Raw genomic sequence first — 57,232 nt, 5'->3', positions numbered from 1 at the left:
AACAGGATCTGGCGCACGCGTTTGGCGTCGCCGCGGAACGTTCCCACATCGTCCATGGCGACGATCTGCACGTCGATCGAATTTTCGGCCAGCCGATCCTGCACGCCTTCGATCGCCGCGCGCATCGTCGCCTCGACGTCGACCTCGGAAATTTCAAGCTCCAGCGCGTCTTCGTCGATGGTCGCCAGATCGAGAATATCGTCGACGATGGCGAGCAGCGCCGCGGAGGATTTATTGACATAGCCAAGATATTCGCGCTGGCGCGGATTGAGCGGGCCGGTCGAGTCCTCTCCGAGGAGATGCACGAAGCCGTTGATGTTGTTGAGCGGCGAGCGCAGCTCATAACTGACGTGATGGATGAAGTCATTGCGCAGCTTTTCGGCGGCGAGCAGCGCCTTGTTGCGGTCCGTCAGCGCGCGCTCGACATTCACGTCGGCGGAAACGTCGACGAAGGTGAGGAGCGCCGCGCCGTCGAGCAATGATTGCGCCGTACAGTCCAAGACGACGCCGTCGCTGCGCTCGATGCGCCGGGTGAACCCTTCGCGCATTTCATTGAGGCCGGTGACGAAGCCCTGCAACGCCGCCCATGTCTCCTCTGTGGCATGCAGCGCGCGACATCTCGCGGCGAGCGCGTCGAAGCGCGGCCGATTCGTGAGCTGCTCGGGATCGAGCCGCCACAGATGAGCGAAGGCGGGATTGCTGAACTTCAAACGCCCGTCGGAACCGAAAACCGCCACGCCCTCGTGCAGCGTCTCGAGCGTTTCGCTCTGCATGCGGGCGAGCGCGTTGAAGCGCGTCTGGAGATCGTAAGCCTTGGTGGCGTCGTCATAAAGATAGGTGACGCCGCCTTTGGGATTGGGATGCGCGACGACGTCGATGATGCGGCCATCCGGCAAATGCCACGTGTGACGTATGGGCTCCGGCGAGCGATAGGCTTCGAACAGCCGCTCCTTCCACGCCCTGTAATCCGATTCGACGGGCACGCGCTGCTCGGCGCGCAGACGGTCGAGAATCTGTCCGTCGGTCGGCCGTTGTTCGAGGAACCTCGGGTCGAGCTGCCACAGCTTGGCGTAAGCGTCGTTGCTGTAAATCAGGCGCCGCGCGCGATCGAAGCTCGCGACCGCCGTCGGCAGCTGATCGAGCGTGCGCACATGCGATTGCATCTGCTGTTCAAGATCGGCGCGCACCATCTCGACCTCATGACGATCGATCGCGATGGCGGCGGCGGCGCCTGCGGCGGAGGCCTGTGTGACGTCGAGCCGATGGCGCGCGCCCGCGACGACGGCGTTGACGCGCTCGCGCCAGACGCTGTTTTTGGCGCGCGCTTCCTCGGCGGCGCTACGCGCCGACTGGTCGAGCAACTCCAGTTTGCGGGCGAGGGCGTCCTCGGGGTTCTTCGCTTCGACCGCCTGCGCATAAGCGTCGTTGACGAAGACGAGTTCGCCTGCGTCGTCGCGTATCCAAAATGGCGCAGGCAGCGCCTGGAGCATCGCGCGCAGACCGGAGAGCTCGGATTGCGCCGCCGCGTAGCGCTCGCGAAGGCCGATGAGCTCCAACCGGTCGCCGGAGACTTCGCGGATTCGCAACACCACGCTGCCGCCAACCGCTCGGCCGTCGGCGTCAAAATGCCGACCGGCGACGCCGGCAAGCGCCAAGCGGAAGCTTTCGCCGCTCTTGCGCAGACGATCGACGGCGCTTTCGAGCGCCTGAGCGTCCTTGGGCGCAAGCCAGGCGCCAAAGCTCAATATGCGGCGCGGCGCGGCGACAGCCCCGGTCATGATCAAAGACGAAGAATGGATATCGGGCTCGGCGTCGGGCGCCGTCCAGGCGACGAAGATCTGCGGCTCGGATGCGAGGAAGGTTTTCGCCCGCCCCAGTTGGGCGCGAGCGTCGTCGAATTCGAGTCTCAAGGCGGCTTCGCGGCGACGCCAGGCGGCGCGTTCGCGCACATGCGTCGTGACGATGGCCGCGGCGAAAATCGCCAGTCCGCCGCTAAAGGCGAAGCTGACGATCTGCGGATCGATCGCCAGATCCTCGAGGAAACCAGCCGCGCGCGCCGGCGTCGCCTCGAGCCATAGAAGCAAAGACCCGAGGGAAGCGCCGGCAAAGGGAGGAGCGCCAGAATGGTTGATCGCGCGCCGCCGTCCCGTCATTGCGAGGACGACTCCGCTTGCAAGCGATCGAATTGGCGCGTCATGAAAGCCGGTCTCCACGGTCAATTGCGGGTGCTCATCACAACAACGCCGTAAACGGTTCTTGCAGAACGCGGACGCAGCCTGCCGAGCGCAGGACGCGGATGGGCTCCAACCACAGGAAGACGGAGGGCTCCGTCCGTCGCCTGTCGCGCCGCACACGAATCAACCCCAATCTAAAGCGCTAAGGCCCAAAACGGAATCCTTTGTGGCGCGAAAAGGGGTCTCAAAAGAACGGCCTCGCTCCAGGCGGGGAAGGGCGGCGGATACGCGCATTTTGCTATCGTATCTGCTTGGAGGAACCGACGGCGGGTGAAGATGACCAAGACTGCGACTAAATCGACCGCGACCCTCCTGGCTCGCGGGTTCCATAATCTTTCGATGCTGCGCGCCTGGAGGCGCGCGGTCCAGGGATAAGTCGATGACCTCCAGGCCGCATAAGGGTGGCATAGTCGCGGCTATCTCCCTCATTACGATACGCCCGACAAGCCGTAGCATGTCGTTTTTCGTGTTGCGGGCCCTCTGCCAAAAGCCGTCGCCACTTGCGTGGATAAGCAGGAGCGCATCCGAATTTTGGAGAACTGGCTCGATAGCGGCGAGGGCGATTCGCCTCTCGCCCAGCCGGACCACGCGAATATGGTGGCTGACTCGCTGCGCGCCTTCGCCGGCCAGCGCTACGACCTTCATGGCTGGTGCGTCATGCCCAATCACGTTCATGTGCTGATGACGCTTCGCGAAGGCTATCGTCTCGGCGACGTGGTCAAGAGCTGGAAGACGTTCACCGCTCGTAGAATCAATCATGCGCGTGGCGGTGTCGGTTCGCTTTGGGCGCCCGATTATTTCGACCGCTATATGCGCGACGAGGACGACGTAGGAAACACGGTCGCCTAGATCGAAAACAATCCCGTCGTCGCTGGACTCGCCTCGCGCCCTGAGGGAGTGGCCCTGGTCCTCCGCGGCGAAGACGTGACAAAGTCCCTTCGACCGCTCAGATCGGACCGCGAGCCTCCAGGCTCGCATTTCCACAACGTCTCGGTTTTCGTGCGCCTGGAGGTCCGTGGGATCCAGTGGCGCGCGCCGACGGTCTCGCTCCCCATAGGGGAGCGAGACTCCTTCATCCCATCAGTAGCGGTAATGGTCCGGCTTGAACGGGCCGTTCTTCGGCAGGTTCAGATATTTGGCCTGCTCATCGGTCATCTGCGTCAGCTTCACGCCGATCTTGTCGAGATGCAGCGAGGCGACCTTCTCGTCGAGGTGCTTGGGCAGCGTGTAGACGCCGACCGGATACTGGCCCTGCTTGGTCCACAATTCGATCTGCGCCAGCGTCTGGTTGGTGAAGGACGCCGACATCACGAAGGAGGGATGACCCGTCGCGCAGCCGAGATTCACCAGGCGCCCTTCCGCGAGCAGCAGGATGCGCTTGCCGTCCGCGAACTCGATCTCATCGACCTGCGGCTTCACATTGTGCCACTTCAGGTTCTTCAGGCCGGCGACCTGAATCTCCGAGTCGAAATGGCCGATGTTGCAGACGATGGCGCGGTCCTTCATGGCGCGCATATGGTCGACGGTGATGACGTCGACATTGCCGGTCGCCGTGCAGAAGATGTCGCCGCGCGGCGCGGCGTCTTCCATCGTCGTGACTTCATAGCCTTCCATCGCCGCCTGCAGCGCGCAGATCGGGTCGATTTCGGTGACGAGCACGCGGCAACCGGCGTTGCGCAGCGACGCCGCCGAGCCCTTGCCCACGTCGCCATAGCCGGCGATGACGGCGACCTTGCCGGCCATCATCACGTCGGTGGCGCGGCGCACGCCATCGACAAGCGACTCGCGGCAGCCATAGAGATTGTCGAATTTCGACTTCGTCACCGAGTCGTTGACGTTGATCGCCGGCCAGAGCAGCTTGCCCTCCTTGTGCATGACGTAGAGGCGATGCACGCCGGTGGTCGTCTCTTCGGTGACGCCTTTGATCGCCTCGGCGTTGCGCTTGTAGAAGCCCGGATTGGCTTTCAGGCGCTTCTTGATCGAGGCGTAGAGAACTTCTTCTTCTTCATTGGAGGCGGTTTCGAGGAAGGCGACGTCGCCCTGCTCGGCGCGCAGGCCAAGGTGGATGAGCAGCGTCGCGTCGCCGCCGTCGTCGAGAATCATGTTCGGGCAGCCGCCGTCGCCCCATTCGAAGATCTTGTGGGTGTAATCCCAGTAGTCCTCAAGACTCTCGCCCTTTTTGGCGAAGACCGGGGTGCCGGTCGCGGCGATGGCGGCGGCGGCGTGGTCCTGCGTCGAATAGATGTTGCAGGAGGCCCAGCGTACGTCGGCGCCGAGCGCCTTCAAGGTTTCGATCAGCACCGCCGTCTGGATGGTCATATGCAGCGAGCCGGCGACGCGCGCGCCCTTGAGCGGCTGCGACGGGCCATATTCGGCGCGGGTCGCCATCAGGCCCGGCATTTCCGTCTCGGCGATGGCGATTTCCTTGCGGCCCCATTCGGCCAGCGAAAGGTCGGTGACGGCGAAATCGTTAAAGTGATGTGCGGTCATGCGAAATCCTTCTGTTTCTCGTGCGCGCTCGGTCGCGGCGGTCATTCCCGACGCTTCGCCTGGGCGAAGCGATGGCGAATCCGAGCAAAGCCTTCCTTCGGCGACCCCTCGGCGAGCGAAGCGGTCGGCAATCCACAGCAACGCCAGCATTTCTACGTCGGCGCTGGATTCCCGGACAGGCCTGCGGCCTGCATGGAATGACACGCCAATGGAACGAAACGCGAAGCGAACGGCTCAACCGAATTCCCGCCGCTGGTCCAGCCCAGCGGCTCGGAGCCAGCCTATAGCAGGGGCGTCCGAGAAAGGCAATAAAGATATAAAGATTTCTTTATGTGCTTACGTACAAGACTCTGCAGGTAAATGGCTTCACAAGCGCCATCCGCGAGACTGCAGCCGGCCGGCGGGCGGCGGGCGAACTCCATCTCGGCAAGTCAGGGCCCAAATTAAACCCGTGATTTATCTTACGAAATACAGATACGCCCGGCTGTCAGAAACAAAATGAAACTGGCGAGCCGGAATCTCGACACTCCTGTGCGGAACATTCGGGCGTCCACCTGCCCGGCCAAGCCGTGAGCAATAAGCTATTCTGCTAGGCATCAGAGACTAAAGTGATAAACGCTGTTCATATCGCCAATCGCATTCGATATTTGCTAAATAAGCGTAAAAAACTTGCATTATTTACGCACCACAAGTGCGCATCGATCTGGCTAACATCGATAGTTATGGATATTTGCCGCGAGAATAATTTTAAATACATCGCGATCCCGTGGGGACGTCAATGCCCAGAGTCAGGATATACCATGGAAATGGCGCTCAACTCCGGCAATGACGTCATTGTCGCGCTGAATGCTGACTATTCTGACATAAACAACCATATATCTGCGAACATGCAATGCATGCATGTGATAAGAAATCCCCTGAGTGTAGTCGTCTCCGCCTACTATTCCCACCTCCGAACACATCCGATTGATGGATGGGACTTCCTGGCTCGTCAGAGGACTGTTTTAAGTGAAGTCGACAAAGACGTCGGCATGGCCTTGACCTTGTCATTTCTGGAATCGAGTCACTTTCAGCCGGAGACGAACGGTCCTTTGTACGACATGATCTCGTGGAATTACGACGACTCACGAATCGTTACGTTACGCATGGAGGACATAACCGCAAACGCAGCAAACTTCTTTCGCGAAATGTCACGAACGGAGGTCTTAAGAAATGCATCAATGCCTGATCCTGATAGGTTTTCGTTTGCTGCGATGACCGGCCGGCAACAGGGCGTGATAGATCTCTCGTCGCACTATCGCTGTGGAAGCAGCACGGAATGGCGAGATGCTTTGCCGAGAGGCGTTATCTTATATGTACTTCATCATTACCGAGATTTTTTGCTACGGTTCTATCCTGAAGTTATTTTTGAAGCCGGCTCCTTGAGCGACGCCAGCGTTCGTTCGAATTCAGACTGCCTCCGGGCGTGAGGTGGCGGAATGGCGTTCCATAGGAGGCTGCAATGGGCTGCCTTGCACGCGACAAAATGAAACAAACGCGCCAGAATCTCGACACAGCCGTGCGAAACTATAGGTTTGGAACTCGCCGCTGGCTCGGAGCCGCGAGGAAATGAACTCTCCGACCTTGAACGAACCCGCGTCAAGCGCGGCCGATAGGCGGCGGATCCTCGTCGTAGAGGACGACGAGGATATTCGATCGCTCTTATCGAAATATCTCAGCGACAACGGGTTTGAGGTGATGCTTGCCCGTGACGGCAGACAGATGGACGAGGTTCTCGCGAGCGCGCAGGTCGATCTCATCGTGCTCGACATCAACCTTCCCGATGAGGATGGATTTTCCATCTGCATGCGCTTGCGGAACTCTGGAAGCCCCCCATTGATCATGCTGACCGCGCGCGGCGAAGACACTGACCGGATACTTGGAATCGAACTCGGGGCCGACGATTACCTGGTCAAACCCTTCGTTCCGCGTGAACTGCTCGCGCGCATCGGGGCCGTCCTGCGGCGGACCGCCCCGGATCTTGAGTCGTCCCAGAAAATTAGCGCCTATAGGTTTTCTGGATTCCTCCTGGACTCTTCCACGCGGCGCCTGTTGGGCCCGACCGGCGTACGGGTGATTCTGACCAGCGCGGAATTCGACCTGTTGCTGACGCTCTGCCGTAATCCTGGAAAAATATTCTCGCGCGACGAGCTGAAGGCGTCGTCCACGACCGAGCGGAGCGTCGACATCCTGATCAGCCGGCTTCGTCAAAAGATCGAGAATGACCCGCGAGACCCGACGCTCATTCAGACGATCCGCTCGATGGGCTACACGTTCACGGCGAAAGTCAGCGTTCATTGAAAACGTCTGCGCTCCGAAACATCAATGTGCAGCTGGGACTTCTCCTTCTCCTATGCGTCGGGCTGTTCCACGCTGCGGTGACCGCAATCTTTTTCCTATCCGAACCCGCTCGCGACCGCCCTCGCGACCTGAGCGCCTCCATCGTCGTGGCGGCCCTGACGGCGTTGGACGCCGCCTCCGCGGCGGAAAGGCCAACCATCGCCGCAGCCTTTAATGCAAACCTTCCAGGCTTTCACGTCGCGCTCTCAGGGCCAGGAGTCGCCGCGCGCAACGGGGGCCCGCCAGTTTATTTCCAAGATCGCCTTCCCACCGGAGTCGAGATCGTAGCCCACGACGGCGACAAACTATTTAGCGGGTCGTTGCACGACGGGCAGAAATTCCTGCTCGACGCTCCCGCCCGGCCTCCCGGATTTCCTCGGCTCGCGATAGTCACCGTCGGCTTCGTCGCGATCAGTCTGTTCGTCTTCTCCTTATGGGCCGCTCTGTCGCTCACGCGTCCGCTCACCAACTTCGCCAAGGCTGTGGAGTCCTTCGGCCTCGACAGCGTCCCGGCGCAGCTACCTGAGACCGGTCCCCAAGAAGTCCGCAAGGCGACGCGGGCCTTCAATCGCATGCAGCGTCGTATCGCCGAGATGGCCTCTCAGCGAACGCGGATGTTGACGTCCGTTAGCCACGACCTTCGAACTCCGATTACGCGAATGCGTCTGCGCGCCGAATACATCGAAAGCAGCGACACGAAAGTGAAACTGCTGCGTGACCTCGACCAGATGGAAGCGATGGTCCGCGGCTGCCTGGACTACTTGCGCGGCGGTTTCCAGCAGGACGTCGTGGCGCTGGATCTGGCGAGCCTGCTGCAGGCGGTTGTCGATCAGTTCGTCGATGTGGGGGCCAATGCGCGCTACGACGGAATCGATCATTTAAACGTTCTGGGCAGTCCAGACGATTTGGAACGCGCGTTCTCTAACCTCTTAGACAATGCGGTAAAATACGGGGAAAGCCCCGAGGTCCGGCTGTTGGAAAACGATGAAGCAGCGGTTGTCGAGGTCGTCGACAGGGGTCCGGGCATCCCCCAGGAACAGAGGGAATCGATGCTGGAGCCTTTCGAGCGAGGCGACGTCGGCGCGTCCTCGAACGCAAACGAGGGATTCGGGCTGGGCTTGGCGATCGCGCGCGCGATCGTGGAAGCTCACGGCGGACGCCTCACATTGGATGAGCGGACCGGCGGCGGCCTGATCGCAAGGGTGTCGCTGGCCAAAGCTGAACTCGAAACAAAACGAAACAAACTGAGCAAATAAATGTCTCCAGGCAATCCGACCTTGAGGACCCAAAGGGGGTCATCGGGATGTCGATACACCAATCAGCTCCGGGCCGCGCCGCGCTATCGGGAAAAACCATCGCAGTCGTGCATCCTGCATGGCATTCCTGCGGAACGCATCAGGTCATCGCTAGTCAAATAAAGGCCTATAAGAAACTTGGAGCGCGCGTGCTCTCCGTTGCGCTTATGGACGATGTCACACCCTCGATCGGCCACGGCGAGCGCTGGAAGAACTACAGGTTGCATAGTCAGGACCTCGCCGCCGACGAGAGATATGAATCATCCGCCACGATCGCGGACCTCTTCAGGACAGCGCTCCTAAAGGACGGTTGGTTGCCCTTGATCCATGGCGACCACGCAACCTGGCTCGTCGAGCTCGTGAAGCGCGCGCCTCTGCCCGAAGCGCTCGATACGGGCGCCATTGACCTGATCCACGCCAACCATTTCTTCGTGATGCCGTTCGTCGAAAGAATGCGCGAAAGGCGCCGCATTCCCGTCGTGCTAGACACTCACGACATTCAGGCGCGGCAGTACGAGCTACGCAATCGCGCTGGGTTTAGCATTCCGCCGCATGTTCGCTACAACAGCATGCTCGCGATCGAACTCGAATGGATCGAGCGCGCCGACCTGTGCATTCACTTGAATTCGGAAGAGTATGCGACGTTCGGCCAGCTGCTGCCTCAGTCTCGTCACGAACTGATCTATCCGTCGATAGCCCCCGTGGCTCCCCGCCCCAATGGCGATCGGGCTATTTTTATCGCTGGCGACAACGCCGCCAACTACATCAGCGTCCGATGGTTTTTAAAATATATTGTGCCGCATGTTCCTGAAATGTCGATTTCGATTTTTGGCGACATCGCCGATGGCGTGAAAAGGCGTGACAGGCCGTTGTATGAAAAACATCACAATCTTTTCCGCGGCAGGATCGCCGATATAGACGCCGCCTACGCCGACGCAGCTATCATTCTCCTCCCAACAAGAGAAGGCCACGGCCTTTCAATCAAGACCGTGGAAGCTCTGTCCAGCGGACTGCCGGTCATCGCGACGTCGAAGGCGTTCAGGGGCATGGAGATCGATCCGTCACAGCTTCGCAACGTCTATATTGCGAATGACGCCAGCGAATTCGCCGCCGCCATGGTCAAGTGTCGCGCCATGAGCGAACGAAGCGATCCGGTGGCGAGCGATACGCGCGCGCTATACGAAGAGAGATACTCATTGGAAGGCTTTGCGCGTCGGCTCGGGGACGTCGCATGCAGGTTGATGGTGAACCATCCCCGTACGCCGTTGGATGCTGGATACAGAAAACCAGCGACCGGCGCCCCGACTGGTCCCGCTCGGCGCCATTCGCCGGCTGATTGATCAAGCCGCGCGACTTGCGGCGAAACGCCGATCCACCGCCTCGACTGGCATTGAGAACCGCTCGGTTCGATTTCTTCCCTCACAATGACTTATCCGGCGCTCTGCGAGCCAGTGCGCGAGTTCGCGCGAGCGCGTATCTATCGTCGCCGCGTCGAGCTGAACGACGAACAATGCCGAGACGGGTTATAAGCAGCAGATTGGCCGAATCGGCTACCCTCCCCGCCGCTACCCTTCCCCCGTCCCATGATCTATACAGATTTGCAACGCAGCTCCCGCCCCGTTAGCTTCGCCGCCCATGTTCTCAGCTCTCAAAAACTTCATCAACGACCTCACCGGCGAGGCCGAGCGGCCAAAGGCCTTTGAGGCCGCCGACTATCAGCTCGCCGCCGCCGCGCTTCTCGTCCATATCGCCTCGGTCGACGGCGAATTCGACGACAAGGAGAGGGCGCGCATTCATCAGCTCGTTGAGGCGCGCTTCGGCCTTCAAGGCGACGCGGCGACCGAACTGATCGACTCCGCGGAGGAGAGCGAGCGCGACGCCGTCGACCTCTATCGCTTTACGAGCGTGCTGAAGCGCCGGCTCGATGAGGACGGGCGCCGGCAGATCGTCGGCATGCTCTGGGACATGGCGCATGCCGACGGCGCCGTTCACGAGTTCGAGGAGAATGTGGTCTGGCGCGTCGCCGAATTGCTCGGCGTTTCAACGCGCGAGCGCGTCGAGCTGCGCCGCGAGTTCCGCGACGCCGCCGCGCCGGCCCCAACCGGCCCCTGGTCGCGCGGCAAGGACGAACAGTGACGCGCCCCGTCGCGGTCATCACCGGCGCGTCCGACGGCATCGGCGCGGCGCTTGCCCGCGTCTTCGCCGCCAACGGCCACGAGCTCGCGCTCATCGCCCGTCGCGGCGAGCGGCTGGAGGCGCTGGCCGACGAAATCGCCGCCAATGGCGCCGTCCGCCCGCTCCCCATCGAACTCGATGTCACAACCGAGGGCGCCGCAGACGCTCTGTCAGCACGCCTGGCGGAGGCCGGCGCCGCCCCGCAATTCCTGGTGAACAACGCGGGATTTGGCCTCATGGGGCGCGCCATCGACCTCGACGCCGCCGAGCAGCTCGCGATGGTCGATCTCAATACGCGCGCGGTCACCGCGCTGACCTTGCGCTTTCTGCCGTCAATCGTCGCGGCGAAAGGCGGCGTGCTCAACGTCGCCTCGGTCGCGGCCTTCATGCCGGGGCCGGGCTTCGCCGTCTATTACGCCACCAAGGCCTATGTGCGCTCGCTCAGCGAAGCGCTGTCGCAGGAATTAAAGCCGCTGGGGGTGAAGGTCGCGTGCCTGTGTCCCGGTCCGGTGCAGACCGGCTTCCAGGCGCGGGCCGGCTTCGATTTCTCGGGCGTGATGGGCGCGATGAAGCCGGCGATGCTGCCGGCGGCGGAAGTGGCCCGCCAGGGCTATGAGGGCCTCATGGCCGGCAAGCGCGTCATTGTGCCGGGCCTCGTCAACCGCATGTTCGTCTGGGGCTCGGCGGCGGCGCCGCGCGCGCTGCTGCTGCCGCTGCTCGCGACAGCCCAGAAGCGGCGCTGATGAACGCTGGCGAGATCTGTCCGCCCGAAAGCAAAGGCGCGGCTCTGGCGGCCGCCTCTGTTTGAGAAAGACAAAATAAACCTATCGCGCCGAAGAAATACACAAGTATATCTAGCCGGTTTTAATAATATCGACTGCAGATTTCAGAGGGTCGGTTGGAACAGTGAAAAATCCCTGGAATGGCCGATCGAGCTCCACCAGCAGAAAGATCGCCCCGGAGACGCATATGGACGCCGTGATAAGCCCAAGCGCCGCTGTCCAATGATGGTGCGAGATGACGCCGAAATTAAAGAAAACCGTCACGAGCAGAGCGATCAGGAATATGACCACCTGCAGCGGTATATTGGCGTTCAAATCGCTATATATTTTCCATCTTATGCCGGTAATTTCTTGCGTTAAACTGAGAGCGGTCGTCTTCGCCCATGATTTTTTCTGATCTTCGTCTTCTAAAGAGAGCACCGCTTCGCGAAATGAATCGATCTTGGCTTTTTTAAAAGCCTCTTTTTGATCGATGTAATTTCCGCTCGCGACCTGCAATAGATTGATCTGACCCTGCAAAGCGTTTATTATTTTTGTTCTCGCTTCGTTGGCTTCATCGCCATACAAATCCAACACGCGATGCAATAAAATAACCTTGGACGCCTGCATTCTGACCTCGTCAACTTTCTTATCAAAATTGTTTTTTGCCGTTACCAATAAAAATCCGAGACATACTGCAAGCAATGAAGCAATCATGTTTCTCACGGCTTTGAATTGATCCCTAGATATTCCGTCAAGCCAGCTCTCTTTCAGATGTAGAGTAATAGAAAATCCAAATATACCTGCAAGCAATGTTGCAAAAAAAGTTACTATAGCTATATCAACGCTATTCACGCGTATTCCCTCCGCAGGATACTACCCGGCAAGGACGCCTTTTGCAGAAGACGCCCAGACCTTCGCTTGGCCGGAGCGATCCCCGACCGCCGGGAAATGATAAAATCCTACCCCATATGACTGTTCGAAAACAAAAAAGCGAGCCTCGCGGCCCGCTTTCATTTCCTCACACGTCGGAGCGGTTATTCCTCGACGGATTTCGGCTTCAGCACCTGACGGCCGCGATACATGCCGGATTTGAGGTCGACGTGATGCGGCCGGCGGAGTTCGCCGGAATCCTTGTCCTCGATATAGGTCGGCGCCTTGAGGGCGTCGGCGGAGCGACGGAATCCCCGCTTCATCGGCGAGGTTTTTCTCTTCGGAACGGCCATTTATTCTCTCTCTAAACGAAGGCCGCGGGCGGGAGCGCCACGCGGCGGAAACTGGCGTTGCGCCTATACGCGAAATCTCGCCCCATGGCTACCCCGGCGATCGGCTTTTAGCAGGGCCGATCGGCTTTCCGCCCTATTGGATGGCGGCCGGCGGGACGGGAGCGCTCGCCGCCTTGTCATAGGCGTTTCTTTCGCCGCCCGACAGCATCGCCGGATCTTCCTCGATGAGCTGCTTTCCGCCGCGATCGTCGGCCGGCCGCGCGGCGACCGGCGGCGCCGCCAGGCCGGTCTGATACGCGAGCCAGCTTCGCCAGTGATCGGCTGAGCCGTTGAACGTATTCTGGTCCACCGCGCCGGTGATGCCCGGCACGCGCCCGTCCGAGCGATACTGCCAAAAGGTCCATTTGCGGTCGCCGTAACGGACCTTCGGATGATATTTCGTCGAGCGGACCCAGATCGGATATTCGGACAGCGCGTCGGAGTGCAGGATCGCCTGATAGAAGTCGACTGAGGAATAGATGATCGGCTTCTTGCCGTAATGGCGCTCCATCTGCGTGAGCATGTCCTTCATGTCGCGCAGCACTTCCTCACGATAGAGCGTGCGTTTGCAGGTTCCCGACGTCGGCGTCGCCTCGACGTCGAGCACCGGCGGCAGCGCGTCGGGCTCATTCGGCACGACGCTGGCGAAATTGCCAATCTCTTCATGCGGCCGGCGGCACCAGTAAACGAAGTGATAGGCGCCGCGCGGCACGCCGGCGGCCTTCGCCGCCGCCCAATTGTAGGCGAATTTCGAGTCGACCCGGTCGCCGCCTTCCGTGGCCTTGATGAAGGCGAAAGAGACGCCCGCGTCTTTGACCTGCTCCCAGTCGATGTTGCCCTGATATTTCGAGACGTCGATGCCGTGGACGGCGAATTCGGCGCTGCGCGTCGCCGGGAATTTATGCAGATCGGTCTCCGGCACGGCGTAGGCGAGAAAGCTCGGGTCGCGCTTGGGATTGATCAGCGGCGCGCTGGTCTGGAACCGCGGCCGGCGCGAGAAGCTCGGATCATAGGAGCTGCCGCAGCCGGCGAGCGTCGCCGCCAATGCGGCGCACACGAGGGCGGAGGAAAGCAGGGAAAAACATTTCAACGAGCGCATTTCTCCAAATTATCCCCGCAGGCGGTAACGGAGCGTAAACGCGCCGACGCGCCTCAGCCCAAATGGAACCACAAACTGGCGATTGTAAGGAAGGAGCTGTAGCCGACCACGTCGGTGATCGTGGTCACAAAGGGCCCCGAGGAGACCGCGGGGTCGAATTTCAGCCGGTCGAAAACGAGCGGCACCACAACGCCGCCGAGCGCGCCGGCGACCAGATTCGTGAACATCGCCAAGGCGATGACTGGCCCAAGCCCAACATTATGGAACCAATTTGCGGCGACGACGCCGGTCACCAGACCAAAGGCCGCGCCATTGACCGCGCCGATGGCCAGCTCCCTGAGAATAATCCGCATAGCGTTGGCGCGGGTCAGCTCGCGGGTGGCGAGCGCCCGCACCGCGACCGTCATGGTCTGGGTCGCGGAATTGCCGCCCTGCCCCGCGACAATCGGTCCGAGCACCGCCAGCGCCACCATTTGTTCTAGCTGCAACTGAAAGTGCTTAAGCACGCTGGAGGTGATGAAGGCGGTCAGCATATTGACCGAGAGCCAGGTGAAGCGGCTCCGCGCGATCCACCAGAAATTGTCGGTCAGCTCTTCCTCGGGGTTCACGCCGCCGAGCGCCAGTATCTCGTCCGAGGCCTGCTCCTGGATGACGTCGACGATGTCGTCGATGGTCAACACGCCGACGAGCCGTTCGGATTCATCGACGACCGGCACGGAAACGAGATTGTAGCGCTCGAAGAGCCGCGCCGCCTCGGCGCCGTCCTCGGTCGCCTTCACCCGCCGCCGATCCTCCTGCATGATTTCATCGAGCCGCACGCTTGGCTTGGCCCGCACCAGAGCGTCGAGGAAAACGGTGCCGAGCAGCCGGTAGCCAGGATCGACGACGAAAACTTCGAAGAAGTTCTCGGGCAGATTCTCTTCGCCGCATTCTCGAAAAAAATCGAGCACGCGCCCCGCCGTCCAGAAGGGAGGCGCGGCGACAAAAGTCGTCTGCATCAGGCGCCCGGCGGAATCCTCGGGATAGTCCAGCGAGCGGCGCAGAACGATCCGCTCTTGCGCTGGGAGCGCATCGAGGACCTCCGCCTGCTCTTTCGGCTCGAGCGCTTCGAGAATGGCGACGGCGTCATCGCTTTCGAGGTCGCGCACGCCTTCAACGAGGGTCTCGACCGGGAGTTCGTCGAGGATTTCCTCGCGGGTCGCCTCGCCGACCTCCATCAGGGCCGTAAAGTCAAAGTCCGCGCCCATCAGCTCGACAAGACGGGGGCGCGCTTCGTGGCTCAGCAGCTCCAGCAGAGCGCCAAGGTCCGCCTCATGGAGGTCGCCGACGAGTTCGTGAATCCGCTCCGCGTCGCCCAGCGCAACCGCGCCTTCGACGTCCAGAACGAATTCCCGGCTGAGAGACGCCTCTCCGCCGTCGCGGAAGTCCTCGGCGGGGGTCGCCGTATCTTCATGATCGAGCGGCATAGGCGGTCCCGCGCTATATTATGGTCGCGCTCTTAACCCGGGGGCGCGAGAAATCAAACCGGCAAGCCGTCATGACCGCCATTTTTCTACTGCTGAAAAGAACTGAAGCGCCCGTCGCCGCTCCCCTCCTGCGGTTCGCGCTCATGCTGCTGGCGGCTTTATCGGCCGCCGGCGTACTTAACATGCCGCCCGCCGCCGCCGCCGCGGAACGGACCTGCGGACCCGACGCGCTTGGCGTGTCGCGCGTCATCGAAATCGACCGCGCCAAGGGAACGGCGGTCGGCCTGCAAAGCTATCCGCGCACGCTCGATCTGCGCGATCATGAGGTGGTGCTGACGTTCGACGACGGACCGGCGTCTCCCACGCCGCAAGTGCTTGACGCGCTCGCCAAGGAATGCGCGCGCGTGACCTTCTTTCTGATCGGCCGGAATGCGGAAAGCCTGCCCGCTCTGGTGAAGCGCGCCGCCGCGGAGGGCCACACCATCGCCCACCATTCCTACAGCCATCCGGACAAGACCCTGAGGCTGATGAGCGAGGACGCCGCCAAGGCCGACATCGACAAAGGGATCGCCGCCGTGAACAAGGCGCTCGGCGCAACGGCCGCGCCCTTCTTCCGCTTTCCCGGCTTCGCCGATACGCCCGCGCTCGTCGCCGACCTCACGTCGCGCGGCTACACTATCTTCGGCTCGGATTTGTGGGCCTCGGACTGGTCGCATATGACGCCCAAGGCCGAACTCGACCTCGTGCTGTCGCGGCTTGAAAAGAACCGCAAGGGAATCGTGCTCTTCCATGATTCGCAGGCGATCACCGCGCAGATGCTGCCCGAATTCCTGCGCGAACTGAAAAAGCGCGGCTATTCGCTCGTCCACATGGTTCCGGGCGACGCGCCGACCCCGATCGTCGCCGCCGGTCCGGATTGGACCTCGACGACAGAGCCGATCATCGCCAAGACGCTTGGACCAAAGGCGAAGCAGGCGCCGCAGGCGCAGGACCATGAGCATGACCATGGCGCGCAAGAGGCGCCGAAATCCGGCGCGCCTTAGCGCAATGTGATCGGGATGCGCGCTTTAAGGCTGCGCGAGGCGCCGCCTAGATCACGCTGCTTTTGGGCGGAATCGTCCCAAAGTTTAGAGCGCGTTCTACGCGAAAAACCGGTTCCCACTTTTTCGCGAGCCGCGCTCTACCCGCCGCGATCGCAGATATACGTGCTCTTCGAACCCCAGCAGGACCCGCTCTTGTAAACGTTTCCGAGAGTCTTGCCGCCGAGCGCCGCAGACCAGGTTTTGCCCCTGGCCGGAGAAAGCGTCAGCGTCTGACCGGAATATTGGAAGACCACCGCGCCGCCTTTTCGCGAGATCTGACAGACGCCGCTATTGAGCACGCGTCCCGCAATCCTGACGTAGCATTTGCCGGTTCGCGCCTCGGACACGGCCGGCTCCTGGTCAGCCGCGACGTTCGCCGTCGCCGCCGATTCATCTTGCCCCCCGCGGCGCGCCGCTCTGCGCTTTCCTGCGATGCCGTCGCTGAGAAATTCCGGCTCGAGTTCGAGGTTCGCGAGGGATGACGCGAGAGGGTTCGACGCTTGAGCGCCCGGCGCCGATTCCGCGCCGTCCTGCGCCGATGCGGCGCGTTCTGGCGCCGCTGTCGGCGCCACCGGTCCGGCGATGATCGAAGGCGGCTGTTCCTGCAATCCCAAATTGGCGGCCGGCGCCCCCGAACCCGCTTGGCTCGGCGCCCCGCGCGGCGCGGGAGGCGCTATTTTTTGAGGCGTCATCGAATCTGCGGGATCGCCATTTTGGGGAAGCTCTCCCCAGAACGCGGAGCCGACGACGATCGCGGTGCCGACGACGACAAGCGCCACGGCGCCAATGTAGAAGAACCGCTCGACCCTTTCGAAGTTGCGATCGGACGCCGTTGCGTAGGACGGGCGGCGCGAACCCGCCGGCGGCGGCGACGCCGCGCGCCAGTCGCCTTCGATATCATGCCAGGCATAGCGGGCGCGCGTCTCGATAGTATCGGCCTTTGGCGGCGGCCTGCGGTCTCTTAACGACACAGCCATGCTTCCCTCTCCGGGCGCCGTCGAACCAAAAGAGCGGCGTCGAACGCCTCGCGTCTGCGCACAAGGCGCGCGGCGCGCTCATTTGCGAAGATCGAGCAGGCGGCTTGCACTGACCAAGCGCCAGCGCAACCATATTACCTTGGGGAATGTGGCTGATGTTTGCCCGCTGCGGCGCCGTAATCCGGCCGGACGAACTCGGGGCGCTTTTATGGCGCTAACCTTGGTGCGGCCGAGAGGACTCGAACCTCCACTGGTTGCCCAACTAGCACCTCAAGCTAGCGCGTCTACCAATTCCGCCACGGCCGCAAGGACGCTCCGCTTAACGCGAAGCGCCGGCGCGCTGCGTCTAACAAATCGGCTCCCAGATGACAAGCGGGCCGACGCTTAGGACCTCGGTTTGGTGTAAAGTGACGCGATGAGCCAAGCCGCCTGCCCTCCTGCGCCCGCCGCTGATACGGCGATGCGCGCGCCCGTAGCTGCGCCGCCGGTCGAATGGCGCGTCAGCGACGATCTCGTCCCCTATGAGGCGGCGGTGGCCTTCATGGAGGCGCGCGCCGCGGCGATCGCCGCGGGCGAGGCGCGTGAATGCGTCTGGCTGCTCGAACATCCGCCGATCTATACCGGCGGCTCCTCGGCGAAAGAGCAGGATCTGCTCGAGGCGCGCTTCCCCGTCTATCGCACCGGACGCGGCGGGCAATTCACCTATCACGGACCCAAGCAGCGCGTCGCCTATGTGATGCTCGATCTGACCCGCCGCCGGCGAGACGTGCGCGCCTTCGTCTGCGCGCTTGAATCATGGATCATCGCGACGCTGGCCGATTTCGGCGTCACGGGCGAGCGGCGCGCCGCCCGCGTCGGCGTCTGGGTCGAGCGGCCGGAGAAGGCCAAGGGACCAGGCGGCGAAAGGGCGGAAGACAAGATCGCCGCCATCGGCGTGCGGCTGCGGCAATGGGTGAGCTTCCACGGCGTCGCGCTCAATGTCGCTCCGGATCTGACGCATTTTTCCGGCATCGCGCCGTGCGGCGTGCGCGACGCGCATCTTGGCGTCACCAGCCTTGCGGACCTCGGCGTCGCGGCGGAATTGCGTTCCGTCGACGCCGCGCTGCGCAGGAATTTCGAGGCGATCTTCGGCCCGGCCGAGGACTCTTAGGACGCGGCGGGGGCGCACGCCTCACGCGCCGCAAGCGCGGCGAAGAGCGCATCGTCTTCATTGACGCCGGCGTTGCCCGTCGTCAGCAGCTTCTCGCCGCAGAAGATCGAATTGGCGCCGGCGACGAGGCAGAGAATTTGCGCTTCGCGCGACAGTAAAGAGCGGCCGGCGGAGAGCCGCACCCGCGCCTTCGGCATCACGATGCGCGTCGTCGCGATCATGCGCACGAGATCGAGCGGGTCGATCTGCGCGCGCCCGGCGAGCGGCGTGCCCTCGACGGCGACCAGCGCGTTGATCGGCACGCTTTCCGGATGCGGATCGAACGACGCCAGCGTCTGCAGCATGCCGGCGCGATCTTTCACGCTTTCGCCCATGCCGATAATGCCGCCGCAGCACATCTCCAGCCCCGCGCCGCGCACCGCCTTGAGCGTGTCGAGACGGTCCTGATAGGTGCGGGTGGTGATGATCTCGTTGTAGAATTCCGGGCCGGTGTCGAGATTGTGATTATAGGCGGTGAGCCCCGCGTCGACGAGGCGCCGCGCTTGCGACTCGTTGATCATGCCGAGCGTGACGCAGGCCTCCATGCCGAGCCCGCGCACGCCGCGCACCATGTCGAGCACGGCGTCAAAGCGCTTGCCCTCGGGCGCGGAGCGCCAGGCGGCGCCCATGCAGAAGCGATCGGCGCCGGCTTCTCTGGCGGTTCTCGCGGCGGCGAGCACCTCCGCCGTCTCCAGGAGATCGACGCGGTCGAGCTTCACTTCGCGGTGATGCGCCGATTGCGGGCAATAGGAGCAGTCTTCCGGACAGCCGCCGGTCTTGATCGACAGCAGCGCCGCCTTCTGCACGTCATTGACGTCGTGAAAGCGGCGATGAACGGCGTTCGCCTGCGCGACGAGATCGAGCAGCGGCTGATCATGGATGGCGATGATCTCTTCGACGCGCCAATCGGAGCGTAAGGAGAAGTCCGCGGGCGCGTTCACGCCGGACCTCCGGCGTCGCGGCTCTGCGAGCGATGCTGGGACCGCGCGGCGAGTTTGCGCTGCGGCGCCTCAGACGTCTCCTCGGCGCGCGTTGCGCTCTTGCGCCCGCCGCGCAGAGCGGCATAAGCAACGAAAAGCGCCATCGCGACGTCGAACGCCGCATTGGCGATCACGAAGGGCGCGGGGGCGAATTGCGAGGCGGCGCCGATATAGTGAAAGTAAATCGCATAGAGCGGATGCAGCGCGAAGCCCGCGACGACCCACCACGGCGAGCCGATAATCGACATGCCGGCGAGCGTGCCGAAGACGGCGACGCCGGTCATTTCGACGCCGACCCAGGGGCCGGGCTCCTCAGCGCGAAAGGCGAAGCCGACGTAGAGGAAGCACAGCGCAATCAGCGCATAGGCGGCGATCCGCTGGACGGCCGCGCCCGACCATTTGCAGAATGCAAGCAGGCCCAAGGCAAAGACCAGGCCGACCCCGGCGAAGATAAGAATTTCGGTTGTGTCGAGCATGGCTTTGACCATTAGCGCCGCGAAGTGCGGAGATTAGGCGGAACGCATCGTCGCCGACGTCTATAAGGGGCGACGTCGCCTCGAACAAGTGCCGCGTCGAAAAGGCGCCCGAAGCCTGCTATAGCTGCCCTGGAGGCGCCTTGAGGCGCGAAATGTTTAAAGGTCGCGATAGTATGCAGCTCGAGACGCAGGCGCAGGAAAATCTCGTTACGACCGCTCCGGCGGCGGGCGCCGACCCTGAAGCCTTGAAGGGCGACGAATCGCTCATCGAGGACATTCGCCTTCTGGGGCGCCTGCTGGGCGACGCGGTTCGTGAACATGAAGGAACCGCGGCCTTCGAACGCATCGAGACGATCCGGCGGCTCTCCGTCGCCGCAAGCCGCAACCAGGACGCCGAAGCTGACAGGAATCTCGACGCGCTGCTGCGCGCGCTGACGGCGGAAGAGGCGCGCACCGTTATTCGCGCCTTCAGCTATTTCTCGCATCTTGCGAACATCGCCGAAGACCTGCATCCGCTGCAGCAGCGCGCCCGCGCCCAGGCGAGCGGCGCCTTCACCGGCGCGCCGAGCCTCGCCACCACCTTCGCGCGCCTGCGCAAGGCCGCCGTCGGCGCCGGCAAGATCGCCCAGGCGCTGGCGCGCGGCTGGATTTCGCCGGTGCTGACCGCGCATCCGACGGAAGTGCGCCGCAAGAGCCTGCTCGACGCCGAACACGCGATCTTCAAACTGCTCGCCGCGCGCGAGCATATGCGCGGCAAGGCCGAGCGCGCGCAAAACGAGATGCAGCTTCGCGCCCGCGTCTCGCAGCTCTGGCAGACCGAGCTGTTGCGTCATTCGCGCTTGACCGTGCGCGACGAAATCGAGAACACGCTGAGCTATTATCGCAGCACCTTCCTGCGCGAGATCCCGCGCCTTTACGCGGACATCGAACAGCGTCTCGACGGACTGCGCGTGCCGCCATTCCTGCGCATGGGCGCCTGGGTCGGCGGCGACCGCGACGGCAATCCGAACGTGACGGCGGAGTCGCTTTCGACCGCCCTGCGCATGCAGTGCGAAACCGTGCTGCGCTTTTATCTCATCGAAGTGCATGAGCTCGGCGCAGAACTTTCGATTTCGCGGCGTTACGCCGGCTGCACCAAGGCGCTCGAAGCGCTAGCCGCCCGCTCGGGCGACGACAATCCGCATCGGGACGACGAGCCTTATCGCCGCGCGCTCATCGGCGTCTATTCGCGCCTCGCCGGCACGCTGGAGAAGCTGACCGGCGGCCAGGCGGCGCGCCACGCCGTGGCGCCGGGCGAGCCCTACGCCAATTCCTGGGCGCTGCTCGCCGACCTCGTCACCATCGATGAGTCGCTGCGGGTGCATCACAGCGAAGTCATCGCCACGCAGCGGCTCGAGCCGCTGATCCGCGCCGTCGAAGTCTTCGGCTTTCACCTTGCGACGCTCGATTTGCGGCAGAGCTCCGACCGCCACGAAGAAACTATCGTCGAGCTTCTCGGCGCCGCCCGCGTCGTCGATGATTACGCCGCGCTCCCGGAAGCCGAGAAGCAGCAGTTGCTGCTGAGGCTGCTCGGCGATCCGCGGCCGGTGCGCCTGCCCGGCGCGACATACAGCGACCGCGCCACGAGCGAATTGACGATCATGGAACGCGCGCTCGAGATGCGACGGCTCTATGGCGATGAAGCGATACGCCATTACATCATCAGCCACACTGAAACGGTCAGCGACCTTCTCGAAGTGCTGCTGCTGCAGAAGGAATGCGGCTTGATGCGCGGCACGCTCGATCCGCGCGACGCTCAGCGCGTCATCGCCGATCTGATCATCGTGCCGCTTTTTGAGACGATCGAGGATTTGCGCAACGCCGCGCCGATCATGCAGGAATTTTATGCGCTCCCTGGCATCCTCAAGCTCGTCGTCAATTCCGGCGGGCAGCAGGACGTCATGCTCGGCTATTCCGACTCCAACAAGGACGGCGGGATCTTGACGAGCATCTGGGAGCTGTACCGCGCCTCGACGGCGCTCGCGGAGTTTTTCGCCTCGGCGTCGAACGTCACGCTGCGGCTTTTCCATGGGCGCGGCGGAACCGTCGGACGCGGCGGCGGACCGAGCTACGACGCCATTCTGGCGCAGCCGCCGGGCACGGTGAACGGGCAGATCCGCCTGACCGAGCAGGGCGAAGTCATCGCGGCGAAATACGCCAATCCGCAGATCGGCCATGTCAATCTCGAACTGCTCGTCGCGGCGACGCTGGAAGCGACGCTGCTCTCCGCGCACAAGACTCCGCCGCCGGAGTTCTTGGAAGCTGCTGAAGAATTATCGCAGGCCGGCATGGCCGCCTATCGCGGCCTTGTCTATGGGACCGAGGGCTTCGTCGATTTCTTCTTTTCGTCGACGCCGATCTCGGAAATCGCCTCGCTCAACATCGGCTCGCGTCCCGCCTCGCGCAAACCATCGCGCCGCATCGAGGATCTGCGCGCGATCCCGTGGAGCTTTTCCTGGGCGCAGGCGCGCGTCGCGCTGCCGGGCTGGTACGGCTTTGGTTCGGCGATCGCGCATTTCATCGAAGAGGACGAGAAGGCGCGGCTCGCGCTCTTGCGCCGGATGAGCGAAGAATGGCCGTTCTTTCGCGCGCTGCTCTCGAACATCGACATGATCCTCTCCAAGACCGACATGTCGATCGCGCATCATTACGCCGGACTCGTCGAGGACAAGGCGCTTGCCGCGCGCATTTTCGGCATGATCGAGGCGGAGCATGCGCGCGCGAATGACGCGCTTGAAAAAATTCTCGGCTCCAAGGAGCGGCTCGCCGACAATCCGACGCTCGCGCGATCGCTCCGGCACCGCTTCCCCTATATCGCGCCGCTCAACTATCTGCAGGTCGAATTGATCCGCCGCCATCGCGCGGGAGAGCGCGGCGAAGACATTCGCGAAGGCATCCTGATGTCGATCAACGGCATTGCGGCGGGCTTGCGCAATACGGGATAGGCGACGCCTTGACAGCGAAGACATCATGCGAAGGATCGATCGGAGGAATAAACGTCATGAGCGCAGGCAGTCAGTTCAACGACATCAGTCTGGAGGAGTTGAAGTCGGGACTTGCAACAGGGCGGGTCTTGCTTGTCGACGTGCGAGAGGCTGACGAATATGCTGCGGGCCACATCGCCGGCGCGATCTTCAATCCGCTGTCGAAATTCGATCCGAGCCAACTGCCGGTCGCCGGCGAGGGCCAGCAAGTGATCATCTATTGCCGCTCCGGCAAGCGCTCGGTGTCGGCGATGGAGCAGGCGCGGCTCCTGGGACGGCGCGACGCCGACACACATTTTGGCGGCGGCATCCTCGCCTGGCTCAACGCCGGCGAACCCGTCGTCCAGGGCATGTAAAAGACGCGCCCAGACGGCGGCGCGGCTTCAACGCAGGCTCGCGAGATAGCGCGACAGGGCGAGCAGTTCGCTTTCGCTGAAGATGTCAAAGGCCGGCATTAGATTGCCGGGCTTGATGTCTTGATTGTGCGTGATCCATCGCGCGATGGAGGCTTCGTCCGCCGCGAGGATCGCGGCGCCAATCGAGATTCTGCCGCCGACATGCGTAAGATCGGGTCCGAGCCGGCCGGCCGCAGGCGTCCCGCGGATTGCGTGGCACGCGCCGCAGCCGTGCGAAAGAAACAGCGCCTTGCCCTCTCGCGTCTCCTGCGTTGTGGGCTCCTGCGCAGGCTGAAACTCCCGTAATCGCCATTCGTCATATTCATTCTGCGGCATCGCCACGACGTTGAACGCCATCAGCGCATGCACCCCGCCGCAATATTCCGCGCATTGGCCTCTGCTCACGCCAGCTGTCTCGGCGCTCAGCGTCAGCGCGGTCTTGCGGCCGGGAATCATATCGAGCTTGCCGGCCAATCTCGGCGCCCAGAAACTATGGATGACGTTGTCGCTGGAGAGTTCGATCTCGACCGCGCGGCCGAGCGGAATGCGCAGCTCATTGGCGCTCTCGACCGCAGAGCCGGCGTCGTCGCGATAGACGACGCGCCACCACCAGCGCTCGCCCGCCACCTCTATTCGATCCGGACTCGCCGCCATCTTTCCCGGCCCCGCGCCGAGCATAACCAGTCCGTAGATGAGGAGCGCGGAGAGCGTGACGACGGGGAAGATCAGCCCGCCGGCAAGCACGACAGTGTCGCCGGCCAGGAACGCCCGGCGGCGCGCCGACGCAAAGAGCGCGATCGCCGTCAGGAGAATGACGGCGAACAGGATCGCGCCGCTTCCCGCGACCATGACCCAGAAGAGCTGCGCAATATGTTGCGCCTCTGGTCCGGTCGGCGCGAGCGTCGATTGAACGCCCTCGCATCCCACAAGCAGTAGGCAAGCAACCGGCGCGGCGCGGGCGATGCGCAAGGATCGCTGTCTATCGCGCACGGGGGCCTCCACGACGCGGCGGCGGGGTCCGTTGTGACTTCTCCGGCGTTGTCCCCGCGACGCTGGCGAAATAGGCGGCGACGTCTCGCGCCTGCGCGTCGGTCAGACGCGAAGCGATCGTCCCCATGATCGCTCCATATCCCGACTTTTTGCGCAGCCCGCGTTTCCACAGGTCAATCTGGCCGAGGATATAGGGCGCGTATTGGCCGTCGAGCTTTGGAAAGGACGGCGCCCTGTTGTCGCCATGGCAAACCAGACAAGGCGGAACGCCCGACTCCGCGACGCCCTTTGTCGCGATTTCTTTTCCGCGCGCAATCTGATCGGCGTTCGACTCTATCGGCGGCGCGCTTGGAGCGAGGTTCGGCGCGCGAGCGTAATATGCGCTCAGCGCCGTGATCGCGGCGGCGTCCAGCGCCACGGCGATCGGCTCCATGATTCCACTCGGCCTCGAACCGCTGGCGAAATCGCGTAGCGCGCGTTCAACATAGGCCTGTGACTGTCCGGCGAGGCGGGGCACGAGCGCGCTTCTGGGACGCGCATCGCCGCGATGGCAGCGCACACATCGGGTCAGCGCCTCCATCGTCATGCCGTTCCGGGCGATCTCAGCGCCGTCATTCTGCCGCGCCTCGACGTCGCCGATGGCGAACAGCCGATATTGGCTCGCGCTCGTCTGCGGAAGGGCGCGCAGAAAAGCGACGACGGCCCACACTTCGTCATCGCGCTGCTGCGCGACCCACGCCGGCATTCCAGTAAACTTCAGACCATGCTTGACGATCCAGAAGAGCTGCTCCGTCGACCAGTTGGTTGCGGCGCCGCCGAGTTCGGGCGGCGCTGGGAGCATGCGATCAACGATCGGGTCGCTGTGGCCCCCCGGCGCGCCGTGGCAAGGCGCGCAGCCTGCGTCGAAATGGCCGGCGCCGAGGATCACCAGATTTTTATCATCGAGCGGCGGCGGCGTGATGGAGGCGCTGTGCGTCGCAACGGAACGCCGCAAACCAAAGTCCAGGAACCAGCGCGTGAGCGCCCAATGGGGCTGGCTGGCCGCGACGTTGTAGAGACCCGACCCAGCGAAGAACAGGATGGCCAAAGCTAGAACGAGGGCGACCCCGACGCCGGCGAGTAGAGCTTTTCCGGCGAACGCCACCTGGCGTCACCGCCGCGCTGCGCCGGCGCATCGGGGGCCAGCTGCGTTTGACTGTTCGGCTCTCTCCATACCGATCTCCCACTTGGCGCGAGCCTCGCAGCGTCGCCGACGCAGTAGCGTCCTAAGAGAGATAGGGTTGGAACACGAAGCGATCAGCTCGCGAGCGCAGGCCTCGCCAAATCGCCTTAGAGACCGTCGCAGAAGAAAGCGTTCCTCGTTTGGCGAACCCATGGCCACTGTCGAGCTGAAGGAATAAGTTCCAAATCTTGAAGCCTAGCAGCGACTTTCCGGGACATGCGCATGAGCGACCAATATCGAACGATCAGCCGGCAATATTCGGCGGCGCGGAAGGATGACCATACGAATTTCCTTGAAACGCCGACCGTCCAATCCGTTCTCGGCGATCTTTCAGGCGCGAGCGCCATCGACTACGCATGCGGGGCTGGCCATTATTCCCGGCTTCTCAAAAGACTTGGCGCAAAGAATGTGCTCGGCGTGGATCTGTCGCCCGCGATGATTGACGTCGCCCGACATGAAGAGATCCGAAATCCACTTGGCGTCGCCTACGAAGTCGGCGACGCCGCAGCGACGGCGGTTTGGGGGGCGTTCGACGTCGCGACCGCCGCCTTTCTATTCAATTATGCCGAGGACGAGCAGACGCTCGGGCGAATGTTCAGGTCTGTAGCGGCGAATGTGAATCCCGACGGCAGATTGGTCGCGGTCGTGCCCAATCCGGACTTCATCAACGGCCGCGAGGATACGCTTCCTTATGGGTTTTTTCTCGAGGAGATCGGGGAAGGTCCCATGCGCCTGCGCGTGCGGATGACGTTTATCGGCGAAGAAAAATTCTGGATCGAATTCACCCAGTGGAGCCGTCGCGCTTACGAGGACGCGCTGGCGCAGGCAGGGTTTGCTGACGCCGAATGGACGCCGTTCGCCGTGTCTAAGGAAGGAATTGAGCGTTACGGACAAAACTTCTGGGACGCAATTCTCGCCAATCCAAAAAGCGTCGTATTGAGCGCAAGGAAAAAGCCTGCGTGAACACGTCCGCGGCGAGTATGGTTAAGATAGATAATATTCCGATGTGAGGGCGCGATGCTTCTCGTCGATACGGCGGATCAAAATGCTATCCTGGACGCGCTGAAATTTCCGGGCGTGCAGGGATTCACCACCAATCCGACATTGATCGCCCGCGCCGCCGGCGCGGAAGCGTTGTCGTTGGATGATTACGTCGCCGCGGCGCGCAAGCTCTGCGGAATGTCCGCTGAGATCGGCGCAATTCGGCAGCTGATGATTCAGGCGGTTGGAAGCGCAGACGACGCGCTGAGGCAAGCGGCACGCTATGTCGACGATCTGAAGACCGCCCGCGAAAAAAAGCTTTGGATCAAACTTGCGCCGACGGCGCCGAGCCTCGCGTGCTGCCGGGCGCTGAAAGACATAGGCTGCGCATCCCTGGCGACGGCGGTGTTCACGGCGGCGCAAGCCTATGTCGCGATGGAGGCGGGCGCGGATGGAGTCGCGGTATATCTCGGCAGACTCATGCGGCATGAAAGAGATTGGGAGAAGCAGCTCGAAAGCGTCGCCGCGATCGTCAAGAGCGCCGAACGGACCTTGCTGCTTGCGAGCTTTCCCGATCGACAGACCGTCGAAGTTGGACTGAGATATAGTCGCGACATCACGACGCCGCCGTCTGTTCTCGACGACTTATTGACGTCCGCCCTGTCGCAGGAGGCGATCGAAGCCTTCGACAAGAAGATCTTACTGGAACGCTGAAGAGCTGGCCCTTCGAAAAACGAGAACGCCATGCGCGCAAAGAATCGTGACGTCTCGCGTCGGAAGCTTCTGATCGGCTGCGCGCTCGGCGCGCTCACGCCCTGCATTGCAGATCGGAGGGTTCTCGCAGAGACCTCCGATCTCGAAAACTTTCTCCGCCTAAGCGCCGAGCTTACTGGACGCCCGAGCCTTTCAGTCGATTCCGCTCGGATTTATCTGCAGAGTCTTGGACCCGATCGCCGCTTCCTTGCTGACGCAGGCCGTCTGAACAAAGAAGACTCGGAGCGCCATGCGCGCCAAATTGTGGCCGACTGGTACTCCGGTCAAACCGTCGACTCTGGACGCGTGATTTGCGTCGATTACACGGGCGCGCTGATGTGGGACGCGATGGGATTTGCACGGCCAGGCGGCGTTCCCGGCGAAGCCGCGAGTTGGGCGCTTGCACCGACCAAGGAGTGAGGCGTTCCATATGGATCTTCACGCCGACGTAGTGGTCATAGGCTCCGGCGTCGCCGGCGCATTGGTCGCCTCTCGCGTCGCGCGCAAAGGCGCGACAGTCATTATTTTGGAGGCCGGGCCGCGCGTCGACCGCGCCGCCTCGGTGAGACGATTCCAGAGCGCTTCCGCAAAGACTCCCGAGTCGGCCTATGAGCAGGCCGCGTTCGCGCCGCACCCCGAGTCTGACAAGCCCTTTGCGTTCTACGCGCAGAAAGGGCCTCACCCGTTCAGTTCGACCTATTTGCGCCAGGTCGGCGGCACGACATGGCACTGGCTCGGAACCGCGATTCGCCTGGTTCCCGACGATTTCCGGCTTAAATCGCGCTTCGGCCTCGGCGTCGACTGGCCGATCTCCTACGCCGATCTCGAGCCATGGTATTGCGCGGCGGAGCAGGAACTCGAAGTCGCCGGAGACAATGACGACGATCTTGGTTCCCCGCGCTCCGCGCCCTATCCCTTTCCGCCGATCGCACAGAGCTTCCTCGATCGCGCATGGCGCAACGCGTTGCAGGCGTCCGACTATAAGGTCCGTCCGACTCCGCAGGCGCGCCTCTCGAAGCCGTCCGGCGACCGTCCGGCCTGCCATGGCAGCGCCAGCTGCATTCCCATCTGTCCGATCCAAGCGAAATATGACGCGACCATTCACGTCGCGCGCGCCCAATCTCTCGGCGCGAGGCTGCTGACGGAGACCTGCGCCAATTTCATCGAATGCCGCCCGGACGGGCGCGTCGAAGCGGTCAGGTTCATACGATCGGATGGCTCGACCGGACGCGTGTTCGCGCGCGCCGTCTGCGTCGCCGGCAACGGCGTCGAGACGCCGCGACTCCTGCTGGCCTCGGCCTCCGAGTCCTTTCCTGGCGGCGTCGCCAATCGCTCGGATCAGCTCGGGCGAAATCTGATGGATCATCCGATTCAGCTCAGCTGGGCGCTCGCGCGCCAACCCGTCTGGCCTTATCGGGGACCTGGAGCGACATCGGGGATCGAGAATTATCGAGATCTGAAAGACCGCGGCGCAAATTCGGCTTTGCGATTCGAATTCGGCAATGAAGGGTGGAATTGGCCGACGGGAGCGCCTGAATCGACCGCGCGCGAACTGGCGCTCGGCGGCCTGCGCGGAAAAGCGCTCGATGCGGCGCTTAAGGACCAGACGTCGCGGCACATTCGCGTGGCCGCATTGACGGAGCAACTCCCTTTGGCAAGCAACAGGGTGACGCTGGATCGGGCGCAAATCGAAAAGACCGGTCTGCCGCGCCCAGCGATCTTCTTTCAACTCGACCGCTACACCGAACGCGCGCTCGGCAACGCCAAACATTTGCATGAAGACATGTTTGCGAAGATCGGCGTGGAGGCGTTTTGGCACAAGGACGACGCCCAAGCCGCAGGCCATATCATGGGCACGGCGCGCATGGGCGATGACCCGGCGACGTCCGTCGTCGACAAGAACCTGCGCGCCCATGCGCACCGCAATCTTTTTCTGGTCGGCGCGACCGTGTTCCCGACCGGCGGAACCGCCAACCCGACGCTCACCGTCGCCGCGCTCGCCCTTCGCGCCGCCGACGCCATTCTATCTTCCTTGACGGAATAGGCGCGGGCTCGAGCCTGCCTGCTATGAAGCGCGCGCCTTGAAGGCGACGCCCATGGAGTCGGCGGCGTAAATCGCGTCCATGAGAGTCGCGGCGGTCACCTCAAAGGGTTCATTATGCGCGCTCTCGCCGACGGCGACGGCGCGCTCGGCGATCGCCCGCGCGGTCTCGCGCGATAGATTTTCGAGCCCGAGTTCGGCAAGCGTCACAGGCAAGCCGACCGAGAGACAAAATCCCATTGCTTCATCGACCGTCGAACGCGGCCGTCCTTCCAGAACGAGCTGCGCCAGCGTGCCGAAGGCGACCTTTTCGCCATGCAGCCGATCATGCGTTTCCGGCGCGGCCGTCAGCCCATTGTGGACCGAATGCGCCACCGCAAGGCCGCCCGACTCGAACCCAAGGCCGGAGAGAAGCGTGTTCGCTTCGATGATGCGTTCCAGCGCCGGCGTGATCGACCCTGCCCGCGCCGCGGCGACGGCGGCTATCCCGTCGTTGAGCAGCGTTCTGTAGCAGAGCTCGGCAATCGCGGCCGCGGCGATCGTGCTCAGGCCCCCCGCGACGTTGTTGCGATGCGCGCGGATCGTGGCGTCCGCTTCGAAAAAAGTGGCGAGCGCATCGCCCATGCCCGAGATCAGCAGGCGCACCGGCGCGCGCGCGATGACCGCGCTGTCGACAAGCACGAGATCGGGGTTGCGCCGGTAAAAGAGGCATTTCTCGAACACCCCGTCCTCGCTGTAGACGACCGAAAGCGCGCTGCAGGGCGCGTCGCTCGACGCCGTCGTTGGACAGCAGGCGACGGGAAGCTCAAGTTCCGCGGCGACGGCGCGGGCGGCGTCCAACGTCTTGCCGCCGCCGGCGCCGACGATCGACGCGGCCGAGACCCGGCGCGCCTCTTCCTTGCCCCGGGCAATCTCCGCAAACGAACATTCCCCGCCGAAATCCAGAATCGCATAGTCGAGTCCGGCGGTTGGGAACGTCTCGCGCCAAACCGGCTCCAACGCCTTGCGCGCGGTCGGACTCGCGATGATCAGCGCTTTTCCCGCAATGCCGAGCCGCGAAAGCTCCGATGCGAGCGACATCGTCGCGTCGCGGCCCTGAACATATCTCGCGGGAGCGCAGAAAACCGTCAACATGCGTGCGATCCAATGTGATGCGTAAGGGTTGCGATTTGAGAGCAAATGCGGCCGCAACGCAATGCATCGGATTGAGACCAGCCATCGTGTGATCCCGGTGATCGCCGTGCGTAGCGGGGCGCTGCAAAGTCCGATGGCAAGCGTCTGAATTGCGCACGTCCGCATAAGATTGGGCGCCTACATGACGTGCTGCAGCTCCCGTCGGCTTCCCAATAGGGTTTACTATGATAAACGGGTTGTGCTCGTGCAGGGAGAAGATCGTGCCGGGAAAACGAATCGAATCAATCGATTTCTGGCGGGGCGCCGTATTGGCGGCGATTTTCGTCAACCATATACCAGGCAATATTCTCGGCTACCTGACGCCCCGCAACTACGGCTTTTCTGACGCGGCCGAGGCCTTCGTCTTCCTGTCCGGTCTGTCCGTCGCGCTCGCCTACGGTCGCCGCTTCAACACAGCCCCGAAATGGACGGCCTCCGCGCCTCTGCTGTCGCGCGCCGTGCGGCTTTACGCAGCCCATCTTGGCCTCACCGTTCTCGCGCTCGCGCTCTTTGGCGCCGCGACCCTTCTGACCGGCCAAGAGCAATTCCTCGCCGAACATGGGCGGTCCGCGCCGTTCCTTGATCCGCTGCGGGGCTTAGTTGGCATCGCGACGCTCGGGCATCAGATCGGCTATTTCAATATTCTCCCCCTCTACGTCGCGCTCCTGCTCTTCGCCCCTCTGCTCTTCCTTGTCGGGCTGCGTAATCGCTGGCGAATGTTGCTTGTGTCCGCCGGCATCTACGCGGTCGCCCGCTTTACCGGCGCCAACCTGCCCTCCTGGCCGGAGCCGGGCGTCTGGTTCTTTAACCCCATGACCTGGCAATTGATGTTTGCTCTAGGAGTTTTCGCCGGTCTGGTCATACGGGACGGCGCGTTTCCCGTGCACGCCGGAGCCTATCGCTTCGCCTTGACGTTTACTCTTGGCGCCGCGCTTATCGTGAGCAATTTCATCGGGCTTATTCCCGAGATCGCCGATGTCGCGGTCGCCCATCTGGACCGGGGCAAGACGGAGCTTGGCGTCATCAGAATTGTCGCCTTTCTTGCCCTCGCCTATGTTCTTTATTGTTCGGGCCTCACAAGATGGCTTAAAACGACGCCCGTTTTCGCGGCCACATCGCTTCTGGGGAGACATAGCCTCGCGATATTCAGCGCCGGCAGTCTCCTGAGCGTGATCGGACAAATTTTGAAAGCCACGGCGCTGACCTCTCCGTTTTTCGACGTGGTCTTTGTCCTTGCCGGACTCTGGACCCTCCACAAACTCGCGAGTTTCTTGGAATGCAGATATCGCACAACGCCTCTGGCGGCGACCGCTGCGCCAGCGCACTTCGTCCAGGCCGAAGAGCTTTCCTTCACGCGCTGACCGGCTTCGCTTGCATAGCGTCGTGGCCCGGCCTCGCGGTCGAACTGATTCCTCGCAGTCGTTGCGCGGCCGCTCCAGTTCGCATGCCGACGAGAGGCGCTCTGAGACGCACCGCCGCGCGTTTGCGGGCGAAAATGCCCGTGCATGTGCTGGCGATCGGCTCGTCATCGACGCAAGGCATCGGCGCTTCTTCGCCGGCGGCCGCCTATCCCGCGCGACTCGAGCTCGCGCTCGAGCAAAGATTTCCTGGAGCGAATGTTGAGGTCATCAACGCAGGGAAAGCCGGCGAAACGGCGGATCGCACGCTCGAGCGCCTGAACGCTGAACTCGACCGCATCAAGCCCGATCTCGTGCTCTGGCAGGTCGGGACGAATGACGCGCTGAACGCATCGGTCTCGGAGCCCAAATTCGAAGCCGTAGTCGAACGCGGCATCTTGTCGATCGAGCGGCATAAGAGCGACGTGCTGCTCGTCGATCCGCAATTCATCAAGAAGGTCGTGGACCCCGCCCGCTACGAGCGATTCGTCCAGACATTGGAGCGCGTCGCTGAGAAGGAGCACATCTGCCTCTTTTCCCGCTACCATCTGATGAAGACGCTCGAAGCCTCTGCTGACGGCGGCGTCGAGCCTCTGCTCGCGCCTGACGGTCTCCATATGAACGACGCCGGCTATGCCTGCATCGCCGAACGCCTCGCAGGCCAGATCCAGAACATCGTCACTCAGCCCGGGCTTTGAGGCCGCTCCGCAGGGGCGTCGGGGAGAGCTTAAAATAAAGCGGCGCAAAAAAAGGCCGGCCCCTTCGAAAAGCTAAGGGGTTCGCAACGTTCGGATCATTGCGCGTCTCGAAATTTGATCGCTTCGATTGGATCGGACGGATCGATCGGATCGTGCTCGCTCTCATGGGCGTCGATGAGTGTGGCGAGCACATCAAGCCGGTCGCCTTCGGGCGTTCCAACCTTCGCCCCCCAGAGATGTTCAATCCCGGTGGACCATCCCGTTGAATGGCCGCCTCGACGGCCTTGCGAGTAAGGTAATGATACCTTACTTTTCACCTCGACGGCGTCGCACAGGGGGCGCCCGCCCGAGGCCATCATGAAAAGCACGCTGAAAATCACCTCCAAGGGGCAAGTTACCTTCCGCAAGGAGGTGCTGGACCAGCTCGGCGTCAAGCCCGGCGACAGGATTACGGTGGAGCTCGTCTCTCCTGGCCGGGTGGAGGTGAGGCCGGCTGAGACGCCGGCCAAGCTAGAAGCGTTTGTCGGCTGCCTGAAAAAGCCGGGGGCGCCAAAGCTGTCGATCGAAGAGTTGAATGAGATTGCTCGCAAGGGTTGGGCGGGTGAGCGGTGAAGATTACTGCGGACACAAATATTCTTGTCCGAGCCGCCGTGATGGACGATCCGATCCAAGGCGCGATTGCGGTCAAGGCGCTGCTTGACGCGGAAGTCGTCGCCGTGCCGCTGCCTTCGCTTTGTGAATTCGTCTGGGTGCTGACACGCGGTTACAAGAGGAATGCTTTGGAAGTGGCCGATGCCCTGAGAAGACTGATCGAAAGCGCGAGCGTCGTGGTCGATCGTCCCGCCGTGGAAGCCGGTCTCGCCGTTTTTGAGAAGGGCGGCGATTTCGCCGATGGCGTGATCGCCTTCGAGGGCCGGCGTGCGGGAGGTCGCGTTTTTGCGAGCTTCGACAAGGAAGCGGTCGAACTGATCTCGGCGACCGGCGGCGAAGCGAAGCTGCTCGGGAGGAAATGAACGCGGCGTTGCGGTGAGCAAGGGGTGGGCATGTCTCACGACCGAATTCCTTTGCGAGCTTCGTCGAAATCGCCCGTCGCCACGAGAATTTCCTCGGCATTGGGCTCCGGACGCTACTGCTATCCGCTCACCGTCACCGATCACGCCTCGCGCTTCCTGCTGCTCTGCGAGGCGTTGGAATCGACAAGGGAAGAGCCGGCGATCGCCGCTTTCGGCCGGCTGTTCCGCGAGCGCGGCCTCCCCTGCGCCATCCGCGCCGACAATGGCGTTCCCTTCGCCAGCCCCAACGGTCTCTTCGGCCTTTCCAAGCTCTCCGTCTGGTGGCTGCGCCTGGGCGTCGAGATCGAGCGCATCAAGCCCGGCCATCCTCAGCAGAACGGCCGCCACGAGCGCATGCACCTGACCTTGAAGAAGGAGGCGACCCGTCGCCCGGCACGAACAGCTTGCAGCAACAGGCCCGCTTCGACGCGATCATCAAGGAGTTCAACGATGAACGGCCGCACGAAGCGCTCGACATGAAGCGCCCGGCCGACGTCTATCGCCCGTCCGCCAAGCCCCATGACGGCAAACTGCCGGAACTCGACTATCCTTTGCACGACCGCGACGTGATGGTCACCTCATGCGGGCGCATCTGCATGTATCGAAAGCGCGTCAACATCTCGTCCGTGCTCGCCGGTCAGCGCCTCGGAAGCAAGGAAGTCGACGACGGCATTTGGCTCGTCAGCTTCATGAGCTACGATCTCGGCTTCATCGATCTGGAGCAGAAAACCTTGCAACCCCTCGACAACCCCTTCGGCCCGAGGTTGTCACCCATGTCTTAGGAACAGTCACCCATGTCTTAGGAACAGACTGTCACCTATGTCTTCAGTCTGGACAAGGGGACGCGTGGTAGCGGAGGAGCGCTACCGACGATCCCCCCGACGGAATACGCCGTCCTTTACACTGGACCTTCCTGTCTAAAGAATTCCCGCGCGACGGCGACGGATTCGGAGAATGGAACCCATGCTCCAAGCCTGGCGCGCACGGCGGTGGTGTCAATTCGAATTCGCTCTTGGAAACGACATCTTGAATGTCGCGCCGCCGCCGGGGGTCTCTTCGACCCAGACACGCCCCTGAAGTTTGTCCATCAGCTCCTTCGCGATAGCGAGGCCCAACCCCGTGCCGGGCGTCGCTTCGCTCCTGCGCCAGAAGGGTTCGAATATCATCTCGCGATCGGATGGCGCGACGCCTCCGCCATGATCGATTACTTCGACCACGGCGTCGTCGCCAATCCGGACCAGCACTGTCCCGCTCTCCGGTTCCGCGCGTAAAGCGTTGTCGATGAGATTGGCGACAACGCATTCGATCGCGCGTTGATTGCCGCGCGTGACAACCGGCGAGGCCCCCGCCTCGAACTCGATCTTGCGGTCACACTCGATCGCGAGTGGCAGGTAGTCGGAAACGATTTGCCGGATTGTCTTTACAAGATCGACTTCCTGATCGAGCGCGGCCTGACGTTCGGTCAATCGCGCGGCGATGAGCATCTGTTCGACGATGGCCTGGAGTTGGCTCGCGTCGCGCATCAGATCGCTCTTGAAAGTCGGCTCTTCCGTATCTTCGAGCCGCGCGCGCATGATCGCCAGCGGCGTGCGCAATTCATGCGCGGCGTTGGCGGTGTAACGGCGCATCCGCATGGCGCTGGCGTCGAGCCGCGCCAGTGCGCCGTTCATCGCATCGACAAGAGGCGTGATTTCGGCGGGGACGCCGCCGACCGGAAGGCGCTGATGAAGCGAGTTCATATCGATGTGCGCGGCCTCGCCGGCGACGGCGCGCAAGGGCGTCAGTCCACGCTGCACCGCGAACCAGGCGGCTCCGACCGACATGAGGATCGCCGCAATAAGGTACGCGGCCAGCCACTGCAATTCATCCAGGATTGCGTGAAAGATGTCGTCCCACCGGAATTTCTGCCGGTAAACCGCTATATGCAGCCGACCGAAAGGGGTCCATCTGGGCTCCACAAGTCCCAGGGAAGTCGTCCTTGGATCGCCGGGCAGGACGAAGTGCGTATGAATCGGGCTGATTTGAATCACGCCGGCCAGCGCCGCCGCCAGTTCCGGGGACGAGCCCGCAACAGGCTCGTTCCGCGCGGTGTCGAAGGCGCCGAATTTCAGGCCGGGAGCGCGTTGGGCTTCGGCGCGCAATTCGGGGATGGGTTCGATATGGACGAGCCTGTCGTCGCCGCGAACCAGCGATGCGATCACCAGTTTGCTTACACGGACCGCGGCCAGCTCATCGAACGACGTCTTGAAATACCCAACGTCGGCGAGTCCCAGGCCGATCGTGACAATCCACCCGATCGTGAATGCAAAGAGCTGCGCGACGACGAGATAGCCGACGACGCGGCGCGCAAGCGATGGGGCTCTCGTCACGTCTTTGCCCTCGCCTTGGTCTTCGCGATCATGTATCCGAGGCCGCGCGCCGAGTGAATCTCCACGCCAGCGTTCAGTTCGAGCAGTCGTGCGCGCAGGCGCGACACGAGCGTCGTCAACGAATGCGGCTGTATCTCCTCGTCGAGCTCATAGATTCCCGAGATAAGCGCCTCCCGCGACACCACGCGGCCGGCGCGCCTGACGAGCGCTTCGAGCAGCGCCAGCTCGCGACGCAAGAACAAGACGGGACGGTTCGCGACCGATGCTGTCCGCGCGTCGAGATCGAAGGACAGCACGCCGATTTCCACCGGCGGCACCCGATCACCGCCGGGCCGCCGCAGATGCGCGCGGATGCGCGCCATCATCTCGTCGAGGTTGAACGGCTTTGTCAGATAATCGTCGGCGCCGGCGTCCAGGCCCTCGATTCTATTGTCGATGGCGTCGAGCGCCGTCAGCATCAGGATGCGGCTGCCCGGTTGTTTCTCGCGGATGCGCGAAACCAGGGACAGCCCGTCGCCGTCGGGCAGTTTTCGGTCCAGCAGGGTGACGGAATAGCGACAATCGTCGATCGCGCAAGCGGCGCCTTCGATCGTTTCGACATGATCGACGACAAAGCCCTCGCGCTTGATCCGTCTGGCGATCCGGCTCGCCAATTCCACATGATCCTCGACCAACAGAATTCGCATGGGCGCCGCTCCCAGCTGTTCCTGCGTTCAACGTTCGGCGATCCGAACATCCCATCGCGCCGCTATTTCATAGCCAAGGGGAAGACGTTGGCAAGGGCGGACGCGCGGAACGGGAAAGCTGGACCAGGACGGGGATCGTCCGGACTGTGGCGCCATTGCCACAGCCGCCGCATTTTTGATGCGCGCTTCCCCACGTAACTTTCGCGGGACCATTTCCCTCTATGTCGGCAAGCCGGGACACGCCTTGAGCGGATCGGGCGATCCAGCCGGGCAAGGCGAATTTGGACATGGGGCAGGCATGATGATCGAGCGAAAGGGAGCAAGCCGCCGGCAGGCGTTTTCGGCGCGCCCGCTCGTCGCGATTGTCGTGGCTCTATTGGTCGTTTTACAGGGTCTTGCGGCGATCGGCTCGTTTCTTGCGCATTCCGGTCGCGGCGATGGCGGAACGAGCTTCGTCACCTCCTTCCTTGGCGCGACTTGCGCAGCAGACGCGCATGGCGACGACAAGTCGCCGGCACCGGGTCGCGACCGCTCCCAATGCTGCGTCCTGTGCGGCGCGCGCGATTTCGACGGAGCATCGTTTCATGACGTGGCGCAAGGCGCCGTGGCGATTATCCCGCTGTCCAGGGCGCTCGCCACAATAGCGCGATGGTTCGACGACGCTTCCATCTCGGCGCCGATTGGCTGGGCGAGCACGTGGTCGTCGCGAGCGCCTCCTTATTTCTCCTGACCGACTGAACGCGGCCCCGAGGATAGCTCTCCTTGGCCGCATCTCTTCGTCTCGGTTCACGCGAGCGCAGAACGCCGCGCCAGGAGAATTACAAATGTTTCGCTCGATATTGTTGCGCGGCGTTTCCGCCGGCGCGCTCTCGCTTGTCGTTTCTTCGACTATCGCTCACGCCCAACAGTCGCTGCCCACCATCGACGTTGGCGCCGCGCGACGCTCAATGTCCGCTCGTCCGACTGCCGCGCCGCGATCCGAAGGACAGCCCACGGGGCCGTCGACGTCGGTGCCCGCCGCGTCGAACTTTCCGAGCGAGCCGAAGACGCCGGCCGAAGGCTATGTGGTGCGCAGCGCCTCGACCGGCACCAAGACCGACGTGCCGATCAGGCAGACGCCGGTGTCGGTGAATGTCGTTCCCAAGCAGGTGATCCAGGATCAGAACGACACGAACCTCCAGGAAGCTCTGGAAAATGTTCCAGGCGTGCGCTCCAACAACAACGAGCTGGAAGGCTACAATTTCAAGATTCGCGGCTTTCAGAGCCTTTACATCTATCGCAACAACCTCGCCATTCCCGCCGGCGAGAGCAACCCCAGCACTTTCGACACGGCCAATCTGGAGCGCATCGAGGTCTTGAAAGGCCCGGCGTCCATTCTCTATGGGCGCGCGGAGCCGGGCGGCCTCATCAATCTGGTGACGAAAGAGCCGCTCGACCGGCCGCGTTACGTCATCGAGCAACAGATCGGCTCCTTCGATCATTATCGCACGCAATGGGATGTTTCTTCGCCAGTCGAGCAAATTCCCGGTCTCGCCTACCGCGTCTCGGGCGCCTATCAGAACAATGGTTCGTTTCGCGGCTTCTCGGGAGGCGGAGAGCGCTATTTGATCGCGCCCGTGGTGAGCTATCGGCCGAGCACATGGACCGAGTTCACCGTCGAGGGCCAATATCTCGGCCAGAAGGCGCAAAGCGACGTGGGCATTCCACCGATTGGCCCGAACCCCGCGCCGATTCCGTTGAGCCGCTCGTTCCAGGAGGCCAACGATCCGCGCGACCGCATCGAGAGCTACAACATCGGCTACAAATTCCGGCAGAATCTCAACGAGGATTGGAAAGTCACCAACCGCTTTCTCTATACCGACACTCCCAATTTCCAGAAGCCCAACATCACGCCGCTCTGCGTCACCTTGTTTTGCGTCGACACGGATGGGCGCACGCTCCAGCGCGTCAGCCAATATCAGTCTATTACGGGGCGCGCCTATTCGACCAATATCGACCTCGAGGGCAAGTTCACGGCGCTCGGCGGCAAACACAATTTCCTGATGGGACTCGACTATCTGAACGGCTACTACAACTATTATTACGGCAACGGCGCCGCCCTCTATCCGATCGATATTTACAATCCGTTCTACGGAACCGTGCCGCCCTTCGCCTATTTCGACTCACAAATTGGATCGGGATTCAAATTTCACTCGTCGGTTCTCAACAGACAGAAGGGGTTCTACATCCAGGATCATGTCACCTGGTTCGAGCGTCTGCATTTGCTCCTTGGCGCGCGCTACGACGTAGCGGATTTGACGCAAGGCAGCGTTTTCTCCTTTGGCGGCGACTACAGCGCGAGCAAGGATTTGGCGATAGCCAATCGGCTCAGGGCGCGCACGCGCGTCAATACAAGCTGGAGCCCGCGCGCCGGCCTCGTTTACGATCTCTTGCCGGAGTTGAGCGTTTACGGCAGTTACTCACAATCTTTCGGTATCAACTATGGCGTCGACGCAAACGGAGAAGGCTTGGGTCCGCAACGCGGCAAGCAGTGGGAAGTCGGACTGAAAGCCGAGCCGCTGCCGGGCCTCACCGCCAATCTCGCTTTCTTCCAGATCACCAAATCGGGCGTTCCAACGCGAGATTTTTCGTCGCCGCTCGCTGTCAAACTGGCTGGCCTGCAACGCAGCCGGGGCATCGAACTCGACGTGATCGGCCGCGTGACCGAGCGGCTGAGCCTCGTCGGCAATTACGCGTATATCGACGCCAAGGTGATCTCCGATAATCCAGTCAATCGCCTGAACCCCTTTGGCACCCTGGACCCTGCGGTCTTTGGCGAAGCGAGCGGATTGTTCCTCAACCACCTCGACAATGTGCCGCGCCATTCGGGCAAGGTTTTTCTCACTTACGATTTTGGCGACAATGGCCTCGGCTGGCGCGTCGGCGGCGGCGTAACGGCCTCGACGCGCGCCTGGGGCAATATCCAGAACACCTTCCTGCTCCCCGGCTGGGCGCGGCTCGACGGCTTCGCCAGCTACACGACGCTGTTCGAAGGGCACAAGATGACGGCGCAGCTCAATCTGCACAACATCAACAACGCGCAATATTTCACCGGCGCAGACACTTTCTTCAACGGTAACGGCCCGCCGCAACAATTGTTCGCCGCCAAGCCCTTCACCGCGACGGGAACGATCAGGGTGGAGTTTTGAGCCATGACCCGTGCCGCGTGGGTATGGGCGCGAACATCCTCTTGCCGTGCCGCTGAGGAGCAACAAAAATGACCCGAGCTCTCTGGGTTTGGCTGCATCGCTGGGCGGGCCTCGTTATGGCGGGGTTCCTCATCCTTGTCGGCCTGACTGGCAGCCTGCTCGCCTTTTGGGGCGAACTGAACCATTGGCTGACGCCCGACCTCTATCCGACCCCGCGCGCCGGGGTCGAACTCGACGCGGCGGCGCTGGCGCGGCGCGCCGAGGCGCTGGTTCCTCAAGCGCGAACCAATACCGTCTATCTCGGCTACCCCGGCAGCGCGCAGATCGGCATGGAGGCGCGCCCCGGCGCACCGCCGCTCGACTTCGGTTTCATCCATCTCGATCCGATCTCGGGCAAGGAGCTTGGTCGCGCGACATGGGGCGGCTTGCCGCATTCATTGAACGACGTAATGCCCTTCGTATACAGCCTGCATATGTATCTGGCGATGAGCGGCGTCGGCGACTGGATTCTCGGGATCGTTGCATTGATCTGGACCATCGATTGCTTCGTTGCATTCTATCTGACGTTGCCGCTTTCCAGCCGAACGAATGGGCGGAGCTATTTTGCACGCTGGAAACCGGCCTGGCTCGTGAAGATTCGAGGCTCGTTCTATCGCGTCAATTTCGATCTGCATCGCGCCGGCGGCCTGTGGCTGTGGGCGTTGCTGCTGGTCTTCGCCTGGTCGAGCGTGCTGTTCACCCTGCCCGGTTTCTACACGCGGGCGACACAGCTCATTTTTGATTACGAGCAGTCCGTCTGGGCGCGGCCGAACGAGAAGGAACAGCCCAAGGACCGCGAGCCGATCGGCTGGGAGGACGCGCAGGCCAACGCGGTTAGACTCATGGGCGAACAGGCGCGCGAACACGGCTTCACGGTCGAGCGGCCGCTCGCGCTCTATATCGTTCGCGACAAGGGCCTCTACGAATATCGCGTGCGCTCGTCGCGCGACATCGGCGACAAATATGGCCAGACTTCAGTCTGGTTCGACGCCTGGTCCGGGGAATTGCGGAACCTGGAACTGCCGACCGGCCTTCACACCGGCAATACGATCACCACCTGGCTCATCGAACTCCACACGGCCAATCTGTTCGGTATGCCCTACCGCATCTTCGTCTGCGTCCTCGGCCTCGTCATCACCATGCTCTCCATCACCGGCGTCTACATTTGGTGGAAGAAGCGGCGGGCGCGGCGCGCGCATTTCCTCGCGCAGGCGGCGCGCAGGACGACGGAGGCCGATATCTCGAGCGCGCGTCCCGCCGAATAACACGGCGAGCGAGGAAGAAATGGAGATTCGGCCTCGCGACCTTATAGATTTGAGTCGCGTGTTGATCGCCTGCTCGGCGATCTTCCTCGGCGCTTCCTCCGCGAGAGCCGAGGTGGCGGAGACGAAACGCAACGACAAGAAGACGCGACAGGCCGAAAAAGAAACGAAGGTCGAGCCGCTAGCAGAGGCGTCGCGCGCGCAAACGCTGGGCCGCGACCAGAGCGGCGTCTTCGTCAACGCGCCGGCCGCAAACTCCGGCTATTCGCCGGGTTTCGTCATGCGCGGCTTTCCCAGCGGGCTGACGCTCTTCGACGGGGCCTCGCATGGCTTCCCCGCGCAGGACGTGGACCTCTCGACCGTCGATCACGTCGAGTTCTTCAAAGGCCCGAGCGCCATGCTGTTAGGCAAGGCGCTCGGCGGCTACGGCGGCGCGGCCAATTACATCCGCAAGGCGCCGACGGATGAAACCTTTGCGAACGCCGTCGCGACCATGGGCTCCTTTGGCGTGCGTCGTCTGACGTTCGACGCCAATGCGCCGCTGAACGAGAATAAGAACCTTCAGTTCCGTCTGACCGGCTCCGCCCAGACGACAGGGAGCTTCGTCAATTTCGTGCGGCTGCGCGGCTTCGACATCGCGCCAATGCTCGCGTTCATCGCGGATAATGGCGACCGAGTGACGCTACGCGCCGAACACAACGCCGCGCGGCTGGTCTACCGGGATGGCGTGCCCGCGGACCCGTTCTTTCTCCATATCCCGCCCGAGTTTTACGCAGGCGTTCCCGTCAATGAACATGAGGCTCCCCGCTTCACCGATCTGACGGCTACGTACGAGCATGCTTTCAGTGAGGACTGGAAGCTCACGGCGGCCGCGGACTATTACCTTTACGTCACGCGATACGGCTGGTTCACCGGCTGGGGCTACGACGGCTTTCGCTCGGTCACTTTCGGTCAGCCTGTGCGGACTCCCCGCGTCGTCAATCGCAGCTTCGACGCGCAATTGCGGCTGAATGGACGCTTCGACACCGGCTTTCTCTCGCACGGCGTATTCCTGGGCCTGGAGCATTGGGATTTCTTCACGGACTATTCGCACCATATCGCGCGCGAAATGCTGGCGCCTCTCGGCATCTTTTTTCCGGTCTATCCACCGGCGATCAATTATGCCGGCGCCTTCTGGGCCAAGGGCATAGCGCGCGCCTGGAGCCAATCGATCTATGCGCAGGATCTGATCGACGTCACGCCGCAGTGGCGCATTCTCATCGGCGGACGCTACGACCTTTTCGCCCAGCGCGAGCGCGTGTTCGATCCCTTTGGGGCGCTGACGGGCGAACCCACGGCCAGGTTGAGCAAAGGCATCAGGGGCTATTTCTCCCCCCGCGCCGGCATTTTGTTTCGACCGTTCGACGATACGCAGATTTTCGCCGCCTTCGGTCAGTCACTCATTCCCAACACTGGCATCAGGATTCAAGGAGGCGAGGCCCCGCCGCCGCAACAGGACACGCAATATGAGATCGGCTTGAGGCGCGAATTTCTCGATCGGAAAATGACGTTCGAACTTGGGCTCTTCGACATCACGCGCGATAATGTCGCCATCCCCAACCCGGCGAACCCGTCCGGTTTCTATTCTCTCGTCACCGGTCAGCAGCACAGTCACGGCGTCGAGGTCAACATTGGCGGCGAAATCCTGCCCAATCTGAAAGTCAGCGGCGCCGCCACCTTCCTGCATGCCGTGGTGTCGAAGGATTCCAACACCCCGTCGCAGAAGGGCAGCGATCTTCTGGGCGCGCCGCGCCGCGTCTACAACGTATCCGCGAATTACACATTCGATTCCGGCGATCTGAAGGGTCTCGAACTCGGTGTGAGCTACTACTACGCCAGCCGCGTCCAGGCGACGCTGCCCAACACTTACGGCTTTGTGCTCGCACCCCAGCAAATGCTCGGCGCGTCGCTCGCATACAGCTTGAGCGATCGACTGAAACTCGAAGTCAACGCGACCAATCTGACAAACCGTCCGAACTTCACCTCCAACGGCGCGCTGTTCCATGGCGAGCCAAGGTCCGTGTCCGCGAGTCTCAGTTACAAATACTGAGTTGACCTCAAACGGCTTCTTGGGAGCCCGACATGCAGGATCGACGGCAGCGTGTCCGACGCCCGGTTGAGAGGCCTCCTCGACCATCGCTGATTTGTGAGCAGGTAGACTTTGTTTCCATATCGCAAGCGCTCGTCGTCGCCGACTTTGCGAGCTTCAGCCGCGCGGCGCGTGCTCTCGGCGTGAGGCAATCCGCCGTCAGCCGGAGGGTGCAGGCGCTGGAGGACGAACTTGGGGTGTCTCTCTTCGAACGTCTTGCCAGCGGCGTCCGATTGACGGTGGCCGGACGGCGATTCATGGAACAGGCTCGATCGGCGCTCTCCAACATCGATCACGCGGTCAAGAACGCCGCCGCCGCAGGCCGAGGCGTCGAGGGCTCGATCCGCATCGGCATTCTCCCCGCGATGATTCACGGCTTCCTCGGCGATTTGCTGAGCGATTTTCGAACATCGCATCCCGCCGTCGCATTGGATTTCGTCGAGGGCCACGCGCGGGAACACATTGCAAGTCTCTTCGATCGACGCTTGGACATCGCCTTCATGACTGGTGCGTTGCACGCTCCGGGCTGTGACGCCGAGGTATTTTGGACCGTACGGGTCTGCGTCGCGCTGCCCGACCAACATCCCCTTGCAGGTTGTGACGCCCTCGACTGGGAGCATTTGAAGGACGAGGAGTTCATTCTGGGACGCGGCGCAAACGACGGTGGGATTTATCAACTTGGCGCCGAGCGCCTGGAACAATTTGGGCGCAAGGCGTTGATCACGAGCTACGACATTTCTCAAGACGCCGTGATGCAAATGGTGAAGCTCGGATTTGGTCTGAGTCTGGTGAGCGACTCTGGCGGTGAGGCGCTATATCCCAGCATCGTCTATCGCCCGATCGCAAGCGAGGACAATCAACTCTCCTACAGCGCCATCTGGCTCCTCGGGAACGACAATCCCGCGTTACGACGCTTTCTCAGTCTGGCGCGCGCGAAGGCGGCGCAGCAGCGTCCTGGGCCGGCGCCGGAGATTTCTGGGTAGATTTGCTCTCGCCATTGCGCGCCTTGGTGAACTCTCGATCGCTCGCGATGAAGGACGCAAGCATGGGCGCGATCAATTTCGCCGGTTCGATCCTTTGTCCAGCGTCCCTTGCAAGGACTTCAGCGTAGGCGACCAGATCGCGATGCAGCGCTGCCGGCAAAGCGACGGAGAGCTTGACGGGTTTCTCGTCCTGGACCGAAGAGAGTTTCAGCTTCGTCATCGATCGAGCCTGGTCATTTCGATCTCGGCTCCAGACCCGTAGGGAGCGAGCACGAGATCGCGGGTAACGATCACCCGCACCGGAAAGCCGGGGCGGATGGTGAGCGTCGGCTGAATGTTGAGATTGCGCTGGACGATCTGCTGGCCGGTCTGATTGAGGCTTTGGGCGCCGCCGCGGCGAAGCGCTTGAATGAGCGCGTTCTCTTCTCCCGTCGATCCGAGCTGTGTTCCGACGCCGAGAATGGTCGAGAGGGCTGCGGCTTGAAAAAGTTTCAGCCAATGGTGATCGACCTCATCCTCGAGCCCGGAGAAGCCGCCAGCGTCGGCGCCTGGTTGGCGCTCCAGCACGATGGAGCGGCCGTCGGGGAGGATCAGCCGGCTCCAAACCAGCAACACGCGCGACTGGCCGAAGGCGATCTGGGAATCGTAGACGCCGATCAGCTTCGCGCCTTGAGGAACAAGGAGAAAGCGCCCGGTCGGGCTGTCGTAGACGTTTTCCGTGACCTGCGCGGTGATTTGTCCCGGAAGGTCGGAGCGGATGCCGGTAATCAGCGCCGCGGAAATCACCGCGCCTGCCTGCAAGACGTAACGCGAAGTCGGCGCCGTCAAACGATCAGGACTAACCGTGCGGCGGTCGACGGGCGCGTTGACGAAGGCAATTTTGCGATCCTGCATGTTTTGGATCGCGTTCGGATCGATCGGCGGCGCCTCCGGGGTGAAAGCGGCGGGCGGCGCGCCGACCTGCGTTGGCACCGCGGCTCCAGCGCTCGGGCGCTCATGGGTTTTGGTCGGCGCGAATAGCTTTGCGGTCCGAGCGGACTCGCGCTCCTGGCCGATGCGCTGTTGTTCCGGGTCGATCGCGGTTGGCGGCGGAAACTGGCCCTGCGCGGCGAGGATCGGCCGCCCGAGATCGCCCGGCAAGGGCGGGCCGAGTTTCGGAACGTCCTTCGGCAGGCCGGCGTAATCGTGCGGCAGGGCGGCGAGACCGTCGGCGGTCGTTTTCGCTTCCGTGTTGTAGAGCTCGGGCGCGGGACCGGATCGGCCTCGCTGCTGCAAGGCCCAAAAGGTCAAGCCGAGGATGGCCGCCGCGCCGACGCCGGCAACGCCGATCAGCACGCGGCGCGACAGGCGCGTCACTGGCGGACGTTCGGGCCGAAGCCGCAATTCTTCAGCGAGCCTCCTTTCATGTTCCGTCGCGCTCATATGGCGGGCCTCCCGTCGCTTCGAACGATGCGCACGACTTTTTGGGAATCCGCGCCAAAGCGCAGTTCGGCGGCCGCGAACAGCCGATCGACGATCATATGATTGCCGCGCACGCGATAATTGACGAGCTGGCTGTCGCCGGCGGCGCCGATGACAAAGAGCGGCGGCATTTGCCCTTGGGCGATTCCGCGCGGGAACTCGATATAGACCTTGCGGCCGTCGTCGAAGGCGCGCAGTGGGCGCCAGGGCGCCGCGTCTCCCTCGATGGCGTAACGGAAGTTCAGATTGGCGAGGTCGAGCCCGACATCGACCGGCGCGGCGGCCTCGGCTGCGACGTTCTGACGGCGCAGCGCGATCAGCTCGTCCTGCGGATATTGCCAGGAGACGGAGGCCATATAGGTCTTTTCCGTCGAGCGTAGCTCCAGATGATAGGTGCGCCGATCGGTGTTGATCACAAGATTGGTCATGAGGTCGGCGCGGGTCGGCTTGACCATGATGTGAGTCTTCTTCGTCGCGCCCGAGCCGCTCTCCGTGTCGCCGATGATCCAGCGCACAGTGTCGCCAGCGGCGACCGGACCGGAGCCAACGAGCTGCTCGCCGTCCTGCAAGGCGATGTCGGTGATTTCGCCGGGGGCGGCGTAAACCTGATAGAGCGCGCCGTCGGAATAGGGATAGACCTGCACGGCGTTGATATAGCCCGCGCGCCGTGGTTGTATCCGCGCGGCGGCGTTGGCCTGGTCTATTCGAGCTTTGGGATCGGTCGGCTCTGCCGGTTCCCTCGTGTTGCGCGACAAAAATTTGAGCTGGCCGGGAAGAGGTAGAAGTTTTGGCGTCTCGACGATTTTGACCGGCCCCGGCGGATCAGCCTGAAGGGCCGCCGGCAAGGGAAAATCGTCGTAATCGATTTCCGGTGGTTTGAAGCTCGAACAGGCGGCGAGCGCCGTGGAGCCGAGAAGAATGATCGCAATCGCGCGAAACGGGGGCGGCGTCATTGTCCAAGCTCCTTCGACCAGTTGACGGCGTGAACGAAAACGCCGAGGGGATTTTTGCGCAGCCGCTCGGCGTCGCGCGGCGGTTGAACGGCGATGGTGAGAATGGCGGTCCAGCGCTCGGTCGCGGCGAGCGACGCGTTTTCGTAACGGCGCTCGGTCCAGGCGACACGAAAGGAATCGGCAGAGGCGCGGATGACGCTGGCGACCTCGACGGCAATCTGAATCTGGCCGATCTTGGCGAAGGGATCGTTGGCGCGGGCGTAATCGTTCAGGGCCAACGCGCCCTTGTCGGTGGCGAAGTCATAGGCCTTGAGCCAGTTTTGCCGCACGATGATTGGATCGGAAGGGATTGCGCGCACGTTCTCGATGAAGCGCGCGAGATGCCAGGCGATCTGCGCATCGGACGGCTGATAGTCGGCGATGGCGGGAGCGATCGCTTGCGCCTCGCCGATCTTGTCGATTTGCACGACCCAAGGGACGATCGAGCCGCGCGCGCCTTGCCAGACGAGGGCGGCGGCGAGTCCACCGGCGAGGAAGAGGCTTCCGAAGGCGATGAGGCGCCAATTATGGGCTTGAACGCGCGCCGAGCCGATGCGCTCGTCCCAGACCTGCGCGGCCTTCTGGTAGGGCGTTTCTGGTTCGGGCGTGCGCCCGTAGCGGATGGAAGATCGTTTGAACATCACCGCGCCTCGCTGAGATTGACGGAAGCACCGCCGCCATGGGAATCGCCGGCACGCAGGGAATGGGCGGCGAGCGAAAGACCGTGACCGACGGATTGGCCGCGCTTCATGCGCTTCGCCCAAGCGGGCTCACCGGCGGTCACGAGCGGCGTGGCTGATCCGGCCGAACCGGATGCGCTGCCAACCAACGCAGCGGCGCCAGTCGGCGACGAAGAGGAGCGTTCGCCCGTGGGGCCCGCTTCTCCTCCCGGCCCTCCAAGGGGGCGAATTGGCGATCCCCCGTTCGATCCGCCGCCGGACGATTCCGGCCCTCGTCCAGGCGGCAATGACGCCGCCGCGCTCGCATCGCTCTTTCCGGCGAGACCAGCGAGCGCGCCGCCGGTCATGCGCGCCGCGCCGACGCCGGCGAGGACAGCGCCGCCGACCGTGAGACCTGTTCCGACCACGGCTCCGGCGCCGAGCTGAGGGCCGCCGGAGACGATGCCGTTGGCGACGCTGGGGCCGAAGATGCCGAGGCCAAGCAACGACAGCGCGGCGAGGACCAACGCCATGGCGTCCTCGACGCTCGGCTGCGCCGCGGGCGCGCCCTGCGTGAATTGGGCAAACAGGGTCGAGCCGACGCCGACGATGACGGCGAGCACCAGAACCTTGACGCCGGAGGAGACGACATTGCCGAGCACCCGCTCGGCGAGGAAGGCGGTCTTGCCGAAGAGGCCGAAGGGAATGAGAACGAAGCCGGCGAGCGTCGTCAGCTTGAATTCGATCAGGGTGACGAAGAGCTGGATAGCGAGAATAAAGAAGCTGAGGAGAACGACCGTCCACGCGAACATCAGCACGACGATCTGGACGAAGTTTTCGAAGAAGGAGACATAGCCCATGAGGCCGGAGATGGATTCAAGGATAGGGCGTCCGGCATCGACGCCGACTTGGGCGATCCGGCCCGGCCGCAAGAAATCGGCTGCGGAGAGGCCAGCGCCGGCGGCGCGCAGGCCAAGCCCTGAAAAGCTCTCGAAGACGATCCGCGCCAGATTGTTCCAATTGCCGATGAGATAGGCGAAGACGCCGACGAACAATGTCTTTTTGACGAGGCGGGCGATGATGTCCTCGTGCTCGCCCATGCTCCAGAACAGCGCCGCGAGCGTGATGTCGATCGCGGTGAGAGTCGTCGCGAGAAATCCGACCTCGCCGCCAAGGAGGCCGAAGCCGCTGTCGATGTAGCGGGTGAAAACTTCGAGAAAGCGATCGATGACGCCGGTTCCGCCCATGGCTTCACTCGCTCTTTGTGGTCGGAGGGCCAGACCGCGCGCGGGAGGCCGGCGTCTTGGGAGTGGTCGGGAAAAGATCGAGCGGCTTGGCGGCGTCGTCCGGCGCTCTACCCGGCGCTAGGAACTTTCGGCGTTGCGCCGCCCACAGCGCGTGGCACTTGGGATCGTCGGCCTGCTCGATCGGCAGCTTCGCGCAGCGCAGGAGCTGTTCATCGATCCGAGGCGCTTCGACTGGCGCGGCGGCGCCCAAGAGCGACGACGGTTGCGATCTCGCCGCCACGTCGGCGTCGCAGGCGGCTTGCACGCCGACAAGGGCGACGGCGCCGATCACGACGCCTAGCGCGATGAAGCCGATGTTTTCGGGAGCGATCCAGTCTTCGATCTTCATCTCGGCGCGCCTCAATTGTGGAACATGGAGACATGGCCGGCCTGATAGCCTTGGCCGGGGGCAATGAAGCGGCGCATTTGTTCACGCGCCTGTTCCTGCGCCTCGGCCTGTCGCGCCATCTCCAGCGATTGGGCGCGGCCTTGCGAGGCGAGCAGCGCCGTCACGTCGGCGAGCTGCTTGCTTTGCAAGGCGAGAAGCTGATTGCCGGCCTGGGAGGCTTGCAGCGCGCCTTCCGCCGACTGGCTCGAAGAGATGAGCGCACTCGCCTCGGAGCGGGCGGTCTCGACGCCTTGCACGATGCCCGCCTGAACGCGCAGCGCGTCCTGGAACCCCGCCACGGAATTCTGCCAACGCTGCCGCGCGCCGTCGATCAGCGCGGCGGAGCTCGCCGCCATGTTGGCCCCGCCATATTGCGTGGAGAAAGCCTGGTCGATCTGCTGCACGTCATAGGCGATGCGTTGCGCTTGATTGAGCAACTGCTGCGTCTGCGCGATCGATTGCTGGATGGTCTGCAACGACGAATAGGGCAGACTCGCGAGATTGCGCGCCTGATTGATCAACATCCGCGCCTGATTTTGTAGGCCGGTGATCTGATTGTTGATCTGCTGAAGCGTGTTCGCCGCCGTGAGAACGTTTTGGGCGTAATTGGTCGGATCGAAGACGACGAACTGGGCGGATGCGGGCGCGGCGAAGACAAGCGACAAGACGACGGCGCTCACCGCCGCGAGATGACGGACAGTTTTCATGACAGTGTCTCCAGATTTTCGAAGCGGGAGATGAGTTCGCCGGCCCAGGCGAGGTCGCGATGTTCGAGCCAGCCGCGCGCGAAGCCGTCGCGGCCATATTCGGTCATCACCTTGGCGATCGACGCTTGGTCGCTCTTCGATGAGGCTGCCGTGAAGGCGAGCGCGACCGGCCCGAGACCGAGTTCAAAGAGGCGATTGCCGCGCCGCGACTGGCAGTAATAGTCGCTCTTCGGCATCGCTCGCGCGATGATCTCGATCTGCCGGTCGTTCAAGCCGAAGCGGCGATAGACGCTGAGTATCTGCGGCTCGATCGCGCGCTCATTGGGAAGAAACAGGCGCGTCGGGCAGCTTTCGATGAGGACGGGCGCGATCGGGCTCGTTTCGATGTCGGCCAGTGACTGCGTGGCGAAGACGACCGAGGCGTTCTTCTTGCGCAGCGTTTTCAGCCATTCGCGCAGTTGCGCGGAAAAGCCCGGATCGTCGAGCGCGAGCCAGCCTTCGTCGACGATCAGCAGCGTCGGCGAGCCGTCGAGGCGGGATTCGATGCGGTGGAAGAGATAGGAGAGGACTGCGGGCGCGGCACCAGAACCGATCAGCCCCTCTGTCTCGAAGGCCTGGACGTTGGAGCGCCCCAGATGTTCCGCCTCGGCGTCGAGAAGGCGTCCATGCGGTCCGCCAAGGCAATAAGGCTGCAAGGCGCGCTTCAGCGCATTGGATTGCAGCAAGACCGAGAGGCCAGTGAGCGTGCGTTCCTGCTCCGGCGCCGAGGCGAGAGAACCCAATGCCGTCCAGAGGTGTTCCTTGACCTCCGGCGTGACGGCTACGCCTTCCCGCGCGAGGACCGAACTGATCCACTCGGCGGCCCAGGCGCGCTCGGCGAGCTCATCGACGCGGACCAGAGGCTGCAAAGCGACGGGTTCGATTGCGGCGTCGGTTAGAGCGCCGCCGAGATCATGCCAATCGCCGCCTATGGCGAGCGTCGCCGCGCGCGCCGACCCGCCAAAGTCGAACACGAAAACCCGGGAGCACGCGTAGCGCCTGAATTGCAAGGCCATCAGGGCGAGCAGCACGCTCTTGCCGGCGCCGGTCGGGCCGACAACGAGCGTATGGCCGACATCGCCGACATGGAGCGAAAATCGAAATGGCGTCGACCCTTCCGTCTTGGCGAGGAACAGCGGCGGCGCATCGAGATGCGCGTCACTGGGCGGTCCCGCCCAGACCGCCGAGAGCGGGATCATATGGGCGAGATTGAGCGTCGAAATCGGTGGCTGACGGACATTGGCGTATACATGCCCAGGGAGCGAGCCGAGCCAGGCCTCGATGGCGTTGACCGTCTCGACCATGCAGGTGAAGTCGCGGCCCTGGATGATCTTTTCAGCGAGGCGCAGTTTTTCGTCGGCGGCCCGCGCGTCCTCGTCCCAGACGGTCACGGTCGCCGTCACATAGGCTTCGCCGATCAGATCGGAGCCGAGATCCTGGAGCGCCACGTCAGCGTCGAGCGCCTTGTTGTGCGCGTCGGTGTCGACAAGCGCCGACGCCTCATTCGTCATCACCTCCTTGAGGATCGCGAAGATGGATTTGCGCTTGGCGAACCATTGCCGGCGGATGCGCGTCAGCAATCGCGTCGCATCCGTCTTGTCGAGTGTGATGGCGCGGGTTGACCAGCGATAGGAGAAACCGAGGCGATTGAGTTCGTCGAGAATGCCGGGATGGGTCGCCGACGGGAATCCCATGATCGTGAGGCTGCGCAAATGCGCGGCGCCGAGACGCGGCTCGAGGCCGCCGGTCAGCGGCTCATCGACCAGAATGGCGTCGAGATGCATCGGCGTTTCGGGAATGCGGACGCCATGGCGTTTGGTCGAGATGCAGGAATGCAGATAGGTCAGCGTCTCGGCGTCGTTCAGCCATTCGGCTTCCGGCGCGAAGCCCTCGACGAGTTGCAGCAACCGATTGGTGCGATCGATGAAGGCCGAGAGGGCGCCGCTTGCGGAATTTTCGGATGAGCGCCCCTCATAAAGCCAGCTTTCCGCGCCGGTCGCCTCGTCTTCGGCCGGCAGAAACAGCAGCGTCAGAAAATAGCCGCTCTCGAAATGCGCCCCTTCCTCCTCGAACTGCGCTTTCCGCTCCATGTCGACGAGCGCGGACACGGGATCAGGGAAGGCGCTCACTGGATATTTGCGCGACGCATTGCGCTGCGCCTCGACGAAGATCGCCCATCCCGAGCCCAGCCGCCGCAGGGCGTTGTTCAATCGCGCCGTCGCGCCGACGAGTTCCGCCGGCGTCGCGCTGTCGAGGTCCGGTCCGCGAAACCGCGCCGTCCGTTGAAACGAGCCGTCCTTGTTCAAGACGACTCCGGGCGCGACCAACGCCGCCCATGGCAGGAAGTCGGCGAGGTTTTGGGGCTTCCTGCGATATTCGGCGAGGTTCAGCATGACGTGCTTTTCCTCAAGCGCCAAAATGCGCGGGGTAGCGTAAATGCCGGCGCGCCACATCGACGAAGTCGGGATCGCGCTTCGCCGCCCAAGCCGCCGCGAATTGCGCGGCGGCCCAGAAGGCGAGGCCTGCGATCCACAGGCGCAGGCCGAGGCCGAGAGCCGCGGCCAGCGTGCCGTTGAGGATGGCGATCGCGCGCGGCGCGCCGCCGAGCAGGATCGGCTCGGTCAAAGCGCGATGTACCGGAATGCGAAAGCCAGGGACCTGTGCGTCGTTGGAAAAGGAAGCTGTCTCCATCAGATCAGCGCTCCGCCGCCGAAGGAGAAGAAGGACAGGAAGAAGCTCGACGCGGCGAAGGCGATGGAAAGACCGAAGACGATCTGCACGAGACGGCGGAAACCGCCGGACGTGTCGCCGAAGGCCAGCGTCAGGCCGGTCGTGATGATGATGATCACCGCGATGATCTTGGCGACCGGACCTTCGATCGATTGCAGGATCTGCTGGAGCGGCTGCTCCCAGGGCATATTGGAGCCGGCGGCGAAGGCCGGACGCGTGAGCGCGGCGAGCCCGAGTGACAGAGGCCCGGCGCGAAACCGCCCGCGAACTGCATATCTATTCATGATCTTCTCCCAGAGTGATGTGCGTGAGCTCGGTGAGCGCGTAGTCGGCGAATTCGGTCACCCCCTCGACGGCGGCGAGCTCGACGAGCCGGCGTCCCTCGCCGCGGCCGGCGAGAACGGCGATGATCTGGATCGTCTCGGCGATCATCGCGCGCGGGACGGTGACGACCGCTTCCTGAATGAGCTGTTCGAGGCGGCGTAGCGCGCCGAGCGCCGAGCCGGCGTGAATGGTGCCGACGCCGCCGGGATGTCCTGTTCCCCACGCCTTCAGCAGATCGAGGGCCTCGGGGCCGCGCACCTCGCCGATCGGGATGCGGTCGGGACGTAGGCGCAGAGCGGAGCGCACAAGGTCGGAGAGCGTGGCGACGCCTTCCCTGGTGCGTAGCGCCAACAGGTTCGGCGCGGCGCATTGCAGTTCGCGCGTGTCTTCGATCAGCACCACGCGGTCCGAAGTTTTGGCGACTTCGGCGAGCAGCGCGTTGACGAGCGTCGTCTTCCCCGTCGATGTGCCGCCAGCGACCAGGACGTTCTTTCGCTCGGCGACAGCGGCGCGCAGGATCGCCGCCTGCCTCGTCCCCATGATCCCGGCGGCGACGTAATCCTCGAGCGTGAAGACGGCGACGGCCGGTTTGCGGATGGCGAAGGCCGGCGCCGCGACGACGGGCGGCAACAGCCCCTCGAATCGCTCTCCCGTCTCGGGCAGCTCCGCCGAAACGCGCGGCGCGCCCGCGTGAACCTCGGCTCCGACATGATGCGCAACAAGCCGCACGATGCGCTCGCCGTCCTCGGGCGACAGATTCGCGCCCGTATCCTCCAGACCGCTCGTCAACCGATCGAGCCAGAGTCTTCCGTCGGGATTGAGCATGATCTCGACGACACTCTCGTCATCGAGCCAAGCTGCAATCTGTGCGCCCAACGCTGTGCGCAACATACGCGCGCCGCGCGAGGCCGCTTCCGCGTTTTGAGAGTGAGCCGCCACATTCGCCCCCGGTGTCGGTCAAACCGCCCAATGGAGGCTCGAAACCGGGTCGATTAAGAAAGGCCGAAGCCGAGCGAATGCAACAAGCCCATCAGAGGAGTAGGGCTGTGGCGTGAAAAGACAGGGAAAAAGGATGGGAGCGCTAGAAAGCAAGCATTCGACCCAAAGTGGACGCAGGCGGATGCCCCTCCCGAGAAAGGCTGGCGATCGGTAGAGAAGCAGCTTCGGAAGTCTCGGCCGTTTTGCAGAGGGTCATGAAGCAGATGTTCGACGACCACGTCTATGCTGGAGTATGATTGCCGCCTATACGATGGCGTGTGGGATTGACTCGTTGGAGTTTCACTGCGGAAGAGATGGTTCGTCAGGGGGCGGGCGTGAAAATCCATTCGATAGCGATTCAGAACTTCAGGGGCATTCGGTCCGCAGAGCTTGTTCTCCCTGACCACGCAGTGCTGATTGGAGACAACAACACCGGCAAGTCATCCGTCCTTGAGGCGATTGATCTCGTCTTAGGCCCGGATCGGCTAAGCCGGCGGCCTCCGGTGGACGAGCATGATTTCTATCAAGGAAAATACCTTACGGCGCAGGCGACGGGGGAAGGTGTAGAGGCGTCGGCTGTAGATGGTGCTGTCGACGCAGCGCCAAGAATCATTATCGATGTAACGATCACTGACCTCTCCGAGGAGCAGCAGGCGCGCTTCGGCGACAATATCGAATGGCTGAAGATAAGCGCCGGCGCATTCTATGACGAGCCTGATCCGGCGGGCGTTGATGCTGCCGATATCGTCGCGGCGCTCCGGGTGACGTTCATCGGAAAATATGACGCGGACGAGGACGACTTCGAAGGGAACACATACTTCACCCGCAGCATCGCCGAATCCGAATCGCCGACGCCCTTCTCGAAAAAGGACAAGCAGAAGTGCGGGTTCCTTTTCCTTCGGTCGCTGCGGACGGGGTCGCGGGCGCTGAGCCTGGAACACGGAAGTCTCCTCGACATAATCTTGCGCCTGAAGGAAATTCGACCGCAGATGTGGGAGGACACGATCTCCACATTGGCGTCGTTTGATGTGGCGAGCGACCCGAAGATCGGCATCTCTGGTGTCCTCGAGAGCATCAACCGCTCGCTGAAGAAATATGTCCCGCGCGAGTGGGGCGCGAAGCCACACCTTAAGGTCTCTAGCTTGACTCGAGAGCATTTGCGCAAGGTCGTGACCGCGTTCATCGCCACCGGCGACGGCGACCATGCCGCGCCGTTCTTCAGACAAGGCACCGGCACCATCAACATGCTCGTCCTAGCGATGCTGTCGCAGATCGCTGAGGACAAGCAGAATGTAATCTTCGCAATGGAGGAGGCCGAAACCGCGATTCCGCCTTACGCCCAGAAGCGGATCGTTCATGAACTGCGCAAGCTGTCGGCGCAGTCTATTTTCACCTCGCACTCCCCATACGTGCTGGAAGAGTTTGGCCTTGCTGAGACTGTCATTCTTTCGCGTTCAGCGGAGGGTGAGCTGACGCAGGCCTCGATCGCTCTGCCGGACAGCGTCAAGCACAAGCGGTATCGGCAAGAATTTCGAACCCGGTTTTGCGAGGGACTCCTCTCTCGCCGCGTCCTGATCGCGGAGGGGGCGACCGAGGCGTCATGTTTCCCTGTGGCCGCGCGCCGGTTGGCCGAGCTGGATCCGAACAAGTATGCCTCGCTCGAAGCGCTGGGAATTTGCGTGATCGATGCCGGCACGGAGAGTCAGATTGCCGACCTGGCTGGGCTTTACAAGAGCTTGGGCAAGCGGACCTTCGGTCTATGCGACAAGCAGTCAGACGCAAACAAAGCCGTCATCGAAGCCCAGGTCGAGCACCTCTTTATGCACGAAGAAAAAGGCATCGAGGATCTCATCCTCAAGAACGCGACTCAGGCCGCGTTGGAGCGATTTGCCAGTTCGCTTGATTGGCCGCCACATCTGGCGGCGAAGTATCCTAATCCAAAAATTCAGGCGGTTGCAGCCCTAAGCGATTATTTCGGCTGGTCGAAAGGGAATTGGGGGATAGCGGACTTCTTAGCGCAATGTGAAGAGGACGAGATACCGGTGTGGGTTCGCGATGCTTGCATCACGCTCAAGAGCCTGTGTGATCCGCCAGCACCTCCCGTGAAAGATGCGCCTGCGGACGATCTTGCAGATATTTTCGGCTAGGCGCAAACGATGGTTGACCTGACCGAGGTTCAGAAGGAGGTCATCCGCGCCGATGGCCATTTGCTCATCACAGGCGGGCCCGGGTCAGGCAAGACTACTGTCTCGATCCTGAAGGCGGCGCGGATCGCGCGCGAACAATTACGCTCCGGTCAGCGCATCCTTTTCCTTAGCTTTGCGCGCGCCACCGTCTCACGCGTCATGGAAGCCATCGATGAGGAAAGTGAGGTCTTGCGGGACGAAAGGCGATGCATCGAAGTTGACACCTATCACTCGTTCTTTTGGCGCATCCTGAAGGCTCACGGCTATCTTGTCGGATTTCCGCGCCGGATGTCGATTCTCACACCACCCAACGAAGCAATCGCGCTCTCCGCGGTGCGCAACGGCTACAAAGCCGCGTCGAAACTGTCCGACGCGGAGAAAGCCGAGAAGCGCGAGCGCGAAGAAGCCGAACGCCTTCGGCTTGCGACTGAGGAAGGTAAAGTTTGTTTCGACCTTTTCGCGGATCGGACGGCGATGCTGCTCCTTGGCTCTGCAAGGGTTCGTAAGCTGATCTCGACAATGTACCCGTTCGTGATCCTAGATGAGTTCCAAGACACCAGCGCTGACCAGTGGCGGGTCGTGCAAGCGATAGGGATGAACAGCACGCTGATCGCACTCGCCGATCCGGAGCAGCGCATATTCGACTTTATAGGCGCCGACCCGGAACGTCTGGACCACTTCAGGACCACGTTCAATCCGACGGTCCAGGATCTAGCTGGCGACAATCATCGGAGCAAAGGCACGGAGATCGCGATGTTCGGCAACGACATCCTCACCGGCAAATTTCGGCAGCAATCCTACCAAGGAATCGACTTCGAGTTATTCGAATCGAATCCCAATCAGGCGTATACGACGCTGGTCACGCAAATCCTTCAGGCTCGTAAGCGGCTGATCAAGACCGGAAGGCGAGACTGGTCGTTAGCAATCCTCGTGCCGACCAAGCGGATGACCCGGTTTATCTCCGATGTTCTGCGCGAGCCCTTCGGCGGACTCGCCGCAATAGCACACACGGCGGCTGTCGATATGGAGGGCCCTATCCTTGCGGCGGAAATCGTCGCATTCCTGCTCCAGCAGGGTGGCGATCCAAGGCATTTCCTGGTTTCGCTCTTGCGTCAGCTTGATTTTTCTGAGAGAACAAAAACGGAACATGCTGTTTTCGAGAGGATTCCGCGATGGCGCGCAACAAGGTGCAATTTCAGAAGGGTCTCAGCGAGCGCGAGTTCAGCAAGGCGTA

Annotated in this window: 52 protein-coding genes, 1 tRNA gene and 1 pseudogene (1 of these 54 cut by a window edge); 27 read left to right on the top strand and 27 right to left on the bottom strand. The window is 62.6% G+C overall.

Annotation, left to right across the window (positions count from 1 at the left end):
* A protein-coding gene (locus tag ACR65T_RS15695) for an ATP-binding protein (RefSeq protein ID WP_434497369.1) crosses the window boundary here: on the bottom strand, positions 1-2,153 show its 5' portion. 352 nt of this gene lie to the left of the window's left edge; the window shows 2,153 of its 2,505 coding nt (coding positions 1-2,153); it begins with the start codon at positions 2,151-2,153; the stop codon falls past the left edge of the window.
* A 585-nt stretch (positions 2,154-2,738) separates the two neighbouring features.
* Here ACR65T_RS15695 and ACR65T_RS15690 point away from each other — a divergent pair.
* On the top strand, positions 2,739-3,083 hold the full coding sequence (locus ACR65T_RS15690; protein WP_434497368.1) for a transposase: 345 nt from the start codon (positions 2,739-2,741) through the stop codon (positions 3,081-3,083).
* Positions 3,084-3,314: 231 nt separating this feature from the next.
* Here the strand turns inward: ACR65T_RS15690 and ahcY are convergent, their stop codons facing one another.
* Entirely contained in the window at positions 3,315-4,724 is a 1,410-nt protein-coding gene (gene ahcY, locus ACR65T_RS15685) for an adenosylhomocysteinase (RefSeq protein WP_175093215.1), read from the bottom strand.
* Positions 4,725-5,524: 800 nt separating this feature from the next.
* On the opposite strand from ahcY, the gene ACR65T_RS15680 reads away from it, so the two are divergent.
* From ACR65T_RS15680 to ACR65T_RS15655, 6 genes are all read left to right on the top strand, one after another.
* Positions 5,525-6,193: a hypothetical protein gene (locus ACR65T_RS15680; RefSeq protein WP_434497367.1), complete on the top strand. Its 669-nt coding sequence runs from the start codon at positions 5,525-5,527 to the stop codon at positions 6,191-6,193.
* Between the two features lie 139 nt (positions 6,194-6,332).
* A complete protein-coding gene (locus tag ACR65T_RS15675) occupies positions 6,333-7,064 on the top strand; it encodes a response regulator (protein WP_434497366.1) in 732 nt (243 codons plus the stop codon).
* 77 nt (positions 7,065-7,141) lie between these two features.
* Positions 7,142-8,359, top strand: coding sequence for an ATP-binding protein (locus ACR65T_RS15670; RefSeq protein ID WP_434497365.1), 1,218 nt, complete (start codon positions 7,142-7,144; stop codon positions 8,357-8,359).
* A 188-nt stretch (positions 8,360-8,547) separates the two neighbouring features.
* Positions 8,548-9,738 carry a glycosyltransferase gene (locus ACR65T_RS15665; RefSeq protein ID WP_434497364.1) on the top strand — a complete coding sequence of 397 codons (1,191 nt, stop codon included), beginning with the start codon at positions 8,548-8,550 and terminating at the stop codon, positions 9,736-9,738.
* A 295-nt stretch (positions 9,739-10,033) separates the two neighbouring features.
* Positions 10,034-10,534, top strand: a complete 501-nt coding sequence (locus ACR65T_RS15660) for a TerB family tellurite resistance protein (protein ID WP_434497363.1) — start codon at positions 10,034-10,036, stop codon at positions 10,532-10,534.
* Entirely contained in the window at positions 10,531-11,316 is a 786-nt protein-coding gene (locus ACR65T_RS15655) for an SDR family NAD(P)-dependent oxidoreductase (protein ID WP_434497362.1), read from the top strand. The genes ACR65T_RS15660 and ACR65T_RS15655 overlap by 4 nt, the downstream gene beginning before the upstream one ends.
* A 111-nt stretch (positions 11,317-11,427) precedes the next feature.
* Here the strand turns inward: ACR65T_RS15655 and ACR65T_RS15650 are convergent, their stop codons facing one another.
* The 4 genes from ACR65T_RS15650 to mgtE form a co-directional block, all read right to left on the bottom strand.
* Positions 11,428-12,189, bottom strand: a complete 762-nt coding sequence (locus tag ACR65T_RS15650) for a hypothetical protein (RefSeq protein WP_434497361.1) — start codon at positions 12,187-12,189, stop codon at positions 11,428-11,430.
* A 182-nt stretch (positions 12,190-12,371) separates the two neighbouring features.
* On the bottom strand, positions 12,372-12,560 hold the full coding sequence (gene rpmF / locus ACR65T_RS15645) for a 50S ribosomal protein L32 (RefSeq protein WP_014891260.1): 189 nt from the start codon (positions 12,558-12,560) through the stop codon (positions 12,372-12,374).
* A 133-nt stretch (positions 12,561-12,693) separates the two neighbouring features.
* Positions 12,694-13,698, bottom strand: coding sequence for a glycoside hydrolase family 25 protein (locus ACR65T_RS15640; RefSeq protein ID WP_434497360.1), 1,005 nt, complete (start codon positions 13,696-13,698; stop codon positions 12,694-12,696).
* Between the two features lie 53 nt (positions 13,699-13,751).
* Complete coding sequence (gene mgtE, locus ACR65T_RS15635; protein ID WP_434497359.1) at positions 13,752-15,164, bottom strand: magnesium transporter; 1,413 nt, start codon at positions 15,162-15,164, stop codon at positions 13,752-13,754.
* 71 nt (positions 15,165-15,235) lie between these two features.
* Here mgtE and ACR65T_RS15630 point away from each other — a divergent pair, with 71 nt between their 5' ends.
* The gene (locus ACR65T_RS15630) at positions 15,236-16,207 is read left to right on the top strand and encodes a polysaccharide deacetylase family protein (protein ID WP_434497358.1); all 972 of its coding nucleotides are present in this window, start codon (positions 15,236-15,238) and stop codon (positions 16,205-16,207) included.
* A gap of 137 nt (positions 16,208-16,344) precedes the next feature.
* On the opposite strand, the gene ACR65T_RS15625 is transcribed toward ACR65T_RS15630, so the two are convergent.
* Together ACR65T_RS15625 and ACR65T_RS15620 are read right to left on the bottom strand one after the other, a co-directional pair.
* Complete coding sequence (locus tag ACR65T_RS15625) at positions 16,345-17,223, bottom strand: hypothetical protein (RefSeq protein ID WP_434497357.1); 879 nt, start codon at positions 17,221-17,223, stop codon at positions 16,345-16,347.
* 221 nt (positions 17,224-17,444) lie between these two features.
* A tRNA-Leu gene (locus ACR65T_RS15620) sits at positions 17,445-17,529 on the bottom strand.
* A 154-nt stretch (positions 17,530-17,683) separates the two neighbouring features.
* On the opposite strand from ACR65T_RS15620, the gene lipB reads away from it, so the two are divergent.
* A complete protein-coding gene (lipB, locus tag ACR65T_RS15615) occupies positions 17,684-18,373 on the top strand; it encodes a lipoyl(octanoyl) transferase LipB (RefSeq protein WP_434497356.1) in 690 nt (229 codons plus the stop codon).
* Here the strand turns inward: lipB and bioB are convergent.
* Both bioB and ACR65T_RS15605 read right to left on the bottom strand, forming a co-directional pair.
* The gene (gene bioB / locus ACR65T_RS15610) at positions 18,370-19,353 is read right to left on the bottom strand and encodes a biotin synthase BioB (RefSeq protein ID WP_434497355.1); all 984 of its coding nucleotides are present in this window, start codon (positions 19,351-19,353) and stop codon (positions 18,370-18,372) included. The two genes, lipB and bioB, sit on opposite strands and share 4 nt — an antisense overlap.
* Positions 19,350-19,880: a PTS sugar transporter subunit IIA gene (locus ACR65T_RS15605; protein ID WP_434497354.1), complete on the bottom strand. Its 531-nt coding sequence runs from the start codon at positions 19,878-19,880 to the stop codon at positions 19,350-19,352. The genes bioB and ACR65T_RS15605 overlap by 4 nt, the downstream gene beginning before the upstream one ends.
* Positions 19,881-20,041: 161 nt before the next feature.
* On the opposite strand from ACR65T_RS15605, the gene ppc reads away from it, so the two are divergent.
* Positions 20,042-22,852, top strand: coding sequence for a phosphoenolpyruvate carboxylase (ppc, locus tag ACR65T_RS15600; RefSeq protein ID WP_434497353.1), 2,811 nt, complete (start codon positions 20,042-20,044; stop codon positions 22,850-22,852).
* A gap of 56 nt (positions 22,853-22,908) precedes the next feature.
* Complete coding sequence (locus tag ACR65T_RS15595; RefSeq protein ID WP_434497352.1) at positions 22,909-23,247, top strand: rhodanese-like domain-containing protein; 339 nt, start codon at positions 22,909-22,911, stop codon at positions 23,245-23,247.
* A 27-nt stretch (positions 23,248-23,274) separates the two neighbouring features.
* On the opposite strand, the gene ACR65T_RS15590 is transcribed toward ACR65T_RS15595, so the two are convergent.
* Together ACR65T_RS15590 and ACR65T_RS15585 are read right to left on the bottom strand one after the other, a co-directional pair.
* Positions 23,275-24,255 carry a cytochrome c oxidase subunit II gene (locus ACR65T_RS15590; RefSeq protein ID WP_434497488.1) on the bottom strand — a complete coding sequence of 327 codons (981 nt, stop codon included), beginning with the start codon at positions 24,253-24,255 and terminating at the stop codon, positions 23,275-23,277.
* Between the two features lie 10 nt (positions 24,256-24,265).
* A complete protein-coding gene (locus ACR65T_RS15585; protein WP_434497351.1) occupies positions 24,266-25,420 on the bottom strand; it encodes a c-type cytochrome in 1,155 nt (384 codons plus the stop codon).
* A gap of 300 nt (positions 25,421-25,720) precedes the next feature.
* On the opposite strand from ACR65T_RS15585, the gene ACR65T_RS15580 reads away from it, so the two are divergent.
* From ACR65T_RS15580 to ACR65T_RS15565, 4 genes are read left to right on the top strand one after another with little or no spacing between them, the layout of a single operon-like run.
* Positions 25,721-26,461 (top strand): class I SAM-dependent methyltransferase, encoded by a 741-nt coding sequence (locus tag ACR65T_RS15580; RefSeq protein ID WP_434497350.1) that lies wholly within the window; start codon positions 25,721-25,723, stop codon positions 26,459-26,461.
* 54 nt (positions 26,462-26,515) lie between these two features.
* Complete coding sequence (locus tag ACR65T_RS15575; protein WP_434497349.1) at positions 26,516-27,193, top strand: transaldolase family protein; 678 nt, start codon at positions 26,516-26,518, stop codon at positions 27,191-27,193.
* 30 nt (positions 27,194-27,223) lie between these two features.
* Positions 27,224-27,652, top strand: coding sequence for a hypothetical protein (locus ACR65T_RS15570; RefSeq protein WP_434497348.1), 429 nt, complete (start codon positions 27,224-27,226; stop codon positions 27,650-27,652).
* A gap of 10 nt (positions 27,653-27,662) precedes the next feature.
* The gene (locus ACR65T_RS15565; protein ID WP_434497347.1) at positions 27,663-29,276 is read left to right on the top strand and encodes an FAD-dependent oxidoreductase; all 1,614 of its coding nucleotides are present in this window, start codon (positions 27,663-27,665) and stop codon (positions 29,274-29,276) included.
* A 21-nt stretch (positions 29,277-29,297) separates the two neighbouring features.
* Here the strand turns inward: ACR65T_RS15565 and ACR65T_RS15560 are convergent, their stop codons facing one another.
* Entirely contained in the window at positions 29,298-30,407 is a 1,110-nt protein-coding gene (locus tag ACR65T_RS15560; RefSeq protein WP_434497346.1) for a glycerol dehydrogenase, read from the bottom strand.
* A 260-nt stretch (positions 30,408-30,667) separates the two neighbouring features.
* On the opposite strand from ACR65T_RS15560, the gene ACR65T_RS15555 reads away from it, so the two are divergent.
* Together ACR65T_RS15555 and ACR65T_RS15550 are read left to right on the top strand one after the other, a co-directional pair.
* Complete coding sequence (locus ACR65T_RS15555) at positions 30,668-31,807, top strand: OpgC family protein (protein ID WP_434497345.1); 1,140 nt, start codon at positions 30,668-30,670, stop codon at positions 31,805-31,807.
* Between the two features lie 83 nt (positions 31,808-31,890).
* Complete coding sequence (locus ACR65T_RS15550) at positions 31,891-32,541, top strand: SGNH/GDSL hydrolase family protein (RefSeq protein ID WP_434497344.1); 651 nt, start codon at positions 31,891-31,893, stop codon at positions 32,539-32,541.
* 95 nt (positions 32,542-32,636) lie between these two features.
* Here ACR65T_RS15550 and ACR65T_RS15545 read toward each other — a convergent pair whose 3' ends face one another.
* Positions 32,637-32,900, bottom strand: coding sequence for a hypothetical protein (locus tag ACR65T_RS15545; protein WP_434497343.1), 264 nt, complete (start codon positions 32,898-32,900; stop codon positions 32,637-32,639).
* Here ACR65T_RS15545 and ACR65T_RS15540 point away from each other — a divergent pair.
* The 3 genes and pseudogenes from ACR65T_RS15540 to ACR65T_RS15530 form a co-directional block, all read left to right on the top strand.
* On the top strand, positions 32,899-33,153 hold the full coding sequence (locus tag ACR65T_RS15540) for an AbrB/MazE/SpoVT family DNA-binding domain-containing protein (protein ID WP_434497342.1): 255 nt from the start codon (positions 32,899-32,901) through the stop codon (positions 33,151-33,153). The genes ACR65T_RS15545 and ACR65T_RS15540 overlap by 2 nt on opposite strands.
* Positions 33,150-33,554 (top strand): type II toxin-antitoxin system VapC family toxin, encoded by a 405-nt coding sequence (locus tag ACR65T_RS15535; protein ID WP_434497341.1) that lies wholly within the window; start codon positions 33,150-33,152, stop codon positions 33,552-33,554. Before ACR65T_RS15540 ends, ACR65T_RS15535 begins: the two co-directional genes overlap by 4 nt.
* Before the next feature lie 99 nt (positions 33,555-33,653).
* A pseudogene (locus ACR65T_RS15530) lies at positions 33,654-34,375 on the top strand (integrase core domain-containing protein); the annotation flags it as partial.
* Between the two features lie 213 nt (positions 34,376-34,588).
* Here the strand turns inward: ACR65T_RS15530 and ACR65T_RS15525 are convergent.
* On the bottom strand, positions 34,589-35,962 hold the full coding sequence (locus ACR65T_RS15525) for a sensor histidine kinase (RefSeq protein ID WP_434497340.1): 1,374 nt from the start codon (positions 35,960-35,962) through the stop codon (positions 34,589-34,591).
* Positions 35,959-36,648, bottom strand: a complete 690-nt coding sequence (locus tag ACR65T_RS15520) for a response regulator transcription factor (RefSeq protein ID WP_434497339.1) — start codon at positions 36,646-36,648, stop codon at positions 35,959-35,961. Before ACR65T_RS15520 ends, ACR65T_RS15525 begins: the two co-directional genes overlap by 4 nt.
* A gap of 178 nt (positions 36,649-36,826) precedes the next feature.
* On the opposite strand from ACR65T_RS15520, the gene ACR65T_RS15515 reads away from it, so the two are divergent.
* The 5 genes from ACR65T_RS15515 (at position 36,827) to ACR65T_RS15495 (ending at position 44,248) form a co-directional block, all read left to right on the top strand.
* A complete protein-coding gene (locus ACR65T_RS15515; protein WP_434497338.1) occupies positions 36,827-37,378 on the top strand; it encodes a hypothetical protein in 552 nt (183 codons plus the stop codon).
* A 94-nt stretch (positions 37,379-37,472) separates the two neighbouring features.
* A complete protein-coding gene (locus ACR65T_RS15510) occupies positions 37,473-39,836 on the top strand; it encodes a TonB-dependent siderophore receptor (RefSeq protein ID WP_434497337.1) in 2,364 nt (787 codons plus the stop codon).
* A gap of 68 nt (positions 39,837-39,904) precedes the next feature.
* The gene (locus ACR65T_RS15505; RefSeq protein WP_434497336.1) at positions 39,905-41,140 is read left to right on the top strand and encodes a PepSY-associated TM helix domain-containing protein; all 1,236 of its coding nucleotides are present in this window, start codon (positions 39,905-39,907) and stop codon (positions 41,138-41,140) included.
* A gap of 19 nt (positions 41,141-41,159) precedes the next feature.
* On the top strand, positions 41,160-43,226 hold the full coding sequence (locus tag ACR65T_RS15500) for a TonB-dependent siderophore receptor (RefSeq protein ID WP_434497335.1): 2,067 nt from the start codon (positions 41,160-41,162) through the stop codon (positions 43,224-43,226).
* A gap of 32 nt (positions 43,227-43,258) precedes the next feature.
* Entirely contained in the window at positions 43,259-44,248 is a 990-nt protein-coding gene (locus ACR65T_RS15495; RefSeq protein WP_434497334.1) for a LysR family transcriptional regulator, read from the top strand.
* Here the strand turns inward: ACR65T_RS15495 and ACR65T_RS15490 are convergent.
* From ACR65T_RS15490 to trbB, 11 genes are read right to left on the bottom strand one after another with little or no spacing between them, the layout of a single operon-like run.
* Positions 44,184-44,468, bottom strand: coding sequence for a DUF2274 domain-containing protein (locus ACR65T_RS15490; RefSeq protein ID WP_434497333.1), 285 nt, complete (start codon positions 44,466-44,468; stop codon positions 44,184-44,186). The two genes, ACR65T_RS15495 and ACR65T_RS15490, sit on opposite strands and share 65 nt — an antisense overlap.
* Complete coding sequence (locus ACR65T_RS15485) at positions 44,465-45,670, bottom strand: TrbI/VirB10 family protein (protein ID WP_434497332.1); 1,206 nt, start codon at positions 45,668-45,670, stop codon at positions 44,465-44,467. Before ACR65T_RS15485 ends, ACR65T_RS15490 begins: the two co-directional genes overlap by 4 nt.
* A complete protein-coding gene (gene trbG, locus ACR65T_RS15480) occupies positions 45,667-46,662 on the bottom strand; it encodes a P-type conjugative transfer protein TrbG (protein ID WP_434497331.1) in 996 nt (331 codons plus the stop codon). The genes ACR65T_RS15485 and trbG overlap by 4 nt, the downstream gene beginning before the upstream one ends.
* Positions 46,659-47,342, bottom strand: coding sequence for a conjugal transfer protein TrbF (gene trbF / locus ACR65T_RS15475; protein ID WP_434497330.1), 684 nt, complete (start codon positions 47,340-47,342; stop codon positions 46,659-46,661). Before trbF ends, trbG begins: the two co-directional genes overlap by 4 nt.
* Positions 47,342-48,607 carry a P-type conjugative transfer protein TrbL gene (trbL, locus tag ACR65T_RS15470; protein WP_434497329.1) on the bottom strand — a complete coding sequence of 422 codons (1,266 nt, stop codon included), beginning with the start codon at positions 48,605-48,607 and terminating at the stop codon, positions 47,342-47,344. Before trbL ends, trbF begins: the two co-directional genes overlap by 1 nt.
* A 4-nt stretch (positions 48,608-48,611) precedes the next feature.
* Positions 48,612-48,995, bottom strand: a complete 384-nt coding sequence (trbK-alt, locus tag ACR65T_RS15465; protein ID WP_434497328.1) for a putative entry exclusion protein TrbK-alt — start codon at positions 48,993-48,995, stop codon at positions 48,612-48,614.
* A gap of 11 nt (positions 48,996-49,006) precedes the next feature.
* On the bottom strand, positions 49,007-49,741 hold the full coding sequence (gene trbJ, locus ACR65T_RS15460) for a P-type conjugative transfer protein TrbJ (RefSeq protein WP_434497327.1): 735 nt from the start codon (positions 49,739-49,741) through the stop codon (positions 49,007-49,009).
* Entirely contained in the window at positions 49,738-52,173 is a 2,436-nt protein-coding gene (gene trbE, locus ACR65T_RS15455) for a conjugal transfer protein TrbE (protein WP_434497326.1), read from the bottom strand. The genes trbJ and trbE overlap by 4 nt, the downstream gene beginning before the upstream one ends.
* Positions 52,174-52,186: 13 nt before the next feature.
* Positions 52,187-52,471, bottom strand: a complete 285-nt coding sequence (locus ACR65T_RS15450; RefSeq protein ID WP_434497325.1) for a VirB3 family type IV secretion system protein — start codon at positions 52,469-52,471, stop codon at positions 52,187-52,189.
* Positions 52,471-52,794 carry a TrbC/VirB2 family protein gene (locus tag ACR65T_RS15445; RefSeq protein WP_434497324.1) on the bottom strand — a complete coding sequence of 108 codons (324 nt, stop codon included), beginning with the start codon at positions 52,792-52,794 and terminating at the stop codon, positions 52,471-52,473. The genes ACR65T_RS15450 and ACR65T_RS15445 overlap by 1 nt, the downstream gene beginning before the upstream one ends.
* Positions 52,787-53,725 (bottom strand): P-type conjugative transfer ATPase TrbB, encoded by a 939-nt coding sequence (gene trbB, locus ACR65T_RS15440; RefSeq protein WP_434497323.1) that lies wholly within the window; start codon positions 53,723-53,725, stop codon positions 52,787-52,789. The genes ACR65T_RS15445 and trbB overlap by 8 nt, the downstream gene beginning before the upstream one ends.
* A 371-nt stretch (positions 53,726-54,096) precedes the next feature.
* On the opposite strand from trbB, the gene ACR65T_RS15435 reads away from it, so the two are divergent.
* Together ACR65T_RS15435 and ACR65T_RS15430 are read left to right on the top strand one after the other, a co-directional pair.
* Positions 54,097-55,959 (top strand): ATP-dependent nuclease, encoded by a 1,863-nt coding sequence (locus ACR65T_RS15435; RefSeq protein ID WP_434497322.1) that lies wholly within the window; start codon positions 54,097-54,099, stop codon positions 55,957-55,959.
* A 9-nt stretch (positions 55,960-55,968) separates the two neighbouring features.
* Positions 55,969-57,232, top strand: a 1,264-nt coding sequence (locus ACR65T_RS15430; protein ID WP_434497321.1) for a UvrD-helicase domain-containing protein, incomplete at its 3' end; no start/stop codon positions are given.

The organism is Methylocystis sp. (genome assembly GCF_051061285.1).
Taxonomy (GTDB): Bacteria; Pseudomonadota; Alphaproteobacteria; order Rhizobiales; family Beijerinckiaceae; genus Methylocystis.
The sequence above is the reverse complement of the archived record's forward strand: the minus strand, read 5'-3'. Positions and strand labels throughout refer to the sequence as shown.

Coding starts and splice junctions, on each gene's coding strand:
- ahcY (WP_175093215.1), bottom strand. CDS start 4,724: ATGACCGCACATCACTTTAACGATTTCGCCGTCACCGACCTTTCGCTG.
- ACR65T_RS15680 (WP_434497367.1), top strand. CDS start 5,525: ATGGAAATGGCGCTCAACTCCGGCAATGACGTCATTGTCGCGCTGAAT.
- ACR65T_RS15675 (WP_434497366.1), top strand. CDS start 6,333: ATGAACTCTCCGACCTTGAACGAACCCGCGTCAAGCGCGGCCGATAGG.
- ACR65T_RS15660 (WP_434497363.1), top strand. CDS start 10,034: ATGTTCTCAGCTCTCAAAAACTTCATCAACGACCTCACCGGCGAGGCC.
- rpmF (WP_014891260.1), bottom strand. CDS start 12,560: ATGGCCGTTCCGAAGAGAAAAACCTCGCCGATGAAGCGGGGATTCCGT.
- ACR65T_RS15640 (WP_434497360.1), bottom strand. CDS start 13,698: ATGCGCTCGTTGAAATGTTTTTCCCTGCTTTCCTCCGCCCTCGTGTGC.
- mgtE (WP_434497359.1), bottom strand. CDS start 15,164: ATGCCGCTCGATCATGAAGATACGGCGACCCCCGCCGAGGACTTCCGC.
- ACR65T_RS15630 (WP_434497358.1), top strand. CDS start 15,236: ATGACCGCCATTTTTCTACTGCTGAAAAGAACTGAAGCGCCCGTCGCC.
- ACR65T_RS15625 (WP_434497357.1), bottom strand. CDS start 17,223: ATGGCTGTGTCGTTAAGAGACCGCAGGCCGCCGCCAAAGGCCGATACT.
- lipB (WP_434497356.1), top strand. CDS start 17,684: ATGCGCGCGCCCGTAGCTGCGCCGCCGGTCGAATGGCGCGTCAGCGAC.
- ACR65T_RS15605 (WP_434497354.1), bottom strand. CDS start 19,880: ATGGTCAAAGCCATGCTCGACACAACCGAAATTCTTATCTTCGCCGGG.
- ppc (WP_434497353.1), top strand. CDS start 20,042: ATGCAGCTCGAGACGCAGGCGCAGGAAAATCTCGTTACGACCGCTCCG.
- ACR65T_RS15595 (WP_434497352.1), top strand. CDS start 22,909: ATGAGCGCAGGCAGTCAGTTCAACGACATCAGTCTGGAGGAGTTGAAG.
- ACR65T_RS15580 (WP_434497350.1), top strand. CDS start 25,721: ATGAGCGACCAATATCGAACGATCAGCCGGCAATATTCGGCGGCGCGG.
- ACR65T_RS15575 (WP_434497349.1), top strand. CDS start 26,516: ATGCTTCTCGTCGATACGGCGGATCAAAATGCTATCCTGGACGCGCTG.
- ACR65T_RS15570 (WP_434497348.1), top strand. CDS start 27,224: ATGCGCGCAAAGAATCGTGACGTCTCGCGTCGGAAGCTTCTGATCGGC.
- ACR65T_RS15565 (WP_434497347.1), top strand. CDS start 27,663: ATGGATCTTCACGCCGACGTAGTGGTCATAGGCTCCGGCGTCGCCGGC.
- ACR65T_RS15560 (WP_434497346.1), bottom strand. CDS start 30,407: ATGTTGACGGTTTTCTGCGCTCCCGCGAGATATGTTCAGGGCCGCGAC.
- ACR65T_RS15550 (WP_434497344.1), top strand. CDS start 31,891: ATGCCGACGAGAGGCGCTCTGAGACGCACCGCCGCGCGTTTGCGGGCG.
- ACR65T_RS15540 (WP_434497342.1), top strand. CDS start 32,899: ATGAAAAGCACGCTGAAAATCACCTCCAAGGGGCAAGTTACCTTCCGC.
- ACR65T_RS15545 (WP_434497343.1), bottom strand. CDS start 32,900: ATGATGGCCTCGGGCGGGCGCCCCCTGTGCGACGCCGTCGAGGTGAAA.
- ACR65T_RS15520 (WP_434497339.1), bottom strand. CDS start 36,648: ATGCGAATTCTGTTGGTCGAGGATCATGTGGAATTGGCGAGCCGGATC.
- ACR65T_RS15515 (WP_434497338.1), top strand. CDS start 36,827: ATGCGCGCTTCCCCACGTAACTTTCGCGGGACCATTTCCCTCTATGTC.
- ACR65T_RS15510 (WP_434497337.1), top strand. CDS start 37,473: ATGTTTCGCTCGATATTGTTGCGCGGCGTTTCCGCCGGCGCGCTCTCG.
- ACR65T_RS15505 (WP_434497336.1), top strand. CDS start 39,905: ATGACCCGAGCTCTCTGGGTTTGGCTGCATCGCTGGGCGGGCCTCGTT.
- ACR65T_RS15500 (WP_434497335.1), top strand. CDS start 41,160: ATGGAGATTCGGCCTCGCGACCTTATAGATTTGAGTCGCGTGTTGATC.
- ACR65T_RS15495 (WP_434497334.1), top strand. CDS start 43,259: ATGCAGGATCGACGGCAGCGTGTCCGACGCCCGGTTGAGAGGCCTCCT.
- ACR65T_RS15490 (WP_434497333.1), bottom strand. CDS start 44,468: ATGACGAAGCTGAAACTCTCTTCGGTCCAGGACGAGAAACCCGTCAAG.
- ACR65T_RS15485 (WP_434497332.1), bottom strand. CDS start 45,670: ATGAGCGCGACGGAACATGAAAGGAGGCTCGCTGAAGAATTGCGGCTT.
- trbG (WP_434497331.1), bottom strand. CDS start 46,662: ATGACGCCGCCCCCGTTTCGCGCGATTGCGATCATTCTTCTCGGCTCC.
- trbF (WP_434497330.1), bottom strand. CDS start 47,342: ATGTTCAAACGATCTTCCATCCGCTACGGGCGCACGCCCGAACCAGAA.
- trbL (WP_434497329.1), bottom strand. CDS start 48,607: ATGGGCGGAACCGGCGTCATCGATCGCTTTCTCGAAGTTTTCACCCGC.
- trbK-alt (WP_434497328.1), bottom strand. CDS start 48,995: ATGAAGATCGAAGACTGGATCGCTCCCGAAAACATCGGCTTCATCGCG.
- trbJ (WP_434497327.1), bottom strand. CDS start 49,741: ATGAAAACTGTCCGTCATCTCGCGGCGGTGAGCGCCGTCGTCTTGTCG.
- trbE (WP_434497326.1), bottom strand. CDS start 52,173: ATGCTGAACCTCGCCGAATATCGCAGGAAGCCCCAAAACCTCGCCGAC.
- ACR65T_RS15450 (WP_434497325.1), bottom strand. CDS start 52,471: ATGGAGACAGCTTCCTTTTCCAACGACGCACAGGTCCCTGGCTTTCGC.
- ACR65T_RS15445 (WP_434497324.1), bottom strand. CDS start 52,794: ATGAATAGATATGCAGTTCGCGGGCGGTTTCGCGCCGGGCCTCTGTCA.
- trbB (WP_434497323.1), bottom strand. CDS start 53,725: ATGTTGCGCACAGCGTTGGGCGCACAGATTGCAGCTTGGCTCGATGAC.